The sequence below is a fragment of the Bradyrhizobium jicamae genome, assembly GCF_018130695.1.
GTDB classification, from domain to species: domain Bacteria; phylum Pseudomonadota; class Alphaproteobacteria; order Rhizobiales; family Xanthobacteraceae; genus Bradyrhizobium; species Bradyrhizobium jicamae_B.
This window is the reverse complement of record NZ_JAFCJX010000031.1, coordinates 57,672-102,724: the sequence shown is the minus strand read 5'-3', so window position 1 is coordinate 102,724 and position 45,053 is coordinate 57,672. Positions and strand designations below refer to the sequence as shown.

At 64.7% G+C, this 45,053-nt stretch carries 42 protein-coding genes and 1 pseudogene (1 of these 43 only partly in view); 24 read left to right on the top strand and 19 right to left on the bottom strand.

Features of this window, described 5'->3' with window-relative positions; genetic code table 11:
• Nucleotides 1-164: 164 nt before the first annotated feature.
• Complete coding sequence (locus JQ604_RS33745; RefSeq protein ID WP_212365041.1) at nucleotides 165-1,079, bottom strand: phosphoribosylaminoimidazolesuccinocarboxamide synthase; 915 nt, start codon at nucleotides 1,077-1,079, stop codon at nucleotides 165-167.
• A 77-nt stretch (nucleotides 1,080-1,156) separates the two neighbouring features.
• Nucleotides 1,157-2,074 carry a pirin family protein gene (locus tag JQ604_RS33740; RefSeq protein WP_212365040.1) on the bottom strand — a complete coding sequence of 306 codons (918 nt, stop codon included), beginning with the start codon at nucleotides 2,072-2,074 and terminating at the stop codon, nucleotides 1,157-1,159.
• 117 nt (nucleotides 2,075-2,191) lie between these two features.
• Between JQ604_RS33740 and JQ604_RS33735 the strand changes: the two genes are divergently transcribed.
• The 3 genes from JQ604_RS33735 (at nucleotide 2,192) to JQ604_RS33725 (ending at nucleotide 5,476) form a co-directional block, all read left to right on the top strand.
• Nucleotides 2,192-2,767, top strand: a complete 576-nt coding sequence (locus JQ604_RS33735) for a GNAT family N-acetyltransferase (protein ID WP_212365039.1) — start codon at nucleotides 2,192-2,194, stop codon at nucleotides 2,765-2,767.
• A gap of 60 nt (nucleotides 2,768-2,827) precedes the next feature.
• Nucleotides 2,828-3,886 (top strand): helix-turn-helix domain-containing protein, encoded by a 1,059-nt coding sequence (locus JQ604_RS33730; RefSeq protein ID WP_212365038.1) that lies wholly within the window; start codon nucleotides 2,828-2,830, stop codon nucleotides 3,884-3,886.
• 162 nt (nucleotides 3,887-4,048) lie between these two features.
• Nucleotides 4,049-5,476 (top strand): serine hydrolase domain-containing protein, encoded by a 1,428-nt coding sequence (locus tag JQ604_RS33725; RefSeq protein WP_212365037.1) that lies wholly within the window; start codon nucleotides 4,049-4,051, stop codon nucleotides 5,474-5,476.
• A gap of 171 nt (nucleotides 5,477-5,647) precedes the next feature.
• Here the strand turns inward: JQ604_RS33725 and JQ604_RS33720 are convergent, their stop codons facing one another.
• Nucleotides 5,648-7,018, bottom strand: coding sequence for an MmgE/PrpD family protein (locus tag JQ604_RS33720; protein ID WP_212365036.1), 1,371 nt, complete (start codon nucleotides 7,016-7,018; stop codon nucleotides 5,648-5,650).
• Between the two features lie 132 nt (nucleotides 7,019-7,150).
• Here JQ604_RS33720 and JQ604_RS33715 point away from each other — a divergent pair, with 132 nt between their 5' ends.
• The gene (locus JQ604_RS33715; RefSeq protein ID WP_212365035.1) at nucleotides 7,151-8,269 is read left to right on the top strand and encodes an FUSC family protein; all 1,119 of its coding nucleotides are present in this window, start codon (nucleotides 7,151-7,153) and stop codon (nucleotides 8,267-8,269) included.
• Here the strand turns inward: JQ604_RS33715 and JQ604_RS33710 are convergent.
• The 10 genes from JQ604_RS33710 to rpsT form a co-directional block, all read right to left on the bottom strand.
• The gene (locus tag JQ604_RS33710) at nucleotides 8,266-9,591 is read right to left on the bottom strand and encodes an SMI1/KNR4 family protein (protein WP_212365034.1); all 1,326 of its coding nucleotides are present in this window, start codon (nucleotides 9,589-9,591) and stop codon (nucleotides 8,266-8,268) included. The genes JQ604_RS33715 and JQ604_RS33710 overlap by 4 nt on opposite strands.
• A 144-nt stretch (nucleotides 9,592-9,735) precedes the next feature.
• Nucleotides 9,736-11,142, bottom strand: a complete 1,407-nt coding sequence (locus tag JQ604_RS33705; RefSeq protein ID WP_212365033.1) for an MATE family efflux transporter — start codon at nucleotides 11,140-11,142, stop codon at nucleotides 9,736-9,738.
• Between the two features lie 117 nt (nucleotides 11,143-11,259).
• Complete coding sequence (gene murA / locus JQ604_RS33700) at nucleotides 11,260-12,552, bottom strand: UDP-N-acetylglucosamine 1-carboxyvinyltransferase (RefSeq protein WP_212365032.1); 1,293 nt, start codon at nucleotides 12,550-12,552, stop codon at nucleotides 11,260-11,262.
• An 84-nt stretch (nucleotides 12,553-12,636) separates the two neighbouring features.
• Nucleotides 12,637-15,072 carry a DNA topoisomerase (ATP-hydrolyzing) subunit B gene (gyrB, locus tag JQ604_RS33695; protein ID WP_212365031.1) on the bottom strand — a complete coding sequence of 812 codons (2,436 nt, stop codon included), beginning with the start codon at nucleotides 15,070-15,072 and terminating at the stop codon, nucleotides 12,637-12,639.
• 290 nt (nucleotides 15,073-15,362) lie between these two features.
• On the bottom strand, nucleotides 15,363-17,522 hold the full coding sequence (locus tag JQ604_RS33690) for a hypothetical protein (RefSeq protein ID WP_212365030.1): 2,160 nt from the start codon (nucleotides 17,520-17,522) through the stop codon (nucleotides 15,363-15,365).
• A 123-nt stretch (nucleotides 17,523-17,645) separates the two neighbouring features.
• Nucleotides 17,646-18,785, bottom strand: coding sequence for a DNA replication/repair protein RecF (recF, locus tag JQ604_RS33685; RefSeq protein ID WP_212365029.1), 1,140 nt, complete (start codon nucleotides 18,783-18,785; stop codon nucleotides 17,646-17,648).
• A gap of 84 nt (nucleotides 18,786-18,869) precedes the next feature.
• Nucleotides 18,870-19,235 (bottom strand): endonuclease domain-containing protein, encoded by a 366-nt coding sequence (locus JQ604_RS33680; RefSeq protein WP_212365046.1) that lies wholly within the window; start codon nucleotides 19,233-19,235, stop codon nucleotides 18,870-18,872.
• A gap of 75 nt (nucleotides 19,236-19,310) precedes the next feature.
• On the bottom strand, nucleotides 19,311-20,429 hold the full coding sequence (gene dnaN, locus JQ604_RS33675; protein ID WP_212365028.1) for a DNA polymerase III subunit beta: 1,119 nt from the start codon (nucleotides 20,427-20,429) through the stop codon (nucleotides 19,311-19,313).
• Nucleotides 20,430-20,671: 242 nt separating this feature from the next.
• Nucleotides 20,672-22,099, bottom strand: coding sequence for a chromosomal replication initiator protein DnaA (gene dnaA, locus JQ604_RS33670; protein ID WP_212365027.1), 1,428 nt, complete (start codon nucleotides 22,097-22,099; stop codon nucleotides 20,672-20,674).
• 1,309 nt (nucleotides 22,100-23,408) lie between these two features.
• On the bottom strand, nucleotides 23,409-23,675 hold the full coding sequence (gene rpsT / locus JQ604_RS33665; RefSeq protein ID WP_212365026.1) for a 30S ribosomal protein S20: 267 nt from the start codon (nucleotides 23,673-23,675) through the stop codon (nucleotides 23,409-23,411).
• Between the two features lie 372 nt (nucleotides 23,676-24,047).
• Between rpsT and JQ604_RS33660 the strand changes: the two genes are divergently transcribed.
• From JQ604_RS33660 to JQ604_RS33650, 3 genes are all read left to right on the top strand, one after another.
• Nucleotides 24,048-24,365, top strand: coding sequence for a hypothetical protein (locus tag JQ604_RS33660; protein ID WP_212365025.1), 318 nt, complete (start codon nucleotides 24,048-24,050; stop codon nucleotides 24,363-24,365).
• Between the two features lie 129 nt (nucleotides 24,366-24,494).
• Nucleotides 24,495-25,151, top strand: coding sequence for a peptide-methionine (S)-S-oxide reductase MsrA (msrA, locus tag JQ604_RS33655; RefSeq protein ID WP_212365024.1), 657 nt, complete (start codon nucleotides 24,495-24,497; stop codon nucleotides 25,149-25,151).
• 223 nt (nucleotides 25,152-25,374) lie between these two features.
• Nucleotides 25,375-26,142: a polysaccharide biosynthesis/export family protein gene (locus JQ604_RS33650; RefSeq protein WP_349631175.1), complete on the top strand. Its 768-nt coding sequence runs from the start codon at nucleotides 25,375-25,377 to the stop codon at nucleotides 26,140-26,142.
• A gap of 22 nt (nucleotides 26,143-26,164) precedes the next feature.
• Here JQ604_RS33650 and JQ604_RS33645 read toward each other — a convergent pair whose 3' ends face one another.
• From JQ604_RS33645 to JQ604_RS33630, 4 genes are all read right to left on the bottom strand, one after another.
• Complete coding sequence (locus tag JQ604_RS33645) at nucleotides 26,165-26,641, bottom strand: hypothetical protein (protein WP_212365023.1); 477 nt, start codon at nucleotides 26,639-26,641, stop codon at nucleotides 26,165-26,167.
• A gap of 95 nt (nucleotides 26,642-26,736) precedes the next feature.
• Nucleotides 26,737-27,411: a dienelactone hydrolase family protein gene (locus JQ604_RS33640; protein WP_212365022.1), complete on the bottom strand. Its 675-nt coding sequence runs from the start codon at nucleotides 27,409-27,411 to the stop codon at nucleotides 26,737-26,739.
• Between the two features lie 45 nt (nucleotides 27,412-27,456).
• A complete protein-coding gene (locus JQ604_RS33635; RefSeq protein ID WP_212365021.1) occupies nucleotides 27,457-27,798 on the bottom strand; it encodes a hypothetical protein in 342 nt (113 codons plus the stop codon).
• Nucleotides 27,795-28,583, bottom strand: a complete 789-nt coding sequence (locus tag JQ604_RS33630) for an alpha/beta fold hydrolase (protein ID WP_212365020.1) — start codon at nucleotides 28,581-28,583, stop codon at nucleotides 27,795-27,797. Before JQ604_RS33630 ends, JQ604_RS33635 begins: the two co-directional genes overlap by 4 nt.
• Nucleotides 28,584-28,910: 327 nt before the next feature.
• Here JQ604_RS33630 and JQ604_RS33625 point away from each other — a divergent pair, with 327 nt between their 5' ends.
• From JQ604_RS33625 to JQ604_RS33610, 4 genes are all read left to right on the top strand, one after another.
• The gene (locus JQ604_RS33625; protein ID WP_212365019.1) at nucleotides 28,911-29,399 is read left to right on the top strand and encodes a (2Fe-2S)-binding protein; all 489 of its coding nucleotides are present in this window, start codon (nucleotides 28,911-28,913) and stop codon (nucleotides 29,397-29,399) included.
• On the top strand, nucleotides 29,396-31,678 hold the full coding sequence (locus JQ604_RS33620; protein ID WP_212365018.1) for a xanthine dehydrogenase family protein molybdopterin-binding subunit: 2,283 nt from the start codon (nucleotides 29,396-29,398) through the stop codon (nucleotides 31,676-31,678). Before JQ604_RS33625 ends, JQ604_RS33620 begins: the two co-directional genes overlap by 4 nt.
• Before the next feature lie 215 nt (nucleotides 31,679-31,893).
• Complete coding sequence (locus JQ604_RS33615) at nucleotides 31,894-32,994, top strand: HD domain-containing protein (RefSeq protein WP_212365017.1); 1,101 nt, start codon at nucleotides 31,894-31,896, stop codon at nucleotides 32,992-32,994.
• 257 nt (nucleotides 32,995-33,251) lie between these two features.
• Nucleotides 33,252-34,541, top strand: a complete 1,290-nt coding sequence (locus JQ604_RS33610) for a cytochrome P450 (RefSeq protein ID WP_212365016.1) — start codon at nucleotides 33,252-33,254, stop codon at nucleotides 34,539-34,541.
• A gap of 101 nt (nucleotides 34,542-34,642) precedes the next feature.
• On the opposite strand, the gene JQ604_RS33605 is transcribed toward JQ604_RS33610, so the two are convergent.
• Both JQ604_RS33605 and JQ604_RS33600 read right to left on the bottom strand, forming a co-directional pair.
• A complete protein-coding gene (locus JQ604_RS33605) occupies nucleotides 34,643-36,331 on the bottom strand; it encodes an amidohydrolase (RefSeq protein ID WP_212365015.1) in 1,689 nt (562 codons plus the stop codon).
• Nucleotides 36,332-36,442: 111 nt separating this feature from the next.
• Nucleotides 36,443-36,853 carry a VOC family protein gene (locus JQ604_RS33600; protein WP_212365014.1) on the bottom strand — a complete coding sequence of 137 codons (411 nt, stop codon included), beginning with the start codon at nucleotides 36,851-36,853 and terminating at the stop codon, nucleotides 36,443-36,445.
• A gap of 173 nt (nucleotides 36,854-37,026) precedes the next feature.
• Between JQ604_RS33600 and JQ604_RS33595 the strand changes: the two genes are divergently transcribed.
• From JQ604_RS33595 to JQ604_RS33540, 13 genes and pseudogenes are all read left to right on the top strand, one after another.
• Nucleotides 37,027-37,998 carry a Bug family tripartite tricarboxylate transporter substrate binding protein gene (locus JQ604_RS33595; protein ID WP_212365013.1) on the top strand — a complete coding sequence of 324 codons (972 nt, stop codon included), beginning with the start codon at nucleotides 37,027-37,029 and terminating at the stop codon, nucleotides 37,996-37,998.
• A gap of 110 nt (nucleotides 37,999-38,108) precedes the next feature.
• Nucleotides 38,109-38,360 (top strand): DUF3551 domain-containing protein, encoded by a 252-nt coding sequence (locus tag JQ604_RS33590; RefSeq protein ID WP_212365012.1) that lies wholly within the window; start codon nucleotides 38,109-38,111, stop codon nucleotides 38,358-38,360.
• A 187-nt stretch (nucleotides 38,361-38,547) separates the two neighbouring features.
• Nucleotides 38,548-38,817 carry a DUF3551 domain-containing protein gene (locus JQ604_RS33585; protein ID WP_212365011.1) on the top strand — a complete coding sequence of 90 codons (270 nt, stop codon included), beginning with the start codon at nucleotides 38,548-38,550 and terminating at the stop codon, nucleotides 38,815-38,817.
• Between the two features lie 162 nt (nucleotides 38,818-38,979).
• Nucleotides 38,980-39,252, top strand: coding sequence for a DUF3551 domain-containing protein (locus tag JQ604_RS33580; protein WP_212365010.1), 273 nt, complete (start codon nucleotides 38,980-38,982; stop codon nucleotides 39,250-39,252).
• A 134-nt stretch (nucleotides 39,253-39,386) separates the two neighbouring features.
• Nucleotides 39,387-39,836: an ArsR/SmtB family transcription factor gene (locus JQ604_RS42225; RefSeq protein ID WP_433996309.1), complete on the top strand. Its 450-nt coding sequence runs from the start codon at nucleotides 39,387-39,389 to the stop codon at nucleotides 39,834-39,836.
• Nucleotides 39,821-40,183: pseudogene (locus JQ604_RS33575) on the top strand (SRPBCC family protein); the annotation flags it as partial. The gene JQ604_RS42225 and the pseudogene JQ604_RS33575, both read left to right, overlap by 16 nt.
• Nucleotides 40,184-40,193: 10 nt before the next feature.
• On the top strand, nucleotides 40,194-40,931 hold the full coding sequence (locus JQ604_RS33570; RefSeq protein ID WP_212365008.1) for a DUF899 domain-containing protein: 738 nt from the start codon (nucleotides 40,194-40,196) through the stop codon (nucleotides 40,929-40,931).
• A gap of 131 nt (nucleotides 40,932-41,062) precedes the next feature.
• Nucleotides 41,063-41,416 carry a DUF1428 domain-containing protein gene (locus JQ604_RS33565; RefSeq protein ID WP_212365007.1) on the top strand — a complete coding sequence of 118 codons (354 nt, stop codon included), beginning with the start codon at nucleotides 41,063-41,065 and terminating at the stop codon, nucleotides 41,414-41,416.
• Between the two features lie 128 nt (nucleotides 41,417-41,544).
• Nucleotides 41,545-42,162, top strand: a complete 618-nt coding sequence (locus tag JQ604_RS33560) for a hypothetical protein (RefSeq protein ID WP_212365006.1) — start codon at nucleotides 41,545-41,547, stop codon at nucleotides 42,160-42,162.
• Nucleotides 42,149-42,529, top strand: coding sequence for a transcriptional regulator (locus tag JQ604_RS33555; RefSeq protein ID WP_212365005.1), 381 nt, complete (start codon nucleotides 42,149-42,151; stop codon nucleotides 42,527-42,529). The genes JQ604_RS33560 and JQ604_RS33555 overlap by 14 nt, the downstream gene beginning before the upstream one ends.
• Nucleotides 42,530-42,558: 29 nt before the next feature.
• Complete coding sequence (locus tag JQ604_RS33550; RefSeq protein ID WP_212365004.1) at nucleotides 42,559-43,290, top strand: di-trans,poly-cis-decaprenylcistransferase; 732 nt, start codon at nucleotides 42,559-42,561, stop codon at nucleotides 43,288-43,290.
• A 135-nt stretch (nucleotides 43,291-43,425) separates the two neighbouring features.
• Nucleotides 43,426-44,952, top strand: coding sequence for a magnesium-protoporphyrin IX monomethyl ester anaerobic oxidative cyclase (gene bchE / locus JQ604_RS33545; protein WP_212365003.1), 1,527 nt, complete (start codon nucleotides 43,426-43,428; stop codon nucleotides 44,950-44,952).
• A gap of 75 nt (nucleotides 44,953-45,027) precedes the next feature.
• On the top strand, nucleotides 45,028-45,053 hold the start of the coding sequence (locus tag JQ604_RS33540) for an aminoacyl-tRNA deacylase (protein WP_212365002.1). The gene runs 427 nt beyond the window's last position; only the first 26 of its 453 coding nucleotides appear in the window; its start codon is at nucleotides 45,028-45,030; its stop codon lies off the right edge, out of view.

Here is a 45,053-nt window from a genome sequence, read left to right as displayed (position 1 = left end):
CCTCGCACCGTACCAACCTCACTCAAGCCAATCGAAGGGCCTTGACTCACAAATCCCCATATGAGGGTGGGCAAAGGAGCGTAGCGACGTGCCCACCATCCACGGCGTGCGCGTGATGGTGGGCACGCTACGCTTTGCCCACCCTACGGCATCGCGATGTGCGGCTAGAACTTCAGCTCGGCCCCCGTCACCCGCCGATACGCTTCGAGATACCGCTTGCTGGTTGCATCCACCACGCTCATCGGCAACGGCGGCGCGGGCGCATCGCCGTTCCAGCGGCCGGCGCGGCGCTCGACGTCGAGATAGTCGCGCAGTGGCTGCTTGTCGAAACTGGGCTGCGGCTGGCCGGGCTTGTAAGCGTCGAGCGCCCAGAAGCGCGATGAGTCCGGCGTCATCACCTCGTCGATCAGGATGATGTTGCCATCCTTGTCACGGCCGAATTCGAATTTGGTGTCGGCGATGATGATGCCGCGGGCGCGGCTGGTTTTCTCGCCATAGCCATAGACGTCGCGCGCCATCTTCTCCAGCGTTGCGGCAACATCGGGACCTACGATCTCGCGCACGCGCTGAACCGTGATGTTCTCGTCATGGCCGGTCTCGGCCTTGGTCGCCGGGCTGAAGATTGCGGGGTCGAGCTTCTCGCTTTCGACGAGGCCCGCCTTCAGCTTCTCGCCGGCGAGCGTGCCATCAGTCGCATATTCCTTCCAGGCCGAGCCGGAGATGTAGCCGCGGATCACGCATTCGATCGGAAACACCGTGGTACGCTTGCACAGCATCGCGCGTCCCTGGATGTCGCCGCGATGGTTCTCCAGCGCGGGCACCTCGCTGATGATTTCGTCGGCATCGGCGCTGATCATGTGGTGCGGCACGGTGGCCTCGAGCTGGCGGAACCACCAGGCGCTGATTTGCGTGAGCACCGCGCCTTTCATCGGAATGGTTTCGGCCATCACCACGTCGAACGCCGAGATGCGGTCAGTGGTCAGCAGCAGCACGCGGTCCTCGCCGACGGCATAGATGTCGCGCACCTTGCCGCGGCCGATCCGGGGCAGGGGCAAATCGCTTGAGAGCATCGCGGTCATGGGCGTGGTCTTTCGAGGCGGCGCGGCCCGCGTGCCGGGCAGGCGGACCGCTGGAGGGATGAGCTTTCGGAGATAGCTTACTCCGGCAGCGGAATGAACTCATGTTCTTGGGGAACTGCAGCAAAACGCCCGGTTTTCCAATCCTGTTTGGCCTGTTCGATCCGCTCCTTGGAGGACGACACGAAATTCCACCAGATATGCCGCGGCCCTTCCAGCGCGTCTCCGCCCAGAAACATCATTCGCGTCGGCTTGGTCGTCCTCACGGTGATGCGATCGCCCGGCCGGAAGATCAGGAGCCGCGGAGCCTCGTAGCGCTCGTTTGCGATCTCGACCTCGCCCTCGACCAGATAGATCGCGCGCTCCTCATGGTCGGGGTCGAGCGGCACCGAGGTGCCGGCGTTCGCAGTCACCTCGGCATAGAACCAGGGCGAGACCATCTCGACCGGCGAGGTGATGCCGAACGACGAGCCGGCGATGATCCGCGCGGTGAAATCGCGCTCCGAGATCATCGGCAGATCGCCCGCGGCATAATGCTGGAATGACGGCGCGATCTCTTCCTTGCCCGCGGGCAGCGCGATCCAGCTCTGCAGGCCCAGCATCTTCTGGCCGTCGCGCCGCTGCACGTCGGGCGTCCGCTCGGAATGGGCGATGCCGCGGCCAGCGGTCATCAGGTTCATCGCGCCAGGCTGGATCTCCTGGATGTTGCCCTCGCTGTCGCGATGCATGATGCTGCCGTCGAATAGATAGGTGACAGTGGCCAGCCCGATATGCGGATGCGGCCGCACGTCCATGCCCTTGCCGGCGAGATATTGCACCGGGCCGAAATGATCGAAGAAGATGAAGGGCCCGACCATCTGCCGCTTGCCATGCGGCAGCGCGCGGCGCACGGCAAAGCCGTCGCCGAGATCGCGGGTGCGCGGCACGATGACGAGATCGAGTGCATCGCAGGATTTGGGATCGCCGAGTTCGGGATCGAGGTCGGGCATCCAGCTCATGGAAAACTCCTTCTTCTTTCTTGCCGCGATGGTAGCAGGATTTGATAGCCTCGTCGCCGGCATCGCGGGATGCGGCGCAACGCCGTTGCAGCGCAAATTTGGAAACAGGGGCAGGCCATGGTTTCTCCGATCAAGCCGGGCGCGAAGCTGTTGCAGGTCGACGGTCCGACCATTGAAACGCCGCGCCTGATCCTGCGGCCATGGCGCGTGTCCGACATTGCGCGCAACACGGCGATGCTCGGTGATCCCGAGGTTGCGCGCTTCATCACGCCGGATCGCAAGCCCGTGACATCAGAGCAGAACGGCTGGCGCAATGCCGCGATCATCTCCGGCCACTGGGCGCTGCACGGCTTCGGCATGTTTGCCGTCGAGGAGAAAGCGAGCGGTGATTACGTCGGCCGCGTCGGGCCGTGGTATCCGCCGGGCTGGCCGGGCTTCGAAGTCGGCTGGGCCATTACGCCGGACCGCTGGGGACGCGGCTATGCGGTTGAGGCGGCGCGCGGCGCGATCGACTGGGTGTTCGCTAATTTCACCGTCGACCGCATCGTCCATTGCATCGACGCCGCTAACGCGCCTTCTCAAGGCGTCGCGCGGCGGCTTGGCGCCGTGAATGAAGGACCGGGCCAGCTCAATGATCACGTCGTCGATATCTGGGTCACCGCGCGCGACCGTTGGACGCGCGATGGTTCTTGAAAAAAGCCGTTCGACGAACGATGTTCGGCGAACCGAAGCTTTGACCGATGACATCGCCCGATGACCCTTGCCGCCACCGAACTTGCCTTGCGCGCCGCGACTGTGGCGCTGCTGCTGGCGCTGGCGGCATCGCTGTTCACTGATTTTCGAAAGGTTCTGGCGGGAAAGCTCGCGGTCGCCTTTGCGCTCGGCTCGGCTGCGCATGCGGTAACCGCGTCGATCGGCACGACAGGGCCGATCTCGGCGTGGCATGCGCCGCTGATTGCATTCTCGACCGGCAATGTCGTGGTGTTCTGGCTGTTCACCCGTGCGCTGTTCGACGAGGCGTTTCGATTGCGCGGGTGGCATGGTGCGATCTGGGCCGCGGTCGCCAGCTACAGCTTTGTCAGCTGCATGTGGATCGCCCCCGCCGGCAACGCGCGAGCCGCGATCGTCGCGATCAATTTGCTTGCGCTCGCCTTCATCATCCTCGCGGTCGCGCAGACCATCACGTCATGGTCGTCCGATCTGGTCGAGCGTCGCCGCCGCGTTCGCGTCTTCATTGTCGCCGCCGCCGCACTCTATGGCGGCGCGAATGCGTTGCTGCAGATCAGTGCCGTCGGCAGCGGCACATCGGAGCTCGCCAACACGCTCAACGCGGCCGTGCTCGCCGCCGTCGTTGCTGCGATCACCTATGCGATGATGCGCGTCGAGGGTGCCGAACTGTTCCCGGCGCCGGTGGAAGCCGACGCGCCGATGAGTATCCAGCCCGCGGCGGACGACACGGCGGACCAGAAGCTGATCGACGCCCTGATGCGGCTGATGGCCGATGAGCGCATCTATCGCCAGGACAACATCACCATCGGCACGCTGGCGACCCGGCTGAGGATTCCCGAATACCGGCTCCGCCGCCTGATCAACCAGCGGCTCGGCTATCGCAACTTCAACGTCTTCCTCAACAACCACCGCATCGAGGAAGCCAAGGCGGCGTTGGCCGATCCCGCGCAGGCCGAGGTCCCCGTCATCACCATCGCCATGGACGCCGGCTTCCAGTCGCTGGGGCCGTTCAATCGCGCGTTCAAGGCGACGACAGGTGTGACCCCGACGGAGTACCGGAGGGCGAAGGCGAGCGCGGTCTAACTCTCTCGCCTTGTGCTCACATTTCGAGACCTTTGGAATCACTGAATAATTCCAGAATCGGCCAGCCCCTTTCAGTCTCCAACCACCCGATTTCCAAACTCGGCGAGCCTTCCCGCCACCCCTCCGGCTTGATCCGCCCACATACCCAAGCCGGAGGATCCCGTGACCCGTCGCAAGCTCATTCTCGTTCTAGCCGCCACGTCAGCGCTCAGCGCGATTGCCCTCACCGCCGCCCGCGCTCGCGACGTGCCCAAGGTCGCGACCGGCTTCATGGCCAATCTGCTGTGCACGGAGACTTTCGTGTCCGGCCTCGCCCCGGAACGGACTTTTGCCGAGACGAGGGACGCGATGCCGGGCGCCAGCTTGATCACCTGGGCGATGGACTATCAGGTCGACCGCGCGAAGAAGGACGTCACAGTGACGCTGTTCGGGCTCGGCCGTAGCCATGCCGTCTATCGCGAAGGGCTCGGCTGCTATCTCGATCACGGCGTGGCGCCGGCCGATCGCGCGCTATCTTCGATGACCCCGCAGGCTGGGCTGCTGCCCGAGATCGCCGGACCCAACGTCGTTGCGCCGCAGAGCCCGCAACTCGCAGCGGCGCTCGATCGCGCTTTCGCCGAGCCGGCGCAGCCGCCGTTCCGCCACACCCGCGCGATCGTCGTGATGAAGGACGGCCATGTCATCGCCGAGCGCTACGCCGACGGCATCGGCATCGACACGCCTCTGCTCGGCTTCTCCGCGACCAAGTCGGTGATCTCGGCGCTGATCGGCATCCTCGTCCGCAAGGGTGCCTTGAAGCTCGATCAGCCCGCGCCGATCGCCGCGTGGCAAAACCCCGATGATCCCAGGCACGGGATCACGGTCGATCACCTGCTGCGCCACACCTCAGGCCTTGCGCTCGGCAGCTCGCTGCAGGCCTCGCTCGGTTCTGCGTTCGAGCCGGTCAATCGCATGAAGTTCATGGAAGCTGATATGGCGGCTTATGCGGAAAGCATGCCACTGGAGAGCATACCCGGCCGTGCCTGGAATTATCAGGACGGCAATCTCGTCATCCTCTCGCACCTGATCCGCAACGCCGCCGGCGGCCACGCCGCCCGCGTGATGCGTTTTGCGCGGCAGGAGCTGTTCAGTCCGCTCGGCATGCGCAACGTCACGCTCGAATTCGACGCCGCCGGCACGCCGGAGGGATCGAGCCAGATGCTCGCCAGCGCGCGCGACTGGGCGCGTTTCGGCCAGCTCTATCTCGACGACGGCGTTGTCGGCGGCAGGCGGATCTTGCCCGAGGGGTGGGTGACCTATTCGGCATCACCGACGCCGAGCGGCTGGGTCGGCATCGGTGCCGGCTTCTGGACCAACCGTGGCGACAGCTTTGGCGCGAACTACCGCGTCGACCACGGCATGCCGCGCGACGCCTTCTTTGCCAAGGGCACGATCGGGCAGTACGTGGTGATCGTTCCGTCGGAGCGCCTCGTCATCGTGCGGCTTGGCCGCTCGCCGAACTGGCCGGCGGAAGCTGATGGTGTGTTTGATCTCGTGCACGACGTCGTCGCAGCGACGTCAGGCAAGGCCAAGCTCGCGGGCGGCAACTGAAGAATCGTAGGGCGGATTAGCGAAGTGTAATCCGCCATTCTTCGGGGCGGCATCGGTCGGCGGATTACGCCTGCGGCTAATCCGCCCTACGGCTTCGCTGGAACGACGAGCGCCGATCACAACTCCTGCTGCAGAATATGGGCCCCCCGCTTTCGCCAGGGCGACGGTCGGCTACTGCCGTCCCAACTGCGTCGCCTTCGCCACGCGGTCGAACCGCTCCAGCGTCAGGATCGCGTCCGCGAGCTGATCGGCGCGCTTGTTCAGCACCGGCCGCGCCAGTGTCAAAAACTTCTGCTGCATCGCTGCCGCATCGGGGAACGAGGTCGGCTCGCCGGAGGGATCAGCGTAGAGGCGTTCATGCACGCCGTCGTCGGTGGTGATGCTGACGCGGGCACCGAAGGGATGAGTGCGGCCGACCTCGAGGCGGTCGTCCTGCACCACGTCGAACTTGTCGGCGAGGGCGTCGATCGCTTTGTCGCCGAGCCGCTCGTAATCGTCCCAGCCGAAGCGGCCCTGGTCGAGCGCGATCGCGCCGGTGAAGAACATCGAGAACTGGCCGCCGACCACAGAGGTCGGATGGCGCTTGGTTGCAGCATCGCCGGTCAGGGTGATGCCGTTGCGGTGCAGGCCGATCTCGACCTTCCTGATCTGCTCCGGCGTCAGATTGTGCTCGCGCCGCATCGCGATCAGCGCGTCGATCGCAGCATGCGTATAGCGGCAGCTCGGATACGGCTTCACGCCGATCTTCATCGTCTCGTAGACGTTGCCGAGGCCCGACACGGCCTTGTCCGGATGCGCATCGTCGCTGTAACCGACGAGCAGGCCGTGCTTACCTTCGACGGATTCGGTCGAGCCGACGAAATCATTGCGCGCCAGGGTCGCGGCGATCACGCCGTTCATCGCGGCGGCGCCGACCTGGTAGCGCTTGTTCCAGGCGCCGTTGACCAAAAACTGCAGCGAGCCCGCGGCCTGGCTGCCGGAAACGCCGAAGGCCGAGATGATCTGCTCCTTCGTCAGGCCGAACAGCTTTCCGGCTGCGGCGGCCGCGCCATAGGTGCCGGCAGTCGCGGTCGGGTGGAAGCCACGGGCGTAATGCGAGGTCGGGTCGAGCGCGTTGCCGAGCCGGCAGCAGACCTCATAGCCGGCGACGATCGCGGTCAGCACGTCGCGGCCGGAGGCGCCGACCATCTCGCCGACGGCAAACGCGGCCGGCACCACCGGCGCACTCGGATGCAGCGAGGAATCGGCGTGGGTGTCGTCGAAGTCGAGGGAGTGGCCGAGCGCGCCGTTCAGGAGTGCTGCCACGGCCGGCGTCCAGGTCTTGCTGTCGCCGAACACGGTGGATTCGCCCTTGCCGTCCAGCGCCAGCGCTTCCAGCATCTTCATCAGCGAGGGCGTCGATTCCGCATCGCGCCGGGCACGGATCGTGCTGCCGAGGAAATCAAGCGTCAGCACCTTGGCGCGCTCCAGCACCTCCGGCGGAATGTCCTCGAATTTCAGGTCGGCGACATAGGCGGCCAGCGTTGCGGTTTCGTGGGCCATCGTGTTTCCTCATTTTTGCGGCGCAGGGTAGGCGGGTGCCTTTCGGCTTTCAAGCCGCCTTGCCGCCGCGGGCTTAGGCCTTGCTTGAAGTGACTTAACACAGCCTGATACGTCGATGTCGGAACGGGGTGCATGAAGGTCTTCGCAAAACGCATGTTCGGCACGGTCTGGGCACGCAAGACTCAGCTCGCGCTGGCGGTCCGGATCGCGACGTCGGGGGTCGCGGCCTATGCGATCGCGGTGGCCCTGCACCTCCTGCTGCCGCTCTGGGCGGTGCTGACCTCGCTGATCGTGACGCAAATGAGCGTCGGGCGCTCGCTCAAGGCCACCCGCGACTACATGCTCGGCACCATCGGCGGTGCGATCTATGGTGGGGCGATCGCGGTGTTCATCCCGCATTCCGGCGAGGGCAGTCTCCTAGCTCTCCTGGTGCTCGCCATCGTTCCGCTGGCCTTCATCGCCTCGCTGAACCCGAGCCTCAATTCGGCGACGGTGACGGCGGTCATCGTGCTGCTGCTGCCGACCATGCACCAGTCCAATCCGCTGGATTCGGCGATCGACCGCGTCTTCGAGGTCACCGTCGGCGCGCTGACCGGACTGGCGGTCTCGTTCCTTGTGCTGCCGTCACGCGCGGTCAGCCAGATCCGGGTCAATGCAGGAACGCTGCTGGAGCTGCTCGCCGCGGCATTCGCCGAGCTGCTGGCCGGCCTGACGCGCGGTCTCGACAACGACGCGCTGCACCGGATCCAGGACGGTATCGGCACTGCCATGACAAGCCTGCACGCGACGGGCCTTGAGGCCGAGCGCGAGCGGTCGGTGCATCTGTCGTCGGGCCCGGATACCGGTCCCTTGCTGCGAACCATCCAGCGCTTGCGCCATGACGTGGTGATGATCGGCCGCGCCTGCGTGGTGCCGTTGCCATCAGACATTCAGGTGCGCTTGGCCCGACCATTGGCAGACGTCAGCGCCGCGATCGTCGCCTACATGTCATCGGTCGCGATCTCCTTGCGTGCGGGCAGCGGCGCCGTCGACATCGCGCCGGTCGACGCGGCGCTGGAGGCCTATAGCGAGGAGGTCGCCGCGGTGCGCAGGGACGGTTTGATCCGCGGCCTGCCGGTCGATGCCGCCGAGCGGTTTTACGCGCTGGGTTTCTCGCTGGCGCAGATGCGGCAGAATCTCAGCGACCTCAACCGCTGCCATGGCGACTGGTGTGGCAGCGAATCCATGGAGGTCACGACTGCCAGGAGCTAGTCGATATAGACGCCGAGGAAACTCAGCATCGATGTATCGCGCGTCTCGATCCCCGCCATCAGCTCCTTCAACGCCGCATCGAAGCTCGTGGTGGGATGCTCAAGCTCCCATGCGCCGTCATGGTCCCACTGAAAGCACCAGCCGAACTTGTCGCCGGGCTCGAGATGGATCAGCAGGCAGCGGCTTTCCTGCGCAGGCTCGGCGACGGGCACGAGATGGTGCAGCGAGACGCCATACTGGCTGCGGAAATAGGGCACGACCTCGGAGAGATCGGTGTCAGTCATGGTGATGAAGTCGAACAGGTTCTTGCGTTGCCTGTCGAGGTTGGAAGCGCGGTAGAAGCACAATTCGCCGGAATGCTCGGGCAGGCGAACTTGCAGCTCGGTCTGGCCGTAGGCCATCAGGAATTTGCGATAGTCCCGCGGCAGGGTCATGCCGAGGTCGTTCTCGGCAGCTTGCACGTCGTCGGTGCTGTCAGGCTTCTTCGTCGCCCAGCGCCAGCCCTTGTCGGATTTCGGCTTCGCCTTCCGTCGCGCCACATATTCCGCATAGGCCGGCAGCGCCATGATGTCTTCGTAGCCGCCATGCATGTGCCAGCTGTAAGCGAGATCGAACGCCTCCTCCTGCCGGTCAGGGAAATGCAGGCAGAGGATGGTGGCGCGTTGCACGCCGCGGTCCTGGGTGGGGGCGATCTTCCAGGCCTGGTCGATTGCATCCAGCGCCGCCGCCGGATCATCGGCGCGCAGTTGCGCCCAGCTCAACGCTTCGCAGTTGCGTGCTTCCAGGTCGGTCTCGCGGATCGACCAGCAATAATGCGACGTCTTCGACACGCGGCGCGCCGCAAAAGTCTTGCGGGCCTGTTCGGCGAAGTGGATGGTCTGGGTGTTGTCGGTGTCGGCTGCGTAGCCGTGATGCGCGGCGAGCCAGAGATAGAGCGGCTCGTGCTCGGCCGGCGTGCCCTTCAGCGCGGCGAGATGGCGCGCCTGCTCGTCCAGCGGTGCGCTCAAGGCCGTCAGCATCAGATCGTCAAGGCCCTTCTGCCAGTCGAGCTTGGCCCGCGGGTCGGGCAACAGGTTGCGTAGCGTGTAATCGGTATGCGCAGTCTCGAAATAGCCGGCAGCAACCGTCTCGGCCACGAGGCGCCGATAGGTCGCGACGGCGTCCTCGATGCTTGGATATTCCTCGCGCAGGAAATCGTCCTTCTCCGGCGCGCCCTCGGTCTGCATGTGGATGCCGATGATCATCGGATTGCCGCCCGGGATCAGCAGCAGCTCGCGATCGTCGTCACCAGGCGGGCGGTGGAAGAACTTTGCGAGATACATGAGGCCTCCGGACGCGAGCGACTGATAGAGCCAGTGCTGGCACCGGCCGTCACGTCTCAGTCGCATGCTCGGAGAAACCGGTTCACGGCGCCGGAGCGATCAGCGCCGTTGCAGGCCGCTGCCGCGACCGGAGGGGCGACGTCCTCATTCAGCGGCCAATCTGCTCGCGAGCAGGCGGAAACGCAAGACGAGCAGCAGCGCATAGACGGCAGTGCCGAGCGACAGGCCGATCCAGACGCCGACCGCGCCGAGCGAGGTCCAGAAGCCGAGGATGCAGGCGGAGACGAAGCCGACCAGCCAGTAGCTGATGGTCGCGAACAATAGCGGGATGCGCGTGTCGTTCATGCCGCGCAGCGCGCCGGCCGTGATGGTCTGCACGCCGTCGGCGACGAAGAAGGTCGCGCCGACCATCAGCAGCATCGCGGTCAGTTGCGCCGTCGCATCGGTGGCTTCACCGAGGAAGATTTCCGCGATCTGGAACCGCGCCAGGATCACGGCCAGCGTCATCGCGCTCATGAAGGCGCCGCCGAGCCACATCGCGACATAGCCTGCGCGTCGCACGTCATCCGCATCGCGGCGGCCGACCGCCTGTCCGACCCGCACGGTTGCGGCCATGCTGATGCCGAGCGGCACCATGAACAGGATCGCCGCGATCTGCAGCGCGATCTGGTGGGCGGCCAGTGCCGTCGTGCTGATCAATCCCATCAGCAGGCCGGCGGCGCCGAACAGGCCATATTCGAGCAGCAGGGCCATCGAGATCGGTGTGCCGACCGCGATGAGCTTGCCCATCAGTGACCAGTCGATGCGCCAGATCCGGCCGAACACGTGATATTTGCGGAACGGCCGGCGGCGCGCGGTGAACCAGACGCCGGCGAGGAAAGTGCCGAGATTGACGATCGTGGTCGCAAGGCCCGCGCCGAACAGGCCGAGCGCGGGCGCGCCCCATTTGCCGTAGAGCAGCAGATAGACCAGCAGCGCATTGGCCGGGATCGCGGCAAGCGTGATCCACAGTACCGGCTCGGGCCGGTTCACCGCGCTCATGAAGCCGCGGATGGCGATGAACCACAGCGCCGGAAGGATGCCCCAGGCCAGGCCGAACAGATATTGCTGCGCCTGATGAGCGGCCGCCGGCGCCTGTCCGAGCGCGATCAGGATGGTCTCGCCATGGAAGGGCAGCGCCATCATCGGCAGTGCCACCAGCAGCGCAGCCCACAACCCGACGCGCAGTGCACGCCGCACCATGCGCGGATCGCGGGCGCCGAACGCCTGTGCGGCCAGCGGCGAGACCGCCGAGACCAGGCCCATGCCGACCGTGAAGCTGACGAAAAACACCGTGTGCGCCAGCGCGGCGGCAGCCACGGTCTCGCTGCCGAGCCGACCGACAAAGGCGAGGTCGGTCGTCATCATCGCGATCTGGCCGAGTTGCGTCAGGGCAAGCGGCACCGAGAGCTTGAGCGTTTCCGCAAGCTCCGTGGTGACGGGATTGCCGGGGACTGCGACAGACGCGCGCAGCGCGCTCGCGACCGGCTCGATCTTGTCGAGGGACGTCATGGAGCAACGCTTAGCACGGCAAGCGGGCCAAAAGCATGGCCGCGCCATCACAAAGCGTTTTCAAGCGAAGTGGACGCCGGTTCGCGTGAAGAAAACGCGTCAAAACAAGAATCTAGATCACGATCGCGCTGGCACCCGCTTGATCTTGGCGCCGAGCGCGTTCAGCCGTTCGTCGATGCGCTCATAGCCGCGCTCGATCTGGTCGGCATTGTTGATGGTCGAGGTGCCCTCGGCGCAGACCGCGGCAAGCAGCATCGCCATGCCGGCGCGGATGTCGGGCGAGATCATCGAGGCGCCATGCATGCGGCTCGGGCCTGCGACAATCGCGCGATGCGGGTCGCACAGCACGATGCGCGCGCCCATCGAGATCAGCTTGTCGACGAAGAACATCCGCGACTCGAACATCTTCTCGTGCATCAGGATGATGCCGTCGCACTGGGTCGCGGTGACGATCGCGATCGACATCAGATCGGCCGGGAAGGCCGGCCAGGGCTGGTCCTCCAGCTTCGGCACGTGGCCGCCGAAATCGTCCTGGATCTTCATGGTCTGGTTGGAGGGCACGACGAGATCGTCGCCCTCGACGCCGCAGACGATGCCGAGCCGTTCAAAGCCCATCCGGATCGAGCGCAGATGCTCGACGCCGGCCTTGGCGATCCGCAGCGGCGAGCGCGTCACCGCGGCAAGCCCGATCAGCGAGCCGACCTCGATATGATCGGGGCCGATCGCAAACGTTGCGCTGCCGAGCGTCGCCGGGCCGTGCACGATGATGGTGTTGGTGCCGATGCCCTCGATCTTGGCGCCGAGCGCGACCAGGAAGTGGGCGAGGTCCTGAACATGCGGCTCGGAGGCCGCGTTGCGCAAATAGGTGGTGCCGCGGGCGGCGACGGCTGCGACCAGCGCGTTCTCGGTCGCGGTGACGCTGGGTTCGTCGAGGAAGACGTCGGCGCCCTTCAGCCGCGAGGCGCGGAATTCGAGGCGGTGTGTCGCCGTGACCGTGGCGCCGAGCTGCTCGAAGGCGAGGAAATGCGTGTCCAGCCGCCGGCGGCCGATCACGTCGCCGCCGGGCGGCGGCAGCGCCACTTCGCCGCAGCGGGCGAGCAGGGGACCGGCGAGCAGGATCGAGGCGCGGATCCGCGCGCACAGATCCGGATCGAGATCGGCAGCACGGATTTCCTTGGCGTGGATCAGGAGCGTGTTGCGCTCGGTCCATTCGGCGGCAGCGCCGACCGAGCGGCACAGCTCCACCAGCGTCTCGGTGTCGCGAATTCGCGGCACGTTGGTGAGCGTCACCGGATGTTCGGTGAGCAGCGCTGCGGCGATGATCGGCAGCGCGGCGTTCTTGTTGCCGGCGGGCGTGATGGTGCCGGCGAGCCGGCGGCCGCCTTCTACGATGTACTGGATCGGCGCCACGCGGAAAAAGGCCCCCTGCCGGACTTGGATGTCGAAGGTCTAGATGTCGAAGGTCTGGATATCGAACGCCTAGATGTCGAACGGCTAAATGTCGATCGTCGCGCTGAGCGAGTGTTCCTGGATAAAGTCGCGGCGCGGTTCTACCACGTCGCCCATCAGTTTGGTGAAGATATCGTCGGCCTCGTCGACCTCCTTGACCTTCACCTGCAGCAGCGAGCGGGCCTCGGTGTCCAGCGTGGTCTCCCACAGCTGCTCCGGATTCATCTCGCCGAGACCTTTGTAGCGCTGCAGCGTGACGCCCTTGCGCGCGGTGCCGGTCACGGCTTCGAACAGGTCGATCGGGCCGTGGATATTGCTCTCGCTGTCCTTGCGGCGCAGCTTGCCGGTCCGCGCATAGACGTCCTGCAGCTTCTTCGCATATTCGTCGAGCTTGCGTGCGTCGGCGGAGCCGAGGAAGGCGTCGTCGATGATGGCGACATCCTTGACGCCGCGGACGGTGCGCTCGAACTGGAAGCCGAGGCCCTCGGTGAAGGTGCCGATCCAGCCGCGCTCGACCTCATCCTCCAGCGAGTCCAGCCGCTTGGCGATGTAGTCGGCGGCGGCTGTGGCGGTTTCGATACTGCCGGTGATGCCCGAGTTGAGCACGCCGGCGATCGCGGCCTGCTCGATCACCTTGCGGTTATAGCGGCTGTGCAGATTGCGCAGCACGGCGCGGATGACACGGGCATCCTCAACCAGCGACAGCAGGTCGCGGCCGGCGCGTTCATCGCCGGAAGCCGGCTTGAACACGCATTCGTCGAGGCCGGTCGAGATCAGATAGTCTTCCAGCGCGCGCTCGTCCTTCAGGTACTGCTCGGACTTGCCGCGCGACACCTTATAGAGCGGCGGCTGGGCGATGTAGAGATAGCCGCCATCGATGATCTCGCGCATCTGGCGATAGAAGAAGGTCAAGAGCAGCGTGCGGATGTGGGCGCCGTCGACGTCGGCGTCCGTCATCACGATGATCTTGTGATAGCGCAGCTTCTCGACGGAGAAATCGTCGCTGATGCCGGTGCCGAGCGCGGTGATCAGCGTGCCGATCTGCTCGCTTGACAGCATCTTGTCGGGGCGGACGCGTTCGACATTGAGGATCTTGCCGCGCAGCGGCAGCACCGCCTGGAATTCGCGGTTGCGGCCCTGCTTGGCGCTGCCGCCTGCCGAGTCACCCTCGACGATGAACAGTTCGGACTTGGCCGGATCCTTCTCCTGGCAATCGGCGAGCTTGCCGGGCAGCGAGGAGACGCTGAGCGGATTCTTGCGCGTGAGCTCGCGTGCCTTGCGCGCGGCTTCGCGGGCGGCCGCGGCCTGGATCACCTTGCCGACGATCACCTTGGCCTCGGTCGGATGCTCCTCGAACCAGGCCTGGAGCGCCTCGTTCAGCACGTTCTCGACCACGGGACGCACTTCCGAGGACACCAGCTTGTCCTTGGTCTGCGACGAGAATTTCGGGTCGGGCACCTTCACCGACAGCACGGCGGTCAGGCCTTCGCGGCAGTCGTCGCCGGTCAGCGTGATCTTTTCCTTCTTCGCATTGGCCTCGGCATAGCCGTTGACCTGGCGCGTCAGCGCGCCGCGGAAGCCGGCCAGATGGGTGCCGCCGTCACGCTGCGGGATGTTGTTGGTGAAGCAGAGCACGTTCTCGTGGTAGCTGTCGTTCCACCACAGAGCGGCCTCGACGGCGATGCCGTTGGCCTCCGAGCGCACCATGATGGTCGCCGGCACGATCGGCTTCTTGTTGCGGTCGAGATATTTGACGAACTCCTCGACGCCGCCGGAATAGTACATCTCCTCGCGCTTCTCGACCGCGTGGCGCATGTCTGACAGCACGATGTGGACGCCGGAATTGAGAAACGCGAGCTCACGCAGGCGATGCTCCAGGGTCGCGAAATCATATTCGATGTTCTTGAAGGTCTCGGCGGACGCGTGGAACGTCACCTCGGTGCCGCGCTTGCCCGGGGTGTCTCCCACGACCTTTAGCGGCGCGACGGCGTCGCCATGAGCGAACTCGATGTAGTGCTCCTTGTCGTCGCGCCAGATGCGCAGCTGGAGCTTGGAGGACAGCGCGTTGACGACGGAGACGCCGACGCCGTGCAGACCGCCGGACACCTTGTAGGAGTTCTGGTCGAACTTACCGCCGGCGTGCAACTGGGTCATGATGACCTCGGCCGCCGAGACGCCTTCGCCCTTGTGGATGTCGACCGGAATGCCGCGGCCGTCATCGTACACGGTGACCGAACTGTCGGCGTTGAGGGTGACCAGGACGCGGCTCGCATGCCCGGCCAGCGCCTCATCGATCGCGTTGTCGACGACCTCGTAGACCATGTGATGCAGGCCCGAGCCGTCGTCGGTGTCGCCGATATACATGCCGGGCCGCTTGCGCACGGCGTCGAGGCCCTTCAGCACCCGGATCGATTCCGCGCTGTACTCAACGGGAATGGGCTGCTGAGTTTCGGCAGGTGTCTGCCGGGCAGGTTCTGTCATGTGAGGCCTTCGAGGGATGTCCCAAATCAGCGGCGCAATACGAGGCGCTGATTACGTTATTTGTGCCATGAAAGAGGTGTTGCGCATAGCGCAATCTCTCTGTCTACAAGCTGTTGAATAAATGGGATTTTTTGGCCCTTTTTCAAGGCCCTCGAAGGCCGATTCGAAGCCCCGTGAAAACCACGATTCGGCAGCCGATTCCGGCACCATTGCGGGGCGATTCTTTGCCGCTGATTCAGGCAGGGCAGACGGAGCTCCACGGCCCCCTGGAAGGCCGTGGAGCGGTGCTGTCAGTACATCTGCAGCGGCAGCACGTCGCCGCCGGGGCCGATCATCACGCCCCAGGTATCTCCGGCAGCGATCTCGATCTCGTTGTTGCGCGCGGGCCCGCCTGCGATCCTGAGAGCGTACTGGTACTTGCCCGGAGGCAGGTCGATCATCGGAGGCCTGGGCGATTGCGGTCCACCGGCGCCGGCCGCGATCCTGATCGTCTGCTTGTTGATTGAAACCGTGGCTTCGCTCTTGCCAATGTTGCCGAACATCAGCTTGGACTGGCCCGGCTTCGGCACGACGTCGGCCTTGGCGGCCGCCGCCGGATATTTTTGCGCGAGATTGACCGATGTCTCGCCGTTCTTGCGGCCGAGCTTCAGCGTGGCTGGCCCTTCCGGCGAAGTGAACGCCAAGTGCACTCGCTCGGATTTGACGATGGCGGCTTCGGCCGTCTCCTGCCAGCCGCGCTTGCCGAGCTCGCTGCGATAGAAGGCGAGGACCGTGTTGAGGTCGGCGGGAATGCTGGCCTCGAGTTCCCGGCGGAACGGCGCATCGCTCCCGGGCATCTTTCCGGTTCCGATCGAGGTCATGCTGCGCTGTTTCGGCACCGGCAACGCGGAATCAGGATCGGCGTCGAGCGTTTCGGCGACGGCCTTGCTTGACGATTCGCTTGACGCCTTGCCGCCGGCCGGGGTGGCGTTTGCCACCACGAGCGCCGATCCATCGGCGCTGACGCGGACCTTTGGTCCCATCTGCATGGCGGTCAGCGACAGCGCCTTGCCGCCTTTGGAAAACGCCATCACGGCCATATTGGGCTGGTTGATGATCGAAGGCTTCTCCTTCCATCCCTGCGATGTCAGGGAGCCGCGGTAAAACGCGGCGACGGCCTTCACGCTGGAGGCGGAGTTGAATTCGAGCCTGCCGTCGGCGCCGTCGAACTTCACATCCACTGCGTTCTCCGGCAGAGGCACCGGCGTCGTGCCGTCGGCAAGCGCACGCAACGGCGCATCGGATAGATTGGCAGCCTGCGCCGCGCGCCGCGCCTCGTCGGCGGCGATGACTTGCTTTGCCATCGCAGCGGCGTCCGTCATGAACTTCGCGTCGGCTTCCTTCTTCGCCCTGGCGCGCGCCGCCAGCGCCGCTTCCTTCACCTGCGTGGCGAGGCTGACCATGGTCAGGTCGTATCGGCGGCCGAGCTTCAGCGTTGCGGTCTGTTCGGGCGAGGAGAAATTCAGCGTGACGTTATCCGGCGCCACGAGTGCGCCGCCCGTCTCTTCCATCCAGTTGCGGCTGGCAAGCTCGCGGCGATAGAAGGCGAGCGTTGCGGCCATTTCGCCGATCACGGCGACCTCGGTCTGGCGACGATCGGAATCGGAGCCGCCGATGCTCTTCGCGGTCTTGCTCGGCTTCGGGCGCGGCAGGCCGGCCATCTCGGAATCGGCCTCGAGCGCCTGCAGCGCGAATGGCGCGACCCGAATTTCGACGCCGGTCTTGCCGTCGCTGCGGCGCTGCAGGGTCAGCATGACCGGGCGCTGCCGATAGAAGCCGTCGCCATCGGCGTGGCCAAAATAGGCGCGGACGCCGTTCTCGACCGTTTCGTTGAGCTCTGCGTTGGGCCAGCGCGCCGCTGCATCGCCAGCGGTCAGCGGCTTCCAGCCGATCGCAGTCATTTCGGTGCGGAAGAAATCAAGCGTCGCTTCGAGCGCGAGCGGCGCGATGCAGCCGAGATAGGGCCGGTGCTGGTCGAAGACGATATCGGTGGCCTCGGGCGGGAACGGCACATTCGCCGTGATCCGCTCGGGGACATAGTTCACCACGGACTGATCGGGCCGGCCGAGCCCTTGCGTGAAGGAGACGTGCAGGCCCTGCTGGGCCTTCTTGAAGGTGAGCGAGCTGCTCTTCTCGTCGAGCGGTCGGAGGAATTGCACCCAGCCGTCGGCGGCGAGGAGCTTCCTGGTCGCGGCCGAGGTCTGGGCGACGACGGTCGGAACGGTGTAGTTCAGACTGTACTGCTGGTTGCGGGACGGGTCTTCGACGGCACCTTCGAGTCGCGGCAGCGTACGAACGTCGACGATGCCGCTGTCGGCCCTGGCCGCGAGCGGCGCGGCGGCGGCGATCAGCAAGATCAGTGGCAGCAGGCGTTTTCCGGCCGGGACGATCCCGCGCGCGATCTCAGGCATTCTCGTCTCCGGTATTTGCTGGTGCGCGGGGCGCGCGACCGCAACAGTCGCGGCATCGCCGGCGCAGCTCCGAAAACTAGTCGCGCCAGCACGGGAGCAGGTTCAAAGCGGCTGCTACGGGCGTCAGCCGCGGCGCGTGGCGCGGCCGGATTCGACGTCGAAAATCTCGCCGGTCGGGCCGATGTCGGCGAAGGCTGCGGGATCGGCGCCGGTCATCCAGACCTGCGCGCCGAGCTTTGCCAGTTCGTCGAACAGCGCCTTGCGCCGGCCGGGATCGAGATGGGCGACGACCTCATCCAGCAGCAGCAGCGGCACGATGCCGGTCATCTCCGCAACCAGCGTCGCGTGCGCCAGCACGAGCCCGATCAGCAGCGCCTTCTGCTCGCCGGTCGAGGCATCGCGGGCCGGCATGTTCTTGGGCGCATAGACCACGTGCAGGTCGGTGAGATGCGGGCCGTCGAGCGTGCGGCCGGCCGCGGCATCGCGGGGACGGCCGGCGCGCAGGATCTCGCGATAGCGGTCTTCCACCGCCGTGGCAGGCTCGTTCAGCAGCGCGTTCTCCATCCAGCCGTCGAGCGCGATCTCGGCGGAGGGAAACGGCGAGGCCGCGCCGCGTTCGCGCAGCATCACGGCAAGCCGCGCCGCCGTCTGGCCGCGCGATGCGGCGACGGCGACCGCGAGCTCGGCGGTCTCGCGCTCGATCGCGTCGCACCAGTGGTCGTCATAGTTGCGCACTTCGAGCAGGCGATTGCGCGAGCGCAGCGACCGGTCCAGCGCCGAGACGCGGCTGGAATGGTCGGAGTCGATCGCCAGCACCAGGCGATCGAAAAAGCGCCGCCGCTCCGAGGCCGCGCCCATGAACAACCCGTCCATCGCCGGCGTCAGCCACACCATGCGCAGGTGATCGCCGAATGCGGTTGCGGAGCCGACCGGCTCGCGGTCGATGCGGCAGCGCCGGCCGGTCGCACCGGCGTCGCCATTCGGCGCATCGATGCCGGTGCCGAGTGTGGCGAGCCCGAGCGCGCCCTCGACCTCGGCTGACACCGCCCAGGAGCCGTCGCCCTGATTGTCGGCGACATCCTCCAACGTGGCCCGCCGCAGGCCGCGGCCCGGCGACAGGAACGAGATCGCCTCCAGGCAATTGGTCTTGCCGGCCCCGTTCGGTCCCACCAGTGCCACCACATCCCCGCGCGCCGACAGCGTCGCCGTCCGGTAATTCCGGAAATGCGTCAACGACAGGCGATGAATGCGGGACGGGGTCATTGTTCGCGGATCGGCCTTCCTTACCCTCTCCCCCTGTGGGAGAGGGTGGCGCCTCACGAAGTGAGGCGACGGGTGAGGGGTATCTCACAGCTCGGCAAGCTTTGCGAGAATGTCCTCCAATACGGATTCAGGCGTCCTCAGAACGTCATTGTTCCAGTACCGCAAGACGTGAAAGCCTTCAGCAGCAAGGGCGGCGGATCTGGCAGCGTCGCGCTCTGATGCTTCATGTTGGCTTCCATCAATCTCGATGACGAGGCGTTTCTCGAAGCATGCGAAGTCGAGGATGTAGCTCTGAAACGGCACCTGTCTGCGAAACTTTAGATGTGACAAGCGCCGGTCACGGAGCAAAAGCCACATCTTCGATTCGGCGTCCGTCGGTTCGCGGCGCATCTTCTTTGCGAAGCCGCGGAGACGCTCGTCAGTCTTTCGATGGCTCGGAGGCTGCGGCACGAACCCCTCACCCGGCGCCTTCGGCGCCACCCTCTCCCACAAGGGGAGAGGGTGCAGTTGCGCTCGACGAGAGAATCACACCCGCATCGGCATCAGCACGTAGAGGGCGCCCTTGTTGTCCTTGTCCTGCACCAGCGTCGGCGAGCCGGGGTCGGCGAGCTTCAGCACGGCGACCTCGCCCTCGATCTGGGCGGCGATGTCGAGCAGGTAGCGCGAGTTGAAGCCGATATCGAGCGCGTCGGCGGCGTATTCGACCTCGAGCTCTTCGGTGGCGCTGCCGGAGTCGGGGTTGGTGACCGAGAGCACCAGCTTGCCGGCGGAGAGCGCGAGCTTCACGGCGCGGCCGCGCTCAGAGGAGATGGTGGAGACGCGGTCGACGGCGGCTTCAAAATCCTTTTTGTCGACCACCAGTTCCTTGTCGTTGTTCTGCGGAATGACGCGGCCGTAGTCGGGGAAGGTGCCGTCGATCAGCTTCGAGGTCAGCACGACATTGCCGAGCGTGAAGCGGATCTTGCCCTGCGACAGCTCGATCGCGATCTCGGCCTCGCCGTCCTCGATCAGCCGCTGCACCTCGCCGACGGTCTTGCGCGGCACGATCACGCCGGGCATGCCGGTGGCGCCCTTCGGCAGCACGAGGTCAATTTGCGCCAGGCGGTGTCCGTCGGTAGCGACGCCGCGCAGCGTCGCGGCCTTGGCGGTGCCGGCGGCGTGCAGATAGATGCCATTGAGATAATAGCGGGTCTCTTCGGTCGAGATCGCAAACTGCGTGCGGTCGATCAGGCGCTTGATGTCGGACGCCGGCAGCGCGAACGAATGCGTCATGTCGCCGGCGGCGAGATCCGGAAAATCGCTCTCCGGCAGCGTCTGCAGCGTGAATCGGGAACGGCCGGCCTTGACCGCCAGCACCGAGCGGTCGCCGTCCGCCTCCAGCACGATCTGCGAGCCATCGGGCAGCTTGCGCACGATGTCGTAGAACATATGCGCCGGCACGGTGGTCGAGCCGGCGGTTCCGGTTTCCGCAGCCAGCGTCTCCGTCACCTCGAGGTCGAGGTCGGTCGCCTTCAGCGACAATTTGGCGCCCTCGGCGCGGATCAGCACGTTGCCGAGAATCGGGATGGTGTTGCGGCGTTCCACGACACGGTGAACGTGGCCCAGCGATTTCAGGAGTTGCGCGCGCTCGACGGTGACCTTCATTGCAATACCCGCCAGATCCCTCAGATGAAAAAAGCCGGGCAGCCGGTCATGACAGCGCCGCGGCATGGAAACCCGGAAAGCCGGATCAAAACCGATTTGATCAAACCCCCGAGGGGACCGCAAGGTGGCGCGGATGGGCCGCCGGTGCAAGCGAAACGCGGCCGTTCCCCAACGTTTTCGGCGACAAAAACAGACGCCCTCCCTCTTGCAAAAGAGGGAGGGCGATCAAGGAGGTGAGGCCTTTATTCCTGCAGCTGGCGCTTCAGCGATTCGACCTCTTCGGACAGCGCGGTGTCCTTGGCGACCAATGCCTCTATCTTGCGCACGGCGTGCAACACCGTGGTGTGGTCACGGCCGCCGAACCGCCGGCCGATCTCGGGCAACGAGCGCAAGGTGAGCGTCTTGGCCAGGTACATCGCGACCTGGCGCGGGCGCACCACATTGGCGGTCCGGCGCGACGACAGCAGGTCGGAGCGGCTGACATTATATTGTCGCGCCACCACGCGCTGGATGTCCTCGATCTTGATCCGCTTCGGTTCCTGCGGACGGATCAGGTCGCGCACCTCGCGCTCGGCCATCTCCAGGGTCACCGGCTGATTGTTCAGCTTGGAGTGGGCGAGCAGGCGGTTGATCGCGCCTTCGAGGTCGCGGCCGTTATGGGTGATGGTGCGGGCGAGATAGTCCAGCACTTCCTCCGGTACGTCGAAGCTCGCGTGATGGACGCGGGCCGCGGCGACGCGCGACTTCAGGATGCCGAGTCGCAGCTCCTCGCCGAGCGAGGCCATCTCGACGACGAGGCCGCCGGCGAGCCGCGAGCGCACGCGATCGTCGAGGCTCTCGAGATCGGACGGCGGACGGTCGGCCGCGATCACGACCTGGCGGCCGGCATCGATCAGCGCGTTCAGCGTATGGCAGAACTCGGCCTGGGTCGACTTGCCCTGCAGGAACTGCAGGTCGTCGATCACGAGCACGTCGATGCCGCGCAGCGCTTCCTTGAAGGCGAGCGCCGTCTGCGTCTTCAGCGCGGCGACGAAGCCGTACATGAATTTTTCCGCGGTGAGATACAGCACCTTGCGCTCGCTGCCGGAATTGCCGGCCCAGGTCACCGCCTGCAGCAGATGGGTTTTGCCCAAGCCGACGCCGGCGTGGATATAGAGCGGGTTGAACATCACGGGATCGCCGCGCCGGCCTTCCGCGACCTGACGCGCAGCTGCATGCGCCAGCGTGTTGGAGCGGCCGACCACGAAGCTTGCAAAGGTGAGGCGCGGATCGAGCGGCGAGCCGCCGAGCGCGTCATGATTGGCCGAGACCGGCGCGGTCGCGAACGAGCGCAGCTCCGCGGGGCGGCCTTCGCTGCGCATGACCGGGCGCGCTTCGATCGGCGCGGCCACTTCCTTCACGGGTGCCGCGGCGCGGATCGCGGAGCGGACGGTGAGGTCGATGCGATGCACTTCCGGCATCTCGGCCTGCCAGCAGGACAGCACGCGATCGGTGTAATGCGCCTGGATCCAGCTCTTCAGGAACCGGGTCGGAACCGACAGATGCACGCTCTCGTCATGCACGCTCTCCAGATCCATTCGCGCAAACCAGCTGGTGTAGACGTCCTCGCCGACGGTCGTGCGCAACCTGCTCTTTACCCGCGACCAGCGATCCTGTTCCGTATTCGTCATTGTCTCGCACTTCTTCCAAAGAGGATAATTGATTGGCCCCAAAATGCGCCGCGCATGTGTCGTGCGACGACGCGACCTCAAGCGGACATTTGCTGCTCCGGACACACCTCTCCCGTTCGGCGACAACGCCGCGGTCAGGTCAGCGGTTCGGAGAAGAAATGTTCCGCGAGGTCAGCGCGTACTCGACGTACTCAGGCTGGGAATGGAGCTGGAGACCGAGGAGCTGGTTACGGCACCGTGGGAGTTCTGCAGGCCAACTGTGATGGCATCGATTGCAGTGGTGTGTCCGTAAAGCATAGTACCTCCCCCATCGCCGCGAGCGATCGCGACGAGTCATCCGCTCGCAAGTGTTTTCGAATTTGGTCTGCCGCAACCAGTCACCGAAGTGGCCGGCGTGGCGCCGCCGCGTTTCTGTCAGTCCTCGTCAACCCTGTTCGTCTGCTCCGCTCCCGGCTCTGCCAGATGCCGATGGTTGTCCGTGATCTCTCTTGTTCGAGGCATCCGGAAACCGGGTGCTTCGCCGGAGAAATTTTGGCACAGTTCAACCGTCCTCATATTGCTATGAGTTGTGGATCTAGCTTCGCTTGGAGAGCGTCGCTAACGCGCACACCGCCGCCGATTTGCACGTCCGCCCTTGGGTCTCAAACCGCGCTGATCTGGAGAGCCGTGGGCGTCGCGAACGAGAAGAACAATTACACCAAGCGCATGTCCTGACAATCCGTGGATTCGACGGGGACGCAGACTCTTCGCGACTGTTGCGAGACGGCAAAACCGAATCCGCGACATCAAGTTTTTGAATCAGCGCACAGATTCACGCGTGTCATAAACGACGGTGCAATACCAAAAAATTTTCATAAATTTTTTACGTTTGCCGTCGCGCAGATCGATTTTCCAATCGCTCGATCACGCTATGTGCATAAGTAATTCGCGAAGCGTCGTTTTTCACGATTACTTTTGCAGGGTAACTCCCACACGGCATTCCGAGCTTTGTGCTCGGCAGTTTTCTTCGCGCATGCAGCGCAAATTCGATCTTCGAGACGTTGCGCGCGTTGATTTCGTCCAGCGCGTGCGCTTCGAAGTCCGACGAACGTTGCATCCCTGTAGAACTACGGGGCACGCGAAATATGACACGCTTGTCGGTGTTCAGCAAAGGGACACATTGCACCCGTCGGAACTATTCCACCGGGAAAAACACGCGCGACGATGTGCAAAGGGACGCGAAAACAAAAAGCCCGGCGTGAGCCGGGCTTGATGACGAATTATTTTTCCAGTCAGCGCTATCGCGCAGCGACGCGCTTTCGCGCGTGCCTTACTTCGCGAGCTTGGCGATCTGAGCCGACAGACGCGACACCTTCCGGCTCGCGTTGTTCTTGTGAATGATGTTCCGCTGCGCGGCCTTCATCAGTTCCGGCTCCGCGCGGACCATCGCCTTCAGCGCCGCTTCGCGATCGCCGCTCTTGATCGCTTCCTCGACGGTGCGAACCGCGCCGCGCATCTGGGTGCGACGCGACTTGTTGACGATGGTGCGGCGGGCAATCTTGCGGGTCGCCTTCTTGGCGGAAGTGGTATTGGCCATGTTCTCAACTGTCCTTCGGCGGTGGTCGCTCGGTGGTCGGGCTCGAGCGCGCCGGCCGGTTCAAATCGTGATCTCGACTGCGGTATTGGTACTATTGTCTCGGTGGAGTTGGTGTTCCTGAGGAGGCCAAGCCAGGGAGCAAACCCCCATAGGCGGCACTGTCCAAAAGAACAGCGGCGGCAGGATTGCGCCCGCCGCCATCGGCCGGTCTTATAGAGGGCAGAGGGTAAACCGTCAAACGCTTTCGAACGCCAAAATGGGCAGGAAATGCGGTCTTTATGGGGGTGGTAACGCCCTGAAGTGGTTGAATTTCCGGGGCGCCCCCGGTAAGGCCTGACGGCCCGGCCAAGGGCGCGATGATTTGGGTGACGCATGATCCGCGGCTTTTTCCGATTGATCGGCCTTCTGCTGCTGGCCGGCGGATTCGTCTTCATGGTCTATGACGGTGCCCGCTATGTCGCCGACCAGAACCTGCGCTTCACCCGGCTCGGCCAGTTCTGGAACGACATCCACCAGTCCAGCCAGGCCGCCTTCCGCGTCTGGGTCGAGGGGCACTCGCCCTGGCTCTGGAACAGCGTGATCAAGCTGCTCCTGGATCAGCCGGTCTTCGCGGTGCTCGGCATCGCCGGTATCGTGCTGATGCTGCTGTTCCGGCCGCGCAAGCCCCTGATCGGCTACGCCCGCGACTGAAGCGGTCGAAGGCAGCGGCCGCGCCCCCGGGGTAACGGGGCTGCCATCATCTGCGTAAAGACCTATATAGAGACAGCCGGCCCGCTGGCCGTTGCTACGTCGGCCGATCTCCTGCCTGGAGGCTCATCCATGTTGTTCATGCGCAAGACCACCGCGTTGCCGTCGGCTGCTGAAGCGCTGCCGGGTCGCGCCACGCCAATCCCGACCGCGACCACCCATTTCGTTAACGGTAGCAAGTTGCAGCCGCCCTATCCGCAAGGACTCGAGCAGGCGGTATTCGGTCTCGGCTGCTTCTGGGGTGCGGAGCGCAAGTTCTGGGAGCTCGGTGACGGCATCACTACGACCGCGGTCGGCTATGCCGGTGGCCATACGCCGAACCCGACCTACGAAGAAACCTGCTCCGGCCGCACCGGCCACACCGAGGTGGTGCTGGTCGTGTTCGATCCGAAGAAAATCACCTACGAGAAGCTCCTGAAGACGTTCTGGGAGAATCACAACCCGACGCAGGGCATGCGCCAGGGCAACGACATCGGCACGCAGTACCGCTCGGCGATCTACACCTTTAGCGATGCGCAAGCCAAAGCAGCCGAGGCGTCGAAGGCGATGTATCAGAAGGCGCTGGCCGCCAAGGGCCTCGGCGCCATCACCACCGAGATCGCGCCATCAGGCGCGTTCTACTTCGCCGAGGACTATCACCAGCAGTACCTCGCCAAGAATCCGGCAGGCTATTGCGGGCTCGGCGGCACCGGCGTGTCCTGCCCGATCGGCGTCGGCGTGACGGCCTGATCTTCTTCACCTCGCCCCGCTTGCGGGGAGAGGTCGAAATTCGCGCAGCGAATTTCGGGTGAGGGGGACTCACCGCGAGTCCTCTTGTCACCGTTGTCGCGGAAGCAGCCCCCAACCCTCTCCCCGCGAAGAGCGGGGCGAGGGGGCTTTCCCGCCAAACACCATTTGTTAACCATAACGGGTGCAAGACTAGGGCGGTCTCGTTTTTCAGGGATGGCCCCCAGTGCCGGTTGCGCGCGCGTTACGATTGCCGATCACCGCCATCATCACGGCGCTCGCGCTGTCGGGATGCATGCGCACGGCCGGTCCCGTCGCGGTTGCCCAGCCGCAAGCCGATCTCGATTCCATGGCTTACGGTCAGACCTACACCGCGCCCGTCGTCCCCGTTGCCGACAACAGCGGCGGTGGCGCCATCAGCGCGATGCGCTCGGCCTTCGCGTCATCACCTCGCGGCTACCCCGCACCCGCTTATGTCGCGCCGGCGCCGGGCCCGGTCGTCTACGCCGCGCCGGTCGAGCCGGTCCGCTATGATGGCGGCTATCACCTCGATGCCGGCGACAAGCTGCGTGTCGTGGTCTACGGCCAGGAAGGCCTTACCAACACCTACGCGATCGACGCCGCCGGTTCGATCACCATGCCGTTGATCGGCAGCGTTCCCGCGCGCGGCCGCACGCCGGCCGGGCTCGCAGGCGAGATCGCGGCGAAACTGCGCAACGGCTTCATCCGCGATCCCTCGGTGGCGGTCGAGATCGAATCCTACCGTCCGTTCTTCATCCTCGGCGAGGTCGCCGCACCCGGACAATATCCGTATGTGCCGAACATGACGGTCGAGAGCGCGGTCGCGATTGCCGGCGGCTTCTCCCCGCGGGCGCGGCGCGACAGCGTGACGCTGACCCATACCGATGCGTCGGGCTCCGGCCGTTTCGTGGTGCCGCTGGGCACGCCGATCAGCCCGGGCGACACCGTGCAGGTCGGCGAGCGCTGGTTCTGATCGCGTCGTTTTCCTCTCGCAGCTACCGCCTGAAGTCGAGCCGTCCTTCCGGGAAGCAGCCGTCGATGCGCGTGGCATCGACGATGAGTCCGATCCATGGCCGCGTGATGCCGGGATCGGTCAGGTTGATGTATTTTCCGACCAGCCGATTGGTGCCCTCGCGTGCGGCATCGATCAGCCCGTGCCGCCGGCCGCCGTCCCAATCAAAACGCAGATAGACTCGATCGCCGACGACGCGGATCTCGGCGCGGCCCTGCTTCCATTTGTCCGGCGCATCACCCGGAATGGTCGGATCGGCGCCGCCGTTCCAGCGGCTGGCCCACGCGCCGTCCAGATTTGCCGCCTCGGGAATCGGCGCCCATGCTGCGGCGTTGCCGTCGCCGCCGTCGCCTGACAACGTCGCACGCTCGGCATAGTGCATCACGTCATGGTCGTCAGGTTCGGGAACGTCGATGGTTCCGAACGGATTGCGGATCTTGAGTGCGGTGTTGTTTGGCATGGCGATGTCCCGGCGTGAGTTGACGTGATGAAGCCAGCTCTATCGCCGGGCGCCAGCCGGCGCCCACCCGATTTCCGGGAGAGGCGCCGGGTGAATTACCGCTTCAAATGCTTGGCGAAGAAGTCCAGGCTGCGCGGCCAGGCGATGTCGGAACTCGCCTTGTCGTAGCTCGCACGTTCGTCGCAGTGAAAACCGTGCTGCGCGCCGGGATAGATGAAGACCTCGACCTCCGGCCGCTTCGTCTTGATGGTCTCGACATCCGTCAGCGGGATGCCGGCATCCTTCTCGCCGAAATGCAGCTGCGTCGGAACATCAGGCTTGTCGTCGGCGAAGCGCACGACGGCGCCGCCGTAATAGCCGACCGCAGCCGACAGCCCGGTCAATTTGGTCGCGGCCGCATAGGCGATGCTGCCGCCGAGGCAGAAGCCGATGATGCCGACCGGACCTGCCGATTTCGCGACGTCGATTGCGGCCTGCGTGTCGCGCAGCATCGCCGCCCAATCCGGATTGGCGACGAATTTTCGCGCGTTTGCCACTTCATCAGGCGAGTAGCCGCTCTGGAAGTTCGGCGTGATGCGGTCGAAGATCGACGGCGCGATCGCGACATAGCCTTCCTTGGCGAGGCGGTCGCAGATCGAGCGGATGTGGTGATTGACGCCAAAGATCTCCTGGATCACGACGATGGCGCCATTGATCGCGCCGGCCGGGTCGGCGCGATAGGCGCCGAGTTGAAAACCGTCTGACGCCGTCAGCTTGATATCCTGTCCCACGGATTATTCCTTCTTGTTGGTCATGAAAGTCTCGGGATGCGGTGGCTATCGCCACATCCAGTTTTCGCCCCAGTCCGCCCTCCAGCCGGTCAGCCGTCCCTTGCGGAATTGCAGATAGAGGCGGTCGTGATGCGGAAACAGCCCGCTGCCGCCGAGATCGCGGAAGGTCAGGAACACCTCATTGCCTGGCTTTCCCTTGATGTAGATGAGTGGCGTGCCGAGTGCGCGTTGTGCGTCGTCGATACCCATGCCGAACGCCAGCGGTGCGGTGTTCGACAAGGTCGCGGTGAAGGTCGGTGCCACAGGGCCGCCGAACGGGGGGAGAGGCTGCGCCATGGCGGGCGTAGCCGCGCCTGACAGCATCAGCACGACGAGAAGCTTTTTCATGAGGCGGCCTTTCGCGGTGCAGGCGAGTTGAGCTGATCGAGGAACTGCAGCACTGCATCGATGAAAGCCTGCGGCTGGTCAATATTCACGGCGTGACCGGCGTTCGGGATCACGATTTTTTGCGCGCCCGGAATCTTCGCCGCCATGTAATCGGAGGCCGCCAGGAACGGCGTATCGTCGGCGCCGACCACCACCAATGACGGCACCTTGATATCGGGCAGTGACTCGATCACTCGCGCATCGCGCTGGGCCAGCATGCCGCGCGCGGCGAGCGCCAGGCCCTTGGCATTGCGATGGGTGACGGAGGCGCGCTCGCGGCTCGCGCTCTTCAAGATGTCGAGCCCGTCGCGCTCGAAGCGCTCGCCGGTGTCGCGGGCGCGCTTGTTCCAGGTCTCGCGCGCGTCGTCCTTCTTGAAGCCGGGGCCGGTGTCGATGATCAGCAGCGCGCGCACGCGTTCGGGGTGGGCGCGGTGGAAGGCGAGCGACATGTAGCCGCCGAGCGAGAGCCCGCCGATAACAGCCTTGTCGGCGCCGACCGTGTCAAGCAGCGCGGCGATGTCGGCCACCGTCAGCGCTTCGCTATAGGCCAAGGGATCGTCCGGATAGTCCGACTGGCCGTGGCCGCGCATGTCCCACAGGATCAACTGATGCTGCTTCGCCAGCGCTTCGATCTGGCCCTGCCACATCGCAGAGGTGGATGAATAGCCGTGCGTCAGAATCAGCGGCGAGCCGCTGCCATGCACCTCATAGAAAATGCTGACTCCGTCGCGATCGAGTTTTGGCATTCAGTTTCCTCGCCAGTTCCCCGCCGGTTTCCTCAACGTAACCACCTCGACAATCCTAGCGTGACAGACCTGTTGTTGGGAAATGCGCAAACGGCAGAGGCTATGCGCGTGGGCATCGCGTCGTTGACGATGTCGTGACGTGCTTGCCGCAACGCACAACCAGTGCCGCATGAAATTTATTTTCTTCGAGCAATTCCAAATTGAATTGCCTCTAACGCGGAACCAGATCATTGTCTCGGCAACTGTCGCTGACCCGGTGGGCGGCAGGCGTGAGCCAACCAGTGAGCTGCCGCCGTAAGCGGCTTCATACACCGGAAGGGGAGAGAGATGCCAAATCTCAATATCAACGGACGGAATATGTCCGTCGAGGCGGCCAACGATACGCCGCTGCTATGGGTCATCCGCGAGCAATTGCAGATGACCGGCACCAAATTCGGTTGCGGCGCGGGCCTCTGCGGCGCTTGCACGGTCCACGTCAATGGCGAAGCCGTGCGGTCCTGCCAGACCTCGGTCTCCGATGCCGTCGGCAAGAAGATCACCACCATCGAAGGTCTCTCCGCCAAGGGCGATCACCCCTTGCAGAAGGCCTGGGTCGCCGAGCAGGTGCCGCAATGCGGCTACTGCCAGTCCGGCCAGATCATGCAGGCCGCATCGCTGCTGTCGAAGAATGCGAATCCCACCAAGGAAGAGGTGGTCGCGCATATGGACGGCAATCTCTGCCGCTGCATGACCTACTCGCGGATCCAGAAGGCGATCATGCGCGCTGCCTCCGAAATGCGCACCGCGGCCGCCGCAACCGATCGGAGGCCCACATGAATAGCCACGTGAAGATCACCTCGAGCGGGCCGGCCGATCTGAGCCGCCGTTCCTTCCTGGTCGGCACCGCCGCAACCGGCCTCGTGCTCGGTTACGCCGCCGTGCCCGGCATCGATCAGGCGCTTGCCGCGCCGTCCAGCTTCGAGCCCAGCGTCTGGTACGCGATCGCGCCCGACGGTCTCGTCACCGTGACCTGCGGCAAGGCCGATATGGGCCAGCACATCGCCTCCACCATGGCGCAGATCGTCTGCGAAGAATTGGGCGCGAAGTGGAGCGACATGCGCGTCGCGCTCGCCTCCAACGATCCGAAGTTCAACGACCCCGTGCTGGGTGCGCAGATCACCGGCGGCAGCTGGTCGACCATGATGAACTTCGATGCGATGAGCCGTGCGGGTGCCGCGGGGCGGACCGCATTGGTCGAAGGTGCGGCCGCCGCGATGGGCGTGCCGGCCGGCGAGCTCGTGGTGCGCAATTCCGTCATCTCGCATCCGAAGTCGAAGAAGTCGATGTCGTTTGCCGACGTGGTCAAGAGCGGCAAGGCGACCAAGACCTTCACGCCGGATGAATTGAAGGCGCTGAAGCTGAAATCGCCCGACCAGTACACGCTGATTGGCGTGTCCGTTCCGCAGCTCGACATCCCCTCCAAGACCAACGGCACCGCCAAGTACGGCATCGACGTCATGGTGCCCGGCATGGTGCATGGCGCGGTGGTGACGCCGCCGGTGCGCTACGGCGCCACCGTGAAATCGGTCGACGACAGCGCGGCAAAGAAGGTGCCGGGCTTCATCAAGGCCGTGACCCTCGACGACAAGACCGGCACCACGACCGGCTGGGTGGTCGCAGTCGCCAACACCTACGCCAGCGCCAAGAAGGCGGCGGCGGCATTGAAGGTGTCCTACGACGGCGGGCCGAACGCGAAGCTGTCGAGCGAGTCGCTGTTTGCCGAAGCCAAGCGGCTGCAGGGCCTCGATGACTCCGGCCAGTTCTTCGTCAAGGACGGTGATCCCAACGCAGCGTTCGGAACGGCGGCCAAGGTGCTGGAGGCGGAGTACACCACCAACATCAACATCCATGCGCCGATGGAGCCGATGAACGCCACCGCGGAGTTCAAGGGCGACATCCTGCACATCTATTCCGGCAACCAGTTCGCGACACGCTCCGGCGCGATCGCCGCCGGCGCCGCCGGGATCGATCCGAAATACGTGGTGATGCATCAGATGTGGCTGGGCGGCGGCTTCGGCCGGCGGCTCGATGCCGACATGATGATCCCCGCGGTGCAGGCGGCCAAGGCCGTCGGCAAGCCGGTCAAGGTGATCTATACGCGCGAGAACGACATGACGATGGATTTCTCGCGTCCGCTCACCTACCAGAAGGTGAAGGCCGGCATGGACGGCGATGGCAAGCTCGTCGCGCTCAGCCACGACGTGGTCTCGGCCTGGCCGACCGCCCGTTGGGGAATCCCCGATTTCCTGACGCCGTCGGTCGACAAGAAGGGGCCGCTCGATTCGTTCACCGTGAACGGCTCGGACTTCTTCTACACCGTGCCCAACCACTATGTGCGGGCGATCAAGAACGAGATGGCGCACAACGCCACCCCGTCGGGTCAGCTGCGCTCGGTGGCGCCGGGTTGGACCTTCTGGGCGGTGGAGAGCATGCTCGACGAGATCGCGAATGCGACCGGCAAGGATCCGGCCCAGTTCCGCATCTCGCTGCTCGACGGCGCAGGCAAGAATGACGGCGGCGCGCAACGCCTCCGCAACACCTTGCTCGCGGCGATGGGCCTTGCCGGCTACGGCACCAAGAAGCTGCCGAAGGGCGAGGGCATGGGCGTGGCCTGCGTGTCGTCGCAGGAACGCGCGACCGCAAGCTGGACCGCCTGCGTCGCTCACGTTGCCGTCGCGCCCTCGGGCGAGGTGACCGTCAAGAAGCTGACGGTCGCAACCGACGTCGGCACGCAGGTGCATCCCGACAACATCCGCGCCCAGGTCGAGGGTGCGGCGCTGTGGGGCATGTCGCTCGCGATGTTCGAGAAGGCGACGCTGAAGGACGGTGGCATCGAGCAGACCAACTTCGACAGCTACACGCCGCTTCGGATGAGCCAGATGCCGGAAGTCGCGGTCAACGTCATCGCCAATGGCGAGAAGGCGACCGGCGTCGGCGAGCCCGCGGTGACGGTGGTGGCGCCGGCGATCGGCAACGCCATCTTCAACGCGGTCGGCGCCCGCGTCCGCGCGCTGCCGATCACGGCGGAAGCGGTCAAGGCGGCGATGAAGGCGTAAAACGCGAGCGCAGCTTCGTCATGTGAAAATAACGATCCGCCGGAGATTCGTCTCCGGCGGATTTTTTGTCTCTCCTGCTGATTCTGCTGCAGGAATCCGGGATCGATAAAATTGTAGCTGATACGCTTAGCCGCTGTTGAGCATCCCCATTAAGTCGGAACGAACGCCTGCGCAGGTAGCGTTAGCCGTCGGTCAGCATTGCGTTCGGGGAATCCATGACTGCCTTAGCCACCACCAACAAGACTTCGAAGCGCCGGTTGTTGCTGGCGTCGGATCGGAGCGATCAGAGCAGCGAGCTTGCCAGCATCCTGCGCTCGGTCGGCGACGTCGACACCATCTCCACCGCGCAGATTCCGGAGAAGCCGGGCCAGGATCTTTCGGGCATCGTGGTCGACATCAACCTGCGTTCGCCCGAGAGCGTGCAGCTGGTGCGCAACAAGCTGCAGAGCGCGGCCTATCGCGAGATGCCGCGGCTGTTCGTGCTGGCGGATGCGCTGCATCACGCCTCGATGCAGGCCTGGGCGCTCGGCGCCACCGACACGATCTCGCGTCCGTTCGATGCGCGCGGCATTCTGCAGCGCATCCGCGCCGCATTCCCCGACAGCACGGGTTACGACGAGACCGATCGCGGCAAGGCGCTCAATCGCGGCGTCGAGGCCGCGCATATGGTGATGGTCAAGATGTTCGAGCGGCTGCCGGCCGGCGAGCCGCTGAAATTCTCCGATATCGTCGCGGCCGAGAACAAGATCATCAAGGCGATCAAGCACAATTCCTTGCGCGAATGGCTGACCACGGTCGGCTGCCACCACACCGAGACCTATCGCCACTGCCTGTTCGTCACCGGCTTTGCCGTGGCGTTCGCCCAGCATCTCGGCATGCGCGACGACGACCAGCGCCGGCTGGCCCGCGCGGCGCTGCTGCACGACGTCGGCAAGGCGTTCATCCCCGTCGCGCTGCTCGACAAGCCGGGCGAGCTCACCATGGAAGAGATGAGCATCATGCGCGAGCATCCGCGCCGCGGCTTCGATGCGCTGTCCGCACAGGGCGGCTTCCCGCCGGAAATGCTCGACGTGATCCTGCATCACCACGAGATGCTCGACGGCTCCGGCTATCCCAATGCGCTGTCCGGCAGCGAGATCAGCGACATCGTGCGCATCACCACGATCGTCGACGTCTATGCCGCGCTGGTGGAGAAGCGCGCCTACCGCCTGCAGTTCACCCACGCCAAGGCCTTCTCCATGATGGAGGCGATGAACGGCAAGCTCGACCAGCAATTGCTGCAGGCGTTCCGCCCGGTAGCGTTCGGGCATTATTGAGCCACGCTGCTCCCGCTCGTCATTGCGAGCGAAGCGAAGCAATCCATCTCTCCGCGCATGCGGAACGATCGATTGCTTCCGCCTTCGCCAAGGCTTCGGCGGACAAGTCGTCGCTGAGTTTATCATCCGGCCCGCCGAAGGCGGGACCGGGTGGCGCCTCGCAATGACGGGTGAAACCTAGCCATTCAACGCAAGTCCCCATTCTCCCCTCCGCCTAGATTCCGGTGGTCATCGACGCCGATACGCGGGGACGATCCATGGGCATGACATCGCCGGCCAACCTCGACATCCCCGCCGACATCGCGGCCGCCCTCGTCGATCCCGCCGCCTATGCCGACCACCGCGTCCACGACAGCTACCGCTGGCTGCGGGCCAACAATCCGCTCGGTATCGCACGGCCGGAAAAGTTCGATCCATTCTGGGTGGTCACCAGGCACGCGCATATCCAGGCCATCAGCCGGCAGAACGAGCTGTTCCACAATGCCGACCGCCCGACCACGCTGACGACCCGGGCGGTCGAGGAGCGCGTGCGCAAGATCACCGGCGGCCCCAATCTGGTGCGTTCGCTGGTGCAGATGGACGCGCCGGATCACCCGAAATACCGCGCGCTGACCCAGGGCTGGTTCATGCCGGCCAATCTCGGCAAGTTCGAGCCGCGTGTCCGCGAGATCGCGCGCGCGACGGTGGAGCGGATGCTGGCGAGGGGCGGCACCTGCGACTTCGTGGAAGACGTAGCCCTCGGCTATCCCCTTCATGTCATCATGGAAATCCTCGGCGTGCCCGAGCAGGATGAGCGGCGCATGCTGCGGCTGACGCAGGAACTGTTCGGCCCGCAGGATCCCGACACGGCGCGGATCAAGGAGCAGCTCTCGGCCGAGCAGTTCTCGTCGATGATGCAGGCGGTGATCGCCGATTTCTCCGCCTATTTCCGCGCCATCACCGAGGACCGCCGCCGCAATCCGCGCGACGATCTCGCCACCGTCATCGCCAACGCTAAGATCGGCGGCGAGGACATGCCCGAGCATGACGCGACCAGCTACTACATGATCGTCGCGACCGCCGGCCACGATACGACATCATCATCGACCGCCGGCGCGATCTGGGCGCTGGCGGAAGACCCCGCGGAGTTCGCCAAAGTGAAGGCCAATCCCGATCTGATCCCGGGCCTGGTCGACGAGGCCATCCGCTGGATGACACCGGTCAAGCATTTTATGCGCGCGGCAACGGCTGACACCGAACTTGGTGGTCGCAAGATCAACAAGGGTGACTGGCTCATGCTGTGCTACGCCTCAGGCAATCGCGATGAGGAGGTGTTCGAGGATCCCTATCGCTTCCGCAGCGATCGCAAGCCGAACCGCCACGTCGCGTTCGGCTACGGCGCGCATCTCTGCCTCGGCCAGTATCTGGCCAAGCTCGAAATGCGTATCTTGTTCGAGGAGCTGCTGCCGCGGCTGAAGTCGCTCTCGCTCGACGGCGAGGTGAAGATGACGCAGGCGTATTTCGTCAACGGCCCGAAGAAGCTGCCGATCCGCTTCGAGGTGAATTGAGGGTGATTTCGTAGGGTGGGCAAAGCGCAGCGTGCCCACCATCACGAGCACGCCGGGAATGGTGGGCACGGCGCAAACGCGCCTTTGCCCACCTTACGCATCTAATGCGTCTCGGCAAACGGCCCCGCCGCATACACTACCTTGCCGCCGACCATCGTCATCACTGATCTGATCTTGCCGATCTCCTTCACAGGCGCGGTCATGTAATCCGCCGACAGCACCGCAAGATCGGCGAGCTTGCCCGGTTCCAGCGTGCCGCGCTTGTCGTCGTCATTGGCCATGAACGCAGTGTTCTTCGTGTACATCTCCAGCGCCTGGCGGCGGCTCGGGGCTTCCTGCTCGCCCCGGGTCTTGGTACCGCCGATCGTGGTGCCGTCGAGATACCATTGCAGCGACACGAAGGGATTGTAGGACGACACGCGGTGCGCATCGGTGCCGCCGCCGACCACGAGGCCAAGTTTCAGTGCGGTCGCGATCCGCGGCATCATCCTGGCCTGATCGACGCCGACCTCCTTCTGCAGCCGCTCGCCGCCGAAGTAGAGCCCGTCCTGCACGCCCCAGACCAGGCCCAGCGCCTTCATCCGCTTCAAGCTGTCCTCCGACGCATTGTAGAGGTGCAGCACGGCCCAGCGCAGGTCGCGCACCGGATAATCCTTGTTGATGTCCTCGACGACGTCGAGCAGATCGCGCACGGTGCGGTCCGGGTTCCAGTGCAGCTGGATGGTGTAGCGCTTCGAAGCCGCCCAGCGCAGCAGCTCGGCGAGTTTGGCTTTTCCATCCGGCGTGATGTCGCCATCGGTCCAGTCGGCCCAGATCAGGATCTCGCCGGGGCCGTTGAAATGCAGCATGGCGTCGCCGAAGCCGGGCGGCGACAACTGGGTCAGGTTCTGCAGGTCGGCGAGCTCGCTGCCAGGTTTCGGCGCGCAGAGATGATAGGCCACGCGCACGGTGAGCTGCTTGTCCTGCCACAGCTTGAACACCGCCTGATAGCTCGCCGGATACATGCTGACGCCGCCGCCATCGACGATCCCGGTGATCCCAAGACTGTTCATCTCGCGGAAGAATTTCTTGGAGCCGTCGACTTGTTGCTCCATGGTCGGCTTCGGCAGCTTGTCGAAGATTTTCCCGAGCGCAGCGCCGGTGGCATCGATCACGCCGTTCAGTTTGTTGTCGGCATCGCGCCCAAGCTTGCCACCGGGAGGCATGTCATTGTCGTCGCGGATGGCAAGCGCTTCCATCGCCTTGGGCGACAGCAAGAGCCAGTCATAGAGATGCTGGATGTAGACGGGATTGCCGGGCGCGGCGGAAGCGACCTCGGCCTGGGTCGGCCGGCGCTTCTCGGCGAACTGCTCCTCGGTCCAGCCGCCGGCGACGATGATCCAGGAGCCGGGCTTCTGCTCCTTTGCGGCTTTCGCGACCTTGTCCAGCGCCTCCTTCAGCGTGGGCACGCCGATCCAGTTCACCTCGGTGCCGAAGGTCAGCGCGGCACGGACCCCGTGAATATGGCCGTCGGTCAGCCCGGGGATCACGGTGCGGCCGCCGAGGTCGATCTGCCTGGCGCCTCTGCCGGCGAGCTTCTTCATCGCCGCCGAGCTGCCGGTCGCGACGATCTTGCCGTCGCTGATCGCGAGCGCCTGCTGGGTGGAGAACTCCTTGTCGACGGTCAGGATCTTGCCGTTGAAGAGGATGGTGTCGGCGGTTTGCGCCGCCGCCGCACTCGTCGCGAGCGTCAGCAATGCGGTCGTCAGAAGCGCGCCGGTTGATTGCGCAAGCCTTCGTTCAAGCCCCATCGTCGTTTCCCCCACATGCCCTGTGCAGCCTTACCGGCTGCTTGCTTGTTCTTGTCGGGAGCCTTTGTGCCACCGCTTGCGGCGCCGGGCAAACGTCGCGCGGGAAGGCCGTCAGTCGGCGTAAGACGAAATCTCGATCAAACTCCCATCCGGGTCGCGGCAATAGACCGAGCGCAGCGTGCCGCGCGCGCCCTGTCTTGCCACGGGCCCTTCCTCGATCGCGACGCCGTTGGCCTTGAGATGCGCGACCACTTCGTCCGGCGTGCTTGAGGTCAGGAAGCAGAGGTCGTCGCTGCCGGCCATCTCGTGGTCGGCGGTGAACCAGTCCACCTTGTCGGCATCGCGCGGCCGCACATTGATCTTCTGGTTGCCGAACACCAGCGAGGTCCGCGGCGTCTTGCCCGCGCCGGGATCGAACACCTTGACCTCCATGCCGAGGATCCTGCTGTACCACGCAGCGGAGAGCGCGATGTCGGCGACATTGATGACGAGATGATCGAGCGCGTTCACCTTGACGGTCATGATCGATCCTTTCGGCTTGGCCTTTGGTCCTGCTTGGCCTTTAGTCTTTCGTCGCAGCGGCGGCCCAAGTGTCGCACTGGCCGCATCAGCCGTTGTTTGCTAAACCCGCGCCGACCGCAATTCAACAGAAACGGGCAGGGCGCCAAACCCCGCCGCATCGGGAGACTCTTCTCATGATTTCACGCCGCACCGCGCTTGGCCTGATCGGCACCGGCATTTCGACCCTTGCGATCGGCCGCGCCGCGGCTGCCGATTATCCGGCGCGGCCTGTGCGCTGGATCGTCGGCTATCCGCCGGGCGGCGCTACCGACATCATCGCGCGCCTGGTCGGCCAGCGCCTGTCGGAGAAGTTCGGCCAGCAATTCGTGATCGAGAACAAGCCGGGCGCCGGCAACAACATCGCGACCGAGGCCGCGATCAATGCCGAGCCGGATGGCTACACCCTGCTGCTGGTCAACCCGGCGAACTACATCAACACCTCGCTCTATGCGAACCTGAAGTTCAACTTCGTGCGCGACGTGGCGCCCGTCGCCTCGTTCCAGCGCGTGCCCAACGTGATGACCGTCGGCAAGGACGTGCAGGCGAAGACCGTCCAGGAGTTCATCGACTATGTGAAGGCCAATCCCGGCAAGGTGAATCTGGCCTCGTCCGGCAACGGCACCTCGGTGCATTTGTCCGGCGAGATGTTCATGGCGATGACCGGCTGCAAGATGCAGCACGTGCCCTATCGCGGCGCGGCGCCCGCGATCACCGACATGCTCGGCGGCCAGGTGCAGGTGATCTTCGACAACATGCCCTCGATCATCCAGCACATCCGTTCCGGCGCGCTGCGCGCGCTCGCCGTGACGACGACCGAGCGTTCCCCGCTGTTGCCGGACGTGCCGACGGTGGCCGAGACCGTGAAGGGCTATGAGGCGAGCGCGTTGTTCGGCATGGGGGCGCCGAAGAACACGCCGAAGGAAGTCATCGCCAGGCTCAACGGCGAGATCAACACCATCCTCGCCGAGCCGGACATGAAGAAGCGCCTGGTCGAGCTCGGCGGCGATCCGCTGATCCAGACCCCGGAAAAGTTCGGCGACGACATCAAGGCCGAGACCGACAAGTGGAAGAAGGTGGTCGAGTTCGCCGGCCTGAAAGTGGAGTAGGTCACTCGAACTTTCCTGCGGCAATCGCGTTCTGAACCTGGCGGGCCGGTATCGCTACTCACCCGGTATCGATACGCCGGCCATTCCGGCCCGCGGCAAGGAGAACGACGATGCGTAAGATGATGTTGGCCATGCTGGCCCTGACGGCGATGGGTGCCGGAGTGTCCACACTCTCCGCGCCGGCGGCTGCCGCCTATGATTATCCGTGGTGTGCGCAGGGCCAGGGCTACGGCTATCCCGGCGAATGTTCCTACCGCACCCTTCAGCAGTGCCAGGCGAGCGTTTCCGGGCGGTTGCTGACCTGCGGCATCAACCCGCGCTTCGCCTATGAGCGTCGCGGCGCCTACGTCGCGCCGTACTGATTGACCGGTGCAGGCGTGACGGACTGGCCCTGCCGGAGGCGGGGCTTTGCTTCTCGTCGTTCGTCGCGGACATGTCACGAAGGCGTGCGCAGCTGGGTGCTTTCCGATATCATCATGGAATAAGACGGCACGTGCGAACCTTTTGGGAAGGTGCCGGCGTTTCTTTGGTGATGGGGAGGATCCGTTCATGCGCAAATTGCAATTGGCGATCATGGTGCTTGGAGCGGCCGCGCTCGCGAGCGTCTCGGATGTGCGGCCTGCAGCGGCCGGCCCCTACGATTTTCCCTGGTGCGCCCAAGGGATCGAAGCTGGCTATCCCGGCGACTGCTCCTACCGTACCTATGCGCAGTGCCAGGCAAGCGTCTCCGGACGGCTGTTGTCCTGCGGCCCCAATCCGCAGGTCGCAGCCGCTCCTCCGCCGGTGCGCCGCAGTCGGAAGGCGCCATACCATGAGTGAATCGTCGCCCGGCGATTGAGTTGGCGCGCGCGACGTTGCGTCATCACGAATCTGCGAGATGACGCAATGACCGGCGGATTCGCCGTCGAGCGTCCGGAATAAAGCCGCGCTTCAGAACCTTCATTCGTATGCGGCGCGACGAGGAAGCGAAGGAGATCGGTCATGCGCACATCGCGATTGGCAGTGCTGGTGCTTGGTGTCGTCTCGCTCGCAGGGCTCACCGGTACCGGCCCGGCGGCAGCGGATCCCTATGATTATCCCTGGTGCCTGCAGGGCAAGGAGACCGGCTATCCCGGCGCGTGCTTCTATCAAACCTACGAGCAATGTCAGGCGAGCGCGTCCGGGCGCCATGTCTATTGCGGCATCAATCCGCGTGCGGCCTTCAACCAGATGCCGCCGGAGCCGCGATACGGGCGGCGCGTTCCGCGCTACTGACGTGAGCCGAATTGGCTGAATGAGAACGGCGCGCGGCGAGCGCCCGTTTGAGTGAGTCCTGCTGACCGAATTCCTTCCCGCGCAACCCGTATGACCGGCTTGACTTCGAGCTGCATGCCCCTATACTAAACCACATGGTTAAGTATCAGGACGAGACGTTGGACCGTACCTTTGCCGCGCTGTCCGACCCCACCCGTCGCGCCTTGCTGGCGCGTCTTGGTGAGACGGACAGCCTGTCCGTGAGCGAGTTGGCCCAGCCATTTGCGATGTCGCTGCCCGCGATCATGAAGCATCTCGACGTGCTCACGGATGCCGGCCTGGTCGCGCGCGAGAAGACAGGCCGCACGGTGGCGTGCCGGCTCACCGCCAGGCCGATGGAGCAAGCGATGAACTGGCTCAATCACTATGCGCAATTCTGGTCCGCCAATCTCGATCGCCTTGCCGCCTTTGTGGAGGAAGACCCATGGCCAACAGCACCGCAGCCGCAGCCGACGTTGCCCAACGACCGAGCCTCACGCTCACGCGCCGTCTCCGCGCCAGGCCGGAAAAAGTCTACGCCGCGTGGACCAACCCGGAAAACCTAGCGCAGTGGTTCGGGCCGTCGGTGGTGACCCCGGGCACCACGCGCGCCGACCTCGATGTCCGCGTCGGTGGCCGCTATCGCATCAGCTTCAACAATGCCGCCGGCGACTATCACGAGGTCGGCGGCGTCTATCGTGAGGTGGTGCCGAACGAGCGGCTGGTATTCAGCTGGGCCTGGCACTCGACGCCTGAGCGCGAGTCGCTGGTGACTGTTACGATCAAGCCCGACGGCGCCGGCACGCTGCTCACCTTCCATCATGCCCAGTTCGCTGACGAGACGGCGCGTGACAACCATCAACGTGGTTGGACCGAGTTCCTTGCCAATCTGGAAAATTATGTCGCTGCCTAAGGAGTATCCCATGCAACCGCACAAGATCGTTTCGCGCGAGGAATGGATCGCAGCCCGCAAGGCGCATATGGCGCGCGAGAAGGAACTGACCCAGGCCCGCGAGGCGCTCAGCGAAGAGCGCCGCGGCCTGCCCTGGGTCAAGGTCGACAAGCACTATGTGTTCGACGGACCGAACGGCAAGGTTACGCTCGTCGATCTGTTCCAGGGCCGGCCGCAGCTCGTGGTGCAGCACGTGATGTTCGCGCCCGACTGGGACGCGGCGTGCAAGAGCTGCTCATTCTGGGCCGACGGCTTTGATCGCATGGCGCCGCATCTTGCCGCGCGCGACACTACCATGGTCGCGATCTCGCTCGCGCCGATCGCAAAACTCGACGCGTTCAAGAAACGGATGGGCTGGACCTTCGATTGGGTCTCGTCGGGCAACAATGACTTCAACTCCGACTATGGAGTCACGTTCACGCGCGAGCAGATCGACGCGGGCAAGGCGCTCTACAATTTCGGAACCACGCCATTCTATGGGCCGGAACTGCCAGGGATCAGCGTCTTCTATCGCGACGAGAGGGGAGACGTGTTCCACACCTACTCCACCTTCGCCCGCGGCCTCGACATGATGAATGCCGCCTACCACTATCTCGACCTGACGCCGCTCGGCCGTCATGAAGATGGTTTGCCGTATCCGATGGATTGGGTGCGGCACCGTGACCAGTACCAACCGCAACCGGTTCAGGCATCCTGCTGCCATAGCTGACGCGCCACGCGTTACGCGCACGCCGTCATTGCGAGCAAAGCGAAGCAATCCATCGAGCCGCATGTGCGGAGCGATGGATTGCTTCTTCGCTTTGCCCCTCGCAATGACGGAACCAACAACAGGAAACGCCGATGCCCTACGTCGATGGCTTCATCGTCGCCGTCCCGAAGAAGAATTTGAAGGCCTACGCAAAGCTGTCGCGCAAGGCCGGCAGGATCTGGCGCGAACATGGCGCGCTGGATTATCGCGAATGGGTGGCCGATGACGTCAAGCCGGGCAAGCTCACCTCGTTTCCGCAGAGCGTGAAGCTGAAGACGGGCGAGACCGTCGTGTTCGCCTGGATCACCTACAAGTCGCGCGCCCAGCGCGACAGGATCAATGCCAAGGTGATGGCCGACAAGCGGCTCAAGATGAGCCTCGACGCGATGCCGTTCGATGCCAAGCGGATGATCTATGGCGGCTTCGCCAATCTCGTGACGGTCTGAGCCGCCGGCGCGCGGCGTTAAGCAGACATTAACCATAGCCATCGCGAGGCGACATGCTCGCCGCCGCGAAGGCTCTTGCATTTACTTGGCGATGCCGTATACTTTGCAATACAAAGTGCGGAAGCCTCATGCGCGATCTCGACAAGGCCCTGGCCGACATATTGGCGATCCGCAGCCAGATCGCGGCCGGCACCGCGTTCCGCGGCTACGGACCGGCGACAGTCGCCGCCACCAGCGGCATCGCGCTGCTCACGACGGTCGCGCAACATCTCTGGCTCGCTAACCCCACCGCAAATCCGGTCGTGTTCCTGGTCGGTTGGGCCGCGGCGGCGTTCGTGTCCGCAGGCCTGATCTGGATCGAGATGCAGGCGCGCTCGCGGCGGCATCATTCGGGTCTTGCGGACGCGATGGTGCAGCAGGCGATCGAGCAGTTCCTGCCGGCGGCGGTCGCCGGCGTCCTGCTCGCGATCCTGCAATGGAAATTCGCGCCGGAGACGCTGTGGATGCTGCCGGGCCTCTGGCAGGTGCTGGTCTCGATCGGCGTGTTCGCCTCGGTCCGCTCGCTGCCGCGCACGATTGCGCTCGGCGGGGCCTGGTATTTCCTGTCGGGCTTCACGGTGCTGTTGATCGCGAGCCAGAGTCACACGCTGTCGCCCTGGACCATGGGCGTTCCTTTCGCGATCGGCCAGTTGCTGCTCGCCGCGCTGCTCTATTTCGCTTCGGGAGACAATGATGTCGAAGACTGACGCGCCCAGCGCGCCATTCGCCTATGACGGCCTCGATCGCGTGATCCACGAGAAGGCGCGGCTCGGGCTGCTCACCTCGCTGATGGCGCATCCGAAGGGACTCGCATTTGCCGATCTCAAGCAGCTCTGCGGTCTCACCGACGGCAATCTCAGCCGCCATCTGCAAGTGCTGCAGGAGGCCGGTCTCGTCGACGTCATCAAGGGCTATGAGGGCAATCGCCCGCACACCACATGCCGCCTGACCAAATCCGGCCGCCGCCGCTTCCTGGATTATCTCGCCGTGCTCGAGCAGCTGGTGCGCGACGCCGCCAAGGCTGCGGGCAAGGGTGAAAGCACGCCCAATCGCCTCGGCATCCAGCACGCCTGACACCCCTTTTTTTGCCCGGAGACTTTGTGATGCAAAGTAACGCTGCGACAAACCCTGAAACGCTCCTGCATGTCGGCATCATCATGGACGGCAACGGCCGTTGGGCGACCCGCCGCGGGCTCTCGCGGCTGCGCGGTCACGAAGCCGGTGTGGAAGCGATCCGCCGCATCGTCGAGGCCGCGCCCGACCAGGGCGTCGGCACGCTGACGCTCTATGCCTTCTCCAGCGACAATTGGCGGCGGCCGAAAGCCGAAGTCACCGCGCTGATGGCGCTGTTGCGCTTCTATCTCGCCAACGAGATCGAGGCACTGGTGAAAAACGGCGTCCGCCTTACCGTGATCGGCCGCCGCGACCGACTGCCCGATGGCATCGCCAACGCGATCGCGCGCGCCGAAGCCGAGACGGCCGACGGCACCACGCTGCATCTGCGCATCGCCATCGACTACTCCGCGCGCGACGCCATCCTCAAGGCCGCGGCCAACGCCGTCGGTCTCCAACTCACCCGCGAAAGCTTCGCCGATCTCATTACCGGCCAAACGAATCTGCGCGATGTCGACCTGATCATCCGCACCTCCGGTGAGAAGCGGCTGTCCGATTTCCTGCTCTGGGAGGGCGCCTATGCCGAGCTGCACTTCACCGAGCGGATGTGGCCGGAGTTCGATGGCGATGATCTCGCCGAGGCGCTGACCTCATTCCATCGCCGCGAGCGCCGCTTCGGCGGCCTGCAGGCGATTTTGCCGCAGGAGGTGCCGAGCCTCTAAATCCCTCGGCGATCGCCAGACGCGATCGCGCGAAGCATCGCGTTTCGCATCCCAAAAGCTCAGCCGGGGGGTTGGGCTTTCCACTCCAGAACATGCGGGGACGACCGATCACGCCAACAGCGGGAGCGACCGTTCATGCGCATTCTCTTGATCAATATCCCCCACCCCTCGATCGGCAGCCGGATTCCCGACGATCATCTGCCGCCGCTCGGGCTGCTGTCGATCGGCGGTCCGCTGATCGACGACGGCCACGATGTCCGTCTGCTCGATGCCGAGTTCGGCCCGATGCCGGTCACCGCGATCGTCGCGGAGGCCGCAGAATTTCGCCCCGATGCCGTGCTGTTCGGTCATTCCGGCTCGACCTCGGGCCATCCCGTCATCACGGAGGTCGCGCAAGCCATTGTCCGCGTGATGCCGTGGGTGCTGATCGTCTATGGCGGCGTGTTCCCGACCTATCACTGGCGCGAGATCTTGGATGAAGAGTCCTATGTCACCGCGATCGTTCGCGGTGAGGGCGAAGAGACCGCGCGGCGGCTGATGCGCGCACTCGAATTCGGTCACGATCTCGACGTCATCGCTGGCATCGCTTACCGCGATGGGCAGGGCGTCCGCGCGACGCCGCCGGCGCCGGTGATCCGCGACCTCGATGCCTATCGCGTCGGCTGGGAACTGATCGATCACGCACGATACAGCTACTGGGGCGGCTTGCGCGCCGTGGTCGTGCAGTTCTCGCGCGGCTGTCCGCACCTCTGCAATTATTGCGGCCAGCGCGGCTTCTGGACGCGTTGGCGGCATCGCGATCCCGTCCGCTTTGCCAGGGAACTGGCGCGGCTCAATCGCGAGCATGGCGTCAAGGTGATCAATTTTGCCGACGAGAACCCGACGGTCTCGAAGAAAGTCTGGCGCGCCTTCCTCGAGGCGCTGATCGCCGAGAACGTCGATCTGATCCTGGTCGGCTCGACCCGCGCCGACGACATCGTGCGCGATGCCGACATCCTGCATCTCTACAAGCAGGCGGGCTGGCAGCGTTTCCTGCTCGGCATGGAGAACACCGACGAGAAGACGCTTGCGCTGATCCGCAAGGGCGCGACCACCACGACCGATCGCGAGGCGATTCGCCTGATGCGCCAGCACGGCATCCTGTCGATGGCGACCTGGGTGGTCGGCTTCGAGGAGGAGACCGATCGCGATCACTGGCGCGGGTTACGACAATTGTTGTCCTACGATCCCGACCAGATCCAGATGCTCTATGTCACGCCGCACCGCTGGACGCCGTATTTCCGGCTCGCCACCGGCCGCCGCGTGATCCAGACCGACCGCCGCCGCTGGGACTACAAGCATCAGGTGCTGGCGACGCGGCACATGCCGCCGTGGCGCGTGCTGCTGTGGTTCAAATTCACCGAGATGGTGGTGCAATGCCGCCCGAAGGCGCTGGCGCGCGTGCTGTTCCATCGCGACGCCGGCCTGCGCCACGCGATGCGCTGGTACACGCAGATGGGGCGGCGCGTCTGGCCGCATGAAATCCTCGGCTTCTTGCGTGACCGCCGCGTGACTGACGGACCGAGCGTCGAAGCCTTCTGGGGCGCGCCGCAGGATGCTGAAGAAGAATCGATGACATCTGTGCGACCCGAGCGGCGCGTCGGCGCGGCGAAGGCAGCGTAAGCCCATACCGTTGCGCGACGTGGATAACTTTCGCGCTTGCTGGACTGCGGAGTCGGTGACACGATATCCGTGTCATTGACTGCGCAGAACACAAGAACCGC

Coding starts and splice junctions, on each gene's coding strand:
- JQ604_RS33745 (WP_212365041.1), bottom strand. CDS start 1,079: ATGACCGCGATGCTCTCAAGCGATTTGCCCCTGCCCCGGATCGGCCGC.
- JQ604_RS33740 (WP_212365040.1), bottom strand. CDS start 2,074: ATGAGCTGGATGCCCGACCTCGATCCCGAACTCGGCGATCCCAAATCC.
- JQ604_RS33735 (WP_212365039.1), top strand. CDS start 2,192: ATGGTTTCTCCGATCAAGCCGGGCGCGAAGCTGTTGCAGGTCGACGGT.
- JQ604_RS33730 (WP_212365038.1), top strand. CDS start 2,828: ATGACCCTTGCCGCCACCGAACTTGCCTTGCGCGCCGCGACTGTGGCG.
- JQ604_RS33720 (WP_212365036.1), bottom strand. CDS start 7,018: ATGGCCCACGAAACCGCAACGCTGGCCGCCTATGTCGCCGACCTGAAA.
- JQ604_RS33715 (WP_212365035.1), top strand. CDS start 7,151: ATGAAGGTCTTCGCAAAACGCATGTTCGGCACGGTCTGGGCACGCAAG.
- JQ604_RS33710 (WP_212365034.1), bottom strand. CDS start 9,591: ATGTATCTCGCAAAGTTCTTCCACCGCCCGCCTGGTGACGACGATCGC.
- JQ604_RS33705 (WP_212365033.1), bottom strand. CDS start 11,142: ATGACGTCCCTCGACAAGATCGAGCCGGTCGCGAGCGCGCTGCGCGCG.
- gyrB (WP_212365031.1), bottom strand. CDS start 15,072: ATGACAGAACCTGCCCGGCAGACACCTGCCGAAACTCAGCAGCCCATT.
- JQ604_RS33690 (WP_212365030.1), bottom strand. CDS start 17,522: ATGCCTGAGATCGCGCGCGGGATCGTCCCGGCCGGAAAACGCCTGCTG.
- recF (WP_212365029.1), bottom strand. CDS start 18,785: ATGACCCCGTCCCGCATTCATCGCCTGTCGTTGACGCATTTCCGGAAT.
- dnaN (WP_212365028.1), bottom strand. CDS start 20,429: ATGAAGGTCACCGTCGAGCGCGCGCAACTCCTGAAATCGCTGGGCCAC.
- dnaA (WP_212365027.1), bottom strand. CDS start 22,099: ATGACGAATACGGAACAGGATCGCTGGTCGCGGGTAAAGAGCAGGTTG.
- rpsT (WP_212365026.1), bottom strand. CDS start 23,675: ATGGCCAATACCACTTCCGCCAAGAAGGCGACCCGCAAGATTGCCCGC.
- JQ604_RS33660 (WP_212365025.1), top strand. CDS start 24,048: ATGATCCGCGGCTTTTTCCGATTGATCGGCCTTCTGCTGCTGGCCGGC.
- msrA (WP_212365024.1), top strand. CDS start 24,495: ATGTTGTTCATGCGCAAGACCACCGCGTTGCCGTCGGCTGCTGAAGCG.
- JQ604_RS33645 (WP_212365023.1), bottom strand. CDS start 26,641: ATGCCAAACAACACCGCACTCAAGATCCGCAATCCGTTCGGAACCATC.
- JQ604_RS33635 (WP_212365021.1), bottom strand. CDS start 27,798: ATGAAAAAGCTTCTCGTCGTGCTGATGCTGTCAGGCGCGGCTACGCCC.
- JQ604_RS33630 (WP_212365020.1), bottom strand. CDS start 28,583: ATGCCAAAACTCGATCGCGACGGAGTCAGCATTTTCTATGAGGTGCAT.
- JQ604_RS33625 (WP_212365019.1), top strand. CDS start 28,911: ATGCCAAATCTCAATATCAACGGACGGAATATGTCCGTCGAGGCGGCC.
- JQ604_RS33620 (WP_212365018.1), top strand. CDS start 29,396: ATGAATAGCCACGTGAAGATCACCTCGAGCGGGCCGGCCGATCTGAGC.
- JQ604_RS33615 (WP_212365017.1), top strand. CDS start 31,894: ATGACTGCCTTAGCCACCACCAACAAGACTTCGAAGCGCCGGTTGTTG.
- JQ604_RS33610 (WP_212365016.1), top strand. CDS start 33,252: ATGGGCATGACATCGCCGGCCAACCTCGACATCCCCGCCGACATCGCG.
- JQ604_RS33605 (WP_212365015.1), bottom strand. CDS start 36,331: ATGGGGCTTGAACGAAGGCTTGCGCAATCAACCGGCGCGCTTCTGACG.
- JQ604_RS33600 (WP_212365014.1), bottom strand. CDS start 36,853: ATGACCGTCAAGGTGAACGCGCTCGATCATCTCGTCATCAATGTCGCC.
- JQ604_RS33595 (WP_212365013.1), top strand. CDS start 37,027: ATGATTTCACGCCGCACCGCGCTTGGCCTGATCGGCACCGGCATTTCG.
- JQ604_RS33590 (WP_212365012.1), top strand. CDS start 38,109: ATGCGTAAGATGATGTTGGCCATGCTGGCCCTGACGGCGATGGGTGCC.
- JQ604_RS33585 (WP_212365011.1), top strand. CDS start 38,548: ATGCGCAAATTGCAATTGGCGATCATGGTGCTTGGAGCGGCCGCGCTC.
- JQ604_RS33580 (WP_212365010.1), top strand. CDS start 38,980: ATGCGCACATCGCGATTGGCAGTGCTGGTGCTTGGTGTCGTCTCGCTC.
- JQ604_RS42225 (WP_433996309.1), top strand. CDS start 39,387: ATGGTTAAGTATCAGGACGAGACGTTGGACCGTACCTTTGCCGCGCTG.
- JQ604_RS33570 (WP_212365008.1), top strand. CDS start 40,194: ATGCAACCGCACAAGATCGTTTCGCGCGAGGAATGGATCGCAGCCCGC.
- JQ604_RS33565 (WP_212365007.1), top strand. CDS start 41,063: ATGCCCTACGTCGATGGCTTCATCGTCGCCGTCCCGAAGAAGAATTTG.
- JQ604_RS33560 (WP_212365006.1), top strand. CDS start 41,545: ATGCGCGATCTCGACAAGGCCCTGGCCGACATATTGGCGATCCGCAGC.
- JQ604_RS33555 (WP_212365005.1), top strand. CDS start 42,149: ATGTCGAAGACTGACGCGCCCAGCGCGCCATTCGCCTATGACGGCCTC.
- JQ604_RS33550 (WP_212365004.1), top strand. CDS start 42,559: ATGCAAAGTAACGCTGCGACAAACCCTGAAACGCTCCTGCATGTCGGC.
- bchE (WP_212365003.1), top strand. CDS start 43,426: ATGCGCATTCTCTTGATCAATATCCCCCACCCCTCGATCGGCAGCCGG.